General features: G+C 75.8%; 46 protein-coding genes (1 of these 46 running past the window's edge). 19 read left to right on the top strand and 27 right to left on the bottom strand.

Annotation, left to right across the window (positions count from 1 at the left end):
* A protein-coding gene (locus tag IEY94_RS07945) for a M14 family zinc carboxypeptidase (protein ID WP_189169445.1) crosses the window boundary here: on the bottom strand, positions 1-203 show its 5' portion. It extends 1489 nt beyond the left edge of the window; the window shows 203 of its 1692 coding nt (coding positions 1-203); it begins with the start codon at positions 201-203; its stop codon lies off the left edge, out of view.
* A gap of 312 nt (positions 204-515) precedes the next feature.
* Here IEY94_RS07945 and IEY94_RS07940 point away from each other — a divergent pair, with 312 nt between their 5' ends.
* Entirely contained in the window at positions 516-941 is a 426-nt protein-coding gene (locus IEY94_RS07940; RefSeq protein WP_189169444.1) for an uL11 family ribosomal protein, read from the top strand.
* A gap of 49 nt (positions 942-990) precedes the next feature.
* Here IEY94_RS07940 and IEY94_RS07935 read toward each other — a convergent pair whose 3' ends face one another.
* The 5 genes from IEY94_RS07935 to IEY94_RS07915 form a co-directional block, all read right to left on the bottom strand.
* Positions 991-2694, bottom strand: coding sequence for a S8 family serine peptidase (locus IEY94_RS07935; protein ID WP_189169443.1), 1704 nt, complete (start codon positions 2692-2694; stop codon positions 991-993).
* Between the two features lie 98 nt (positions 2695-2792).
* Positions 2793-4715 (bottom strand): SpoIIE family protein phosphatase, encoded by a 1923-nt coding sequence (locus IEY94_RS07930; protein ID WP_189169442.1) that lies wholly within the window; start codon positions 4713-4715, stop codon positions 2793-2795.
* A 146-nt stretch (positions 4716-4861) separates the two neighbouring features.
* A complete protein-coding gene (locus tag IEY94_RS07925) occupies positions 4862-5584 on the bottom strand; it encodes a GAF and ANTAR domain-containing protein (RefSeq protein WP_189169441.1) in 723 nt (240 codons plus the stop codon).
* A gap of 133 nt (positions 5585-5717) precedes the next feature.
* On the bottom strand, positions 5718-6191 hold the full coding sequence (locus IEY94_RS07920; RefSeq protein WP_189169440.1) for an STAS domain-containing protein: 474 nt from the start codon (positions 6189-6191) through the stop codon (positions 5718-5720).
* 305 nt (positions 6192-6496) lie between these two features.
* A complete protein-coding gene (locus IEY94_RS07915; protein WP_189169439.1) occupies positions 6497-8083 on the bottom strand; it encodes a DHA2 family efflux MFS transporter permease subunit in 1587 nt (528 codons plus the stop codon).
* A 459-nt stretch (positions 8084-8542) separates the two neighbouring features.
* Between IEY94_RS07915 and IEY94_RS07910 the strand changes: the two genes are divergently transcribed.
* The gene (locus IEY94_RS07910; RefSeq protein WP_189169438.1) at positions 8543-9304 is read left to right on the top strand and encodes a hypothetical protein; all 762 of its coding nucleotides are present in this window, start codon (positions 8543-8545) and stop codon (positions 9302-9304) included.
* A gap of 38 nt (positions 9305-9342) precedes the next feature.
* Positions 9343-10566 carry a hypothetical protein gene (locus tag IEY94_RS07905; RefSeq protein WP_189169437.1) on the top strand — a complete coding sequence of 408 codons (1224 nt, stop codon included), beginning with the start codon at positions 9343-9345 and terminating at the stop codon, positions 10564-10566.
* A gap of 122 nt (positions 10567-10688) precedes the next feature.
* Here IEY94_RS07905 and IEY94_RS07900 read toward each other — a convergent pair whose 3' ends face one another.
* Both IEY94_RS07900 and IEY94_RS07895 read right to left on the bottom strand, forming a co-directional pair.
* Positions 10689-11900 (bottom strand): MFS transporter, encoded by a 1212-nt coding sequence (locus IEY94_RS07900; protein WP_189169820.1) that lies wholly within the window; start codon positions 11898-11900, stop codon positions 10689-10691.
* 71 nt (positions 11901-11971) lie between these two features.
* A complete protein-coding gene (locus IEY94_RS07895; RefSeq protein WP_189169436.1) occupies positions 11972-12412 on the bottom strand; it encodes an SRPBCC family protein in 441 nt (146 codons plus the stop codon).
* A gap of 137 nt (positions 12413-12549) precedes the next feature.
* Between IEY94_RS07895 and IEY94_RS07890 the strand changes: the two genes are divergently transcribed.
* Together IEY94_RS07890 and IEY94_RS07885 are read left to right on the top strand one after the other, a co-directional pair.
* Positions 12550-14349, top strand: coding sequence for a glycoside hydrolase family 15 protein (locus tag IEY94_RS07890; RefSeq protein WP_189169435.1), 1800 nt, complete (start codon positions 12550-12552; stop codon positions 14347-14349).
* A gap of 10 nt (positions 14350-14359) precedes the next feature.
* A complete protein-coding gene (locus IEY94_RS07885) occupies positions 14360-15067 on the top strand; it encodes a dienelactone hydrolase family protein (RefSeq protein WP_189169434.1) in 708 nt (235 codons plus the stop codon).
* Positions 15068-15124: 57 nt separating this feature from the next.
* Here the strand turns inward: IEY94_RS07885 and IEY94_RS07880 are convergent, their stop codons facing one another.
* Positions 15125-16063, bottom strand: a complete 939-nt coding sequence (locus IEY94_RS07880) for a hypothetical protein (RefSeq protein ID WP_189169433.1) — start codon at positions 16061-16063, stop codon at positions 15125-15127.
* 1734 nt (positions 16064-17797) lie between these two features.
* Positions 17798-18673 carry a DMT family transporter gene (locus IEY94_RS07875; RefSeq protein ID WP_189169432.1) on the bottom strand — a complete coding sequence of 292 codons (876 nt, stop codon included), beginning with the start codon at positions 18671-18673 and terminating at the stop codon, positions 17798-17800.
* A gap of 289 nt (positions 18674-18962) precedes the next feature.
* Between IEY94_RS07875 and IEY94_RS07870 the strand changes: the two genes are divergently transcribed.
* Positions 18963-19541, top strand: coding sequence for a TetR/AcrR family transcriptional regulator (locus IEY94_RS07870; RefSeq protein ID WP_189169431.1), 579 nt, complete (start codon positions 18963-18965; stop codon positions 19539-19541).
* 39 nt (positions 19542-19580) lie between these two features.
* On the opposite strand, the gene IEY94_RS07865 is transcribed toward IEY94_RS07870, so the two are convergent.
* The 6 genes from IEY94_RS07865 to IEY94_RS07840 all read right to left on the bottom strand — a co-directional run bounded on the left by IEY94_RS07865 (position 19581) and on the right by IEY94_RS07840 (position 24612).
* Positions 19581-20351: a signal peptidase I gene (locus IEY94_RS07865; protein WP_189169430.1), complete on the bottom strand. Its 771-nt coding sequence runs from the start codon at positions 20349-20351 to the stop codon at positions 19581-19583.
* 10 nt (positions 20352-20361) lie between these two features.
* On the bottom strand, positions 20362-20886 hold the full coding sequence (locus IEY94_RS07860; protein WP_189169429.1) for a hypothetical protein: 525 nt from the start codon (positions 20884-20886) through the stop codon (positions 20362-20364).
* Positions 20887-20952: 66 nt separating this feature from the next.
* Positions 20953-21567 carry a hypothetical protein gene (locus tag IEY94_RS07855; protein WP_189169428.1) on the bottom strand — a complete coding sequence of 205 codons (615 nt, stop codon included), beginning with the start codon at positions 21565-21567 and terminating at the stop codon, positions 20953-20955.
* Between the two features lie 207 nt (positions 21568-21774).
* Entirely contained in the window at positions 21775-22668 is an 894-nt protein-coding gene (locus IEY94_RS07850) for a hypothetical protein (protein WP_189169427.1), read from the bottom strand.
* Positions 22669-22833: 165 nt separating this feature from the next.
* Complete coding sequence (locus IEY94_RS07845; RefSeq protein WP_229783427.1) at positions 22834-24057, bottom strand: trypsin-like serine peptidase; 1224 nt, start codon at positions 24055-24057, stop codon at positions 22834-22836.
* Positions 24058-24198: 141 nt separating this feature from the next.
* A complete protein-coding gene (locus IEY94_RS07840) occupies positions 24199-24612 on the bottom strand; it encodes a VOC family protein (RefSeq protein ID WP_189169426.1) in 414 nt (137 codons plus the stop codon).
* A gap of 451 nt (positions 24613-25063) precedes the next feature.
* Between IEY94_RS07840 and IEY94_RS07830 the strand changes: the two genes are divergently transcribed.
* From IEY94_RS07830 to IEY94_RS07820, 3 genes are all read left to right on the top strand, one after another.
* Positions 25064-29380, top strand: a complete 4317-nt coding sequence (locus IEY94_RS07830) for a Pls/PosA family non-ribosomal peptide synthetase (protein WP_229783426.1) — start codon at positions 25064-25066, stop codon at positions 29378-29380.
* Positions 29377-30702, top strand: a complete 1326-nt coding sequence (locus IEY94_RS07825; protein ID WP_189169425.1) for a M1 family metallopeptidase — start codon at positions 29377-29379, stop codon at positions 30700-30702. The genes IEY94_RS07830 and IEY94_RS07825 overlap by 4 nt, the downstream gene beginning before the upstream one ends.
* 220 nt (positions 30703-30922) lie before the next feature.
* Positions 30923-31798: a hypothetical protein gene (locus tag IEY94_RS07820; RefSeq protein ID WP_189169424.1), complete on the top strand. Its 876-nt coding sequence runs from the start codon at positions 30923-30925 to the stop codon at positions 31796-31798.
* A 150-nt stretch (positions 31799-31948) separates the two neighbouring features.
* Here the strand turns inward: IEY94_RS07820 and IEY94_RS07815 are convergent, their stop codons facing one another.
* Complete coding sequence (locus IEY94_RS07815) at positions 31949-33208, bottom strand: bifunctional glycosyltransferase family 2/GtrA family protein (RefSeq protein WP_189169817.1); 1260 nt, start codon at positions 33206-33208, stop codon at positions 31949-31951.
* Between the two features lie 167 nt (positions 33209-33375).
* Here IEY94_RS07815 and IEY94_RS07810 point away from each other — a divergent pair, with 167 nt between their 5' ends.
* From IEY94_RS07810 to IEY94_RS07795, 4 genes are all read left to right on the top strand, one after another.
* A complete protein-coding gene (locus IEY94_RS07810; RefSeq protein WP_189169423.1) occupies positions 33376-33855 on the top strand; it encodes a hypothetical protein in 480 nt (159 codons plus the stop codon).
* Between the two features lie 167 nt (positions 33856-34022).
* Entirely contained in the window at positions 34023-36236 is a 2214-nt protein-coding gene (locus tag IEY94_RS07805) for an ArnT family glycosyltransferase (RefSeq protein WP_189169422.1), read from the top strand.
* A 264-nt stretch (positions 36237-36500) separates the two neighbouring features.
* Complete coding sequence (serA, locus tag IEY94_RS07800) at positions 36501-37715, top strand: phosphoglycerate dehydrogenase (protein WP_189169816.1); 1215 nt, start codon at positions 36501-36503, stop codon at positions 37713-37715.
* Positions 37712-39079 (top strand): FAD-binding oxidoreductase, encoded by a 1368-nt coding sequence (locus tag IEY94_RS07795; RefSeq protein WP_189169421.1) that lies wholly within the window; start codon positions 37712-37714, stop codon positions 39077-39079. The genes serA and IEY94_RS07795 overlap by 4 nt, the downstream gene beginning before the upstream one ends.
* Positions 39080-39103: 24 nt before the next feature.
* Here the strand turns inward: IEY94_RS07795 and IEY94_RS07790 are convergent, their stop codons facing one another.
* The 7 genes from IEY94_RS07790 to IEY94_RS07760 all read right to left on the bottom strand — a co-directional run bounded on the left by IEY94_RS07790 (position 39104) and on the right by IEY94_RS07760 (position 48714).
* Entirely contained in the window at positions 39104-40045 is a 942-nt protein-coding gene (locus tag IEY94_RS07790; RefSeq protein ID WP_189169420.1) for a M28 family peptidase, read from the bottom strand.
* Between the two features lie 137 nt (positions 40046-40182).
* Positions 40183-40731 (bottom strand): hypothetical protein, encoded by a 549-nt coding sequence (locus tag IEY94_RS07785; protein WP_189169419.1) that lies wholly within the window; start codon positions 40729-40731, stop codon positions 40183-40185.
* A 189-nt stretch (positions 40732-40920) separates the two neighbouring features.
* The gene (locus tag IEY94_RS07780; protein WP_189169418.1) at positions 40921-42066 is read right to left on the bottom strand and encodes an esterase-like activity of phytase family protein; all 1146 of its coding nucleotides are present in this window, start codon (positions 42064-42066) and stop codon (positions 40921-40923) included.
* Positions 42067-42187: 121 nt separating this feature from the next.
* The gene (locus IEY94_RS07775; protein WP_189169417.1) at positions 42188-43411 is read right to left on the bottom strand and encodes an MFS transporter; all 1224 of its coding nucleotides are present in this window, start codon (positions 43409-43411) and stop codon (positions 42188-42190) included.
* A gap of 350 nt (positions 43412-43761) precedes the next feature.
* Positions 43762-44589 (bottom strand): hypothetical protein, encoded by an 828-nt coding sequence (locus IEY94_RS07770; RefSeq protein ID WP_189169416.1) that lies wholly within the window; start codon positions 44587-44589, stop codon positions 43762-43764.
* 296 nt (positions 44590-44885) lie between these two features.
* Complete coding sequence (locus IEY94_RS07765; protein ID WP_189169415.1) at positions 44886-46409, bottom strand: ATP-dependent DNA ligase; 1524 nt, start codon at positions 46407-46409, stop codon at positions 44886-44888.
* 172 nt (positions 46410-46581) lie between these two features.
* Positions 46582-48714, bottom strand: a complete 2133-nt coding sequence (locus tag IEY94_RS07760) for a PKD domain-containing protein (RefSeq protein ID WP_189169414.1) — start codon at positions 48712-48714, stop codon at positions 46582-46584.
* 218 nt (positions 48715-48932) lie between these two features.
* Between IEY94_RS07760 and IEY94_RS07755 the strand changes: the two genes are divergently transcribed.
* The 3 genes from IEY94_RS07755 (at position 48933) to IEY94_RS07745 (ending at position 51933) form a co-directional block, all read left to right on the top strand.
* Positions 48933-50528 (top strand): tetratricopeptide repeat-containing diguanylate cyclase, encoded by a 1596-nt coding sequence (locus tag IEY94_RS07755; protein ID WP_189169413.1) that lies wholly within the window; start codon positions 48933-48935, stop codon positions 50526-50528.
* A gap of 94 nt (positions 50529-50622) precedes the next feature.
* Complete coding sequence (argF, locus tag IEY94_RS07750; protein WP_189169412.1) at positions 50623-51573, top strand: ornithine carbamoyltransferase; 951 nt, start codon at positions 50623-50625, stop codon at positions 51571-51573.
* A gap of 165 nt (positions 51574-51738) precedes the next feature.
* Positions 51739-51933 carry a hypothetical protein gene (locus IEY94_RS07745; RefSeq protein WP_189169411.1) on the top strand — a complete coding sequence of 65 codons (195 nt, stop codon included), beginning with the start codon at positions 51739-51741 and terminating at the stop codon, positions 51931-51933.
* Positions 51934-52086: 153 nt separating this feature from the next.
* On the opposite strand, the gene IEY94_RS07740 is transcribed toward IEY94_RS07745, so the two are convergent.
* The gene (locus tag IEY94_RS07740) at positions 52087-52359 is read right to left on the bottom strand and encodes a hypothetical protein (protein WP_189169410.1); all 273 of its coding nucleotides are present in this window, start codon (positions 52357-52359) and stop codon (positions 52087-52089) included.
* Positions 52360-52481: 122 nt separating this feature from the next.
* On the opposite strand from IEY94_RS07740, the gene cutA reads away from it, so the two are divergent.
* Positions 52482-52787, top strand: coding sequence for a divalent cation tolerance protein CutA (gene cutA, locus IEY94_RS24270; protein ID WP_373291252.1), 306 nt, complete (start codon positions 52482-52484; stop codon positions 52785-52787).
* Here cutA and IEY94_RS07730 read toward each other — a convergent pair.
* Complete coding sequence (locus IEY94_RS07730) at positions 52774-53961, bottom strand: NsdA family TPR-like regulatory protein (RefSeq protein ID WP_189169409.1); 1188 nt, start codon at positions 53959-53961, stop codon at positions 52774-52776. The genes cutA and IEY94_RS07730 overlap by 14 nt on opposite strands.
* Positions 53962-54108: 147 nt before the next feature.
* Here IEY94_RS07730 and proB point away from each other — a divergent pair, with 147 nt between their 5' ends.
* Positions 54109-55245: a glutamate 5-kinase gene (proB, locus tag IEY94_RS07725; protein ID WP_229783425.1), complete on the top strand. Its 1137-nt coding sequence runs from the start codon at positions 54109-54111 to the stop codon at positions 55243-55245.
* Between the two features lie 50 nt (positions 55246-55295).
* Positions 55296-56582, top strand: coding sequence for a glutamate-5-semialdehyde dehydrogenase (locus tag IEY94_RS07720; protein WP_189169814.1), 1287 nt, complete (start codon positions 55296-55298; stop codon positions 56580-56582).
* 90 nt (positions 56583-56672) lie between these two features.
* Here IEY94_RS07720 and IEY94_RS07715 read toward each other — a convergent pair.
* Positions 56673-57671, bottom strand: a 999-nt coding sequence (locus IEY94_RS07715) for a sulfate adenylyltransferase subunit 1 (protein WP_189169408.1), incomplete at its 5' end; no start/stop codon positions are given.

Here is a 57671-nt window from a genome sequence, read left to right as displayed (position 1 = left end):
CCCTTGGCCAGCTTCTCGGCGGCCGCGGCGGGTGCGCCGCCCCGGACGGAGTAGACGTACGTGGTGGCCGGGCCGGTGTCGAGACCCTGGCGCTCGGCGATGTCGCGCAGGCGGGGGTCCGCCCCGGCGGGCTGGGTGAACGCGGTGGCGAGGGCAGCGGTCACCGCGACCGCGAGGGCCCACTTGCTCCGTTGCTGGCTCATTGGCTACCTCGGGGGTGGGGGATATGAGGTGGGGAAAGTTGGTGCGGGTGCGCGGCGGGTGGGTCCGCCGATCGATCCGCTTCTATACAGCGGTACCCGTGGCGGAATGTCAAGGGATACGTCACCGGCGCGGGCCCTGTGATGGCTCGCGCGATGGTTCGCCCGATCGGGCGCGCCGCCGGTACGAAACCGCAGGTCACCGGGCGGTCGACGGGCGGCGCCGGGGTCGTGGACCGCTGCGGTAGGATCGGAGCGCTGGGGTCCGACCTGCGCCCCGTGACGTTTCCACCAGGCTGTAGGAGACCAAGGCAGATGCCTCCGAAGAAGAAGACCCAAGAGATCACCCTCGAACTCGAGGCCGGCAACTGCTCGATGGTCGAGCTTGGCAAGAACCTCGGCCCGAGCGGTGTCAACACCCGTGGTGTCAAGCAGGAGTACGACGAGGCCACCTCGAGCCAGCGCGGCGAGATCATCCCGGTCGTCGTCTCGGTGTACGAGGACCGCAGCTTCACCCTGCGGTACAAGACGCCGCCGACCAGCTTCCTGGTCAAGAAGGCGCTGGCGAGCAAGTCCGGCTCGCAGCGGCCGGGCCACGAGACCGCCGGCCAGCTCACCAAGGACCAGCTCCGGGACATCGCCACCCGCAAGATGCCGGACCTGAACGCCAACGACGTCGAGGCCGCGATGGCGATCGTCGCCGGCAGCGCGCGCTCGATGGGCGTGACCGTCCAGCAGTGACCGCGTAGCGAAAAGGGCCCGGCGCGCTGCGCCGGGCCCTTTTCGTGGGTCAGGGCTGTTCGCCCGGCTTCAGCGGCTTGGTCACCGCCGCGTAGGCGTCCACGATGCCGTAGCCGTGGAAGCCGTTGAAGTTCTCGGTGCCCGTGCAGGTCGCGGTGTAGACCGTGCCGTCCTTCTGCGGGTACGAGACCGTCCCCTCCTTCGGGCACGGGCGGGCCGCCGCCGTCCGGTACAGGTGCTGCTCGACCAGCGCCGGCTTCATCGTCCGGTCGCCCTCGCCGGCCCGGCTGCCGTACTTGCTCACGATCAGCGCCGCCACGCCCGCCGCGTACGGCGAGGCCATCGAGGTGCCCTGGAGGAACGTGTAGTACCCGCACGCCCCGGCCGCCGTGCACTGCTTGAACACGCTGCGCTCGTAGCCGGGCGCCACGTTGCCCGCGGCGTCGACCATGTTCTTCTCCGCGAGCACCCGGCGCGGGTACGTCGACAGGATCAGGTTCTCCGGCTGGTCGTGGTCCGGCGTGCCGGCGTAGTCCCGGCGGAACCCGCCGGGCGCGCTCACCGAGATCTGCTCCACCCCGTAGTTGGAGTAGTCCGACTTGCGGGCCGACGGGCCGAGCGCCGCGACGCCGATGACGTGCGGGCCCTCGACCGGCAGGTCCACGCAGGTGGCGTTGTCGATGTCCCGCGGGTGCGCGGTACCGGCCGGGTGGTTCGGGCTGGTCAGGTCCCTGCCGGGCGCGCCCAGGTCGACGTGCGCGTTGCCCAGCGCACCGACCAGCGTCACCCCGCGCTTGTGCGCGTGGTTCAGCGCCCGGCTCATCGCCTTGATCGTGGCCCGCTGCTGGGCCTGCTGCTCGGGCGAGTCGGCCGGGTTGTTCGGGCAGTTGTACGCCCACGGGTCGACGTAGAAGGACATGTTGACCACGTCGATGCCCGCGTCCCCGGCGTAGGTCAGCGAGTCGACCACCGAGTCGAGGAAGAAGAAGCCCGAGTCCTGGCCGCCCTTCAGCTCGACCAGCCGGACGTTCGGCGCGACGCCGGAGATGCCGACGCCGTCGGCCGCGGCGGCGATCGAGCCGGCCACGTGGGTGCCGTGGCCGCCGTCGTCGGTGCCGACCGGGTCGACGCAGCCGCGTACCTCGCACGGCCCGTCGATCGCCTCGATGTCCGGGGCGAAGTTGCGGGACAGCCCCGCGTCGAAGTTCGCCGCCAGGTCCGGCTGGCTCGCGTCCAGACCGGTGTCCAGGACGCCGACGGTCACGTCGCGGGAGCCGGGCTCCTTCTGCCGGGCCAGGTCCGACCGGACCATCCGCAGGCCCCACAGCTTGTCGTCCAGCGGGTCGGTCGCGCCGCGCGGGGCGGTGAGCCGGCCGGGCCGGCCGGCGCCGGCGCCGGCCGGCAGCGGCTCCTCGACCGGGTCGACCTTGCGCACGCGCGGGGTGTGCCCGATCGGCCGCTGCGGTACGGCGGCCAGCAGCGCGCCCGACCGGTACGCCCGGCCGGCGAAGTCGGCCCGCCGGCTGACCACGCGGTACGTGCCCGCGGCGGGGTTGTGGGCGACGACCGTGCCGCCGGCGGCGGCGATCGCGGCGGCGGCGTCGGCGGCCGGGACGCCGTCCTCGGCGACCACGGTGAAGGCGGTGGGCGGGCCGGCGGCGGGCGCGGGTCCGGCGGGGAGCAGGGCGGCGGCGAGGGTCGCGGCGGCGGCCGCAGCCACTACCGCACGGCGGGTGGATTTAGGTGAATACACGTATTCGTCCTCTCCTGAATGGACATCGCGTATCCAATCTCATCCATCGCGCCGGCGCCAGTCGGCCCACTCGCCCATGATCACCCGCTCGGCGCCGGTCAGGGGGTCGGCGGCAGCCCCACCAGGACCAGCACGTGGTGCGCCGGCGTCCCCGGCGGCGCGACCAGCGCCAGCCCGCGCCGGTGCCGCCGGCACTCCGCGCTCAGCCGGTGCAGCACCTGCACCGCCGCGCTGGACAGGTGGTCCACCGCGGTCAGGTCCACGGTCACCGACCGGGTGCCGCCGCGCACCGCCAGCGTGAGCTGGGTGTCCAGCCGCCCGGCGGCGACCAGGTCCAGCGTGCCGCGCACCCGCAGGCACGGCGTCGGGCCGTCGATCAGGACCAGCTCCGCCGGCTGCGTCGCGGGGTGGCCGAGCTGGGCCGAGCTGGCCGTGCCGTCGGCCCGCAGCGGCGCCGGGCGGCGCAGCCGGCGGCGCAGGGTGACCGTCGTGCCGACGCCGTCGTGGTCGGCGGTCAGCTCCTCGACGAAGTCCGCGGCCAGCGCGAGCCCGTGCCCGCGCCCCGGTGCCGGTACCGCCGGCGACCGCCACTGGCCCCGGTCGGCGACCGTGACCAGCGCCTCGCCGGCGGCGTTCAGCGCCGCGGTCACCCGCAGCTCGCCGCGGCTCGCGGGCGGGTACGCGTGCTCGATCACGTTCGCGCACAGCTCGCCGACGGCGTGCCGCAGCGCCAGCCGGTCGTGGTCGCCCGCGCCCACCCCGCCGAGCCAGGCGTCCAGCTCGGCGGCGACCGTCCGGGCGGCGGCCGGCTCCGCCGGCAGGTGCAGGCTGAGCGGCGCCGGGGCCGTGGTCCGCTGCACGGCGAGCAGCGTGATGTCGTCGGCGTACCCCGTCCAGGTCATCATCTCCAGCGTCAGCCGGCACACCCGGTCCGGCAGCCGGGTGTCGGCCTCGCTCAGCGGCGGCCGGCGGACCGCGTCCGCCACCACCGCGCCGAGCTGCACGTTGCTCGCCGCCACCGCCCGGCCCGGCCGCTCGACCAGCCCGTCGGTGAACAGCAGCAGCAGGTCCCCGACCGCGAGCTGCGCGGTCCCCACCGGATACCCCGCGCCGGTGGCCAGCGGCTGGCCGCCCGTCGGGGCCAGGAACCGCGGGTGCTCGCCGACCGCCAGCACCAGCGGCGGCGGGTGGCCGGCGGTGCAGTAGCGCAGCTCGCCCGTACCGGGGTACAGCACCGCCGCGCACACCGTCGCGGCGCCGGCCCCGCCCACCGTCCGGGCGTACCGGTCGGCCGCGGCCAGCGCCTCCGGGATGTCGGACCCGCTGAGCAGCCGCTCGCGCAGCACCGCCCGGAGCTGCCCCATCACCGCCGACGCCCGGACGCCGTGGCCGACCACGTCGCCGGTGACCAGCGCCACCCCGCCGTCGGCCAGCGGGAGCGCGTCGAACCAGTCCCCGCCCGCCCCGCCGCCGACGTCCGCGAGCTGGTAGCAGGCGGCCAGGTCCAGGCCCGGCAGCACCGGCACCTCGGCCGGCAGCATCACCCGCTGGAGCGCGGTGACGACCTCCCGGGTCCGGGTGAACCGGCGCTCCCACAGCGCGGCCTGGTTGCGGAAGTCCTGCTGCTCGCGGACCCGGTCGGTGACGTCCACGCCGACCGACATGACGCCGCGGATCCGCCCGTCGTCGTGGTACCACGGGGTGAGCCGGAAGCTGAAGAACCGCTCGACGACGTCGCCGTCGGCGTCGGTGAACTGGGTCCGCCAGTCCTCGGCCACCACCGGGTCGCCCGTCGCGTACACCCGGGCCACCTCGGCCAGGTACTGCGCCCCGGCGATCGTCTCCACCGCCGGCCGGGCCGCGTCGCCCAGCCGGAACAGGTGCCCGACCGCGTCCCGGGTCCCCCGGTTCCAGGCGCGCACGACCAGCTCCGGGCCCTCGAACGCGAGGATCAGGGTGGGCACCTGATCGAACGCCGATGCCGCCGCGAGCACGTCGTCGGCCGACAACTGATCTTCCATCGTCACATCCGGTCTTCACGGTCCGTGCGGTCTTCGGCGGTCGGGGCGGTCCTCGGCGGGGTGGGGTGCGGTCTACGGCGGTGGGTGCGGCGTCCGGGCGGTCCCCCGGGGCGCGCGGCGTCCGCGGTCGTCGCGCGGTGCCGGGGTCAGCGCGGGCCCGGCAGGTCGCCGATCTCCGTCACCTCGTGCGCGATGTCCCGCAGCTTGCGGTTCAGGTGCTGGCTGGCCCGGCGGAGCTGCTCGAACGCCGCGTCCGAGGTGATCCGGCGGCGGGCCATGAGGATGCCGATCGCCATCCCGATCTGCCGGCTGCTGCGAAGCGCCAGCGTCAGGTCGGCGGCCTGCGCCCGGTACCGGACGCCGCGCAGCGCCAGCGACGCGAACGCGGCGAACAGCGACGCCACGCCCACGTCCATGTCGCCGAAGGCGCGGGGGCGCTCGGCGTAGAAGCTCAGCGCGCCGCGGTCGTCGCCGTCCAGGTGCAGCCGGACGCAGCACATGCTGCGCACCCCGGTCGCGACGACGGCCCGCTGGGCGAACTCCGGCCACTGCAACTCCAGCGCCAGGTCGTCGGTCCGCCGCACGTCGCTCTCGGTGATCGCGTCCAGGCACGGGCCCTGGCCCGTCTCGTACTGCAGCGCGTCCACCCGGCGCGGCACCTCACCGGTGCTCGCCAGCGTCTGCGGCCGCCGGGTGCCGCAGACGAACGTCAGGGCCGCGTGCTGTGCGTTCGGCACCGCCTCGGCGGCGAACCGGACCAGCCGGCCGGCGTCCAGCGAGTCCGCGCCGACGGCGGCCAGGACGTCCGCGAGCTGGCCGAACTCGGTCGCCACCTCGCGCAGTGGCAGGGCATGGTTGACCTCACGCATGTGCACCTTCGTCACCTACCGACGCCGACCGACGGGGGTGCGACGTGATCATCGTTCACGTCCGCCCGGGGAGCACAGTGTGCCAAACCCGGCCGCTCCGCCGCCGCACCGCGCGTCGGTCGGGCGCGCGGGCTCACCGGCACGCCACCCCGGCCAGGTCGAGAACCCGCCGGCACTCGCCCCGGGCGCCGGTCAGGACCAGCCGGCTGCCGCGGCGCCGCGCGTGCGCGTCGGCGGCGACCAGAGCGGACACCCCGGCCGTCCGCAGTGCCGTAACCCCGGCCAGGTCGCAGCGGACCTCGGCGGCGTTCTCGGCGGCGTGCCGCAGCACGGTCTCCAGCAGGGGCGCGGTCCCGGGCTCGACGACGCCGCGCAGCAGCACGACGATCGTCGGGGCGGACCCGCCGGGCGGGTCGGCGACGACGCAGTCGATGGCCAGGGCGGGCGGGGTGCCCGGCGTGGACGCGGCCCGGTTGACCGGCCAGGGCGCGGTCCGGTTGCGCTGCGCCGACGGGTGCCGGGACGACGTGTGCGGCGCCGCGTACCGGGTCGGGTGCTGCGTCGATGGGGGCGCGGACGGGTTCGCGCGGATCACGCTCTCGGTCAAGACACAGTCCTCCCACCGTTGACGGAGGGCACGTGGCTGGACCCGGTGCGCATCCTATCGGCGGTCGCCGGTACCCGCCACTGACACCGAATGGGGTCCGACGGAGGCGATACGTCCCGCGGGTGACCCCCACGCCGCGGGCGCGCGGCATCGATCACGGATGCCCCTCGAACCCCACCCGAACGACACCCCCACCCCGCCCGCGCCGACCCGGCTCAGCCGGGATCACCGGCGGGCGGCGCTGCTGGGCCCGGATGCACCGATGCCCCGGGACCCGTGGGGGTTCCGGGGCATCGGGTTCGTCGTCAGTGCAGCAGGGCGGCGGGGGTGGCGGGGTTCTCCTGGTCGTCGTCCAGCAGGTGCGAGGGCTCGCGCTTGCGGGGCAGGAACGAGATCGGGATGAAGGTCAGCAGCACCACCGCGAACGCCACCCAGAACGTCGTCGCGAACGACTCCGCCACGAAGTCCAGGCCGCGCTGGACCAGCGGTCCCGCGTTCGGGAACTGCTGGAGCAGCTCCGGCTTCTGCCGCGTCGCGATCGCCAGCCCCGCCTCGGTGACCGGCTTGCCGGACGCCGGGTCGACGGCGCCGGGGATCACCGCGGAGTCGTTCAGCCGGCTGGTCAGGATCACCGACATGATCGCGGCGCCGCACGAGCTGCCGATCTGCTGGATGATGTTCAGCAGGGTGGAGCCGCGGGCGACCTCGTGGTTGGTCAGCGTCTTCAGCGCCGAGGTCATGATCGGCATCATCGTGCCGCCCATGCCCAGGCCCATGACGAACAGCGAGCCGCAGAGCAGCACGTACGAGGTATCGGCGTCGACCTGCGTGAAGCCGAAGAAGCCCAGCGCGATGAGCGCGAGCGCGAACGGCACCGTCCGCCCGACGGGGACCTTGTCGGCGAGCATGCCGGCGATCGGCATGGTGATCATCGCGCCGATGCCCTGCGGGGCGATGAGCAGCCCGGCGGCCAGGGTCGACTCGCCGCGCACCTGCAGGAAGTAGCTCGGGAACAGCAGGCCGGCGCCCATGAACGCCACGATGAACACGAACATCGACAGCGCCGCGACGGTCAGGTTGCGGTTGCGGAACAGCCGCAGGTCGAGCAGCGGGTGCCGCGGCTTGAACGAGTACAGGACGAACCCGATCACCAGCGCCGCGCCGGCCAGCATCGTCGCCCAGACCTTGGTCGCGGTGATCGTGCCGGTGTCCGGGATGGAGGAGACGCCGTACAGGAAGAGGGCCAGGCCGGGCGAGAGCATGAGCATGCCGAGGACGTCGAACGACTCGGACGGCTCCGGCGAGTCCTTGGGCAGCGCCAGCGCGGCGTAGATCAGCGCGACGGCGCCGATCGGCACGTTGATCAGGAAGATCCAGTGCCAGGTGTACGAGTCGATCAGCCAGCCGCCGAGGATCGGGCCGCCGATCGGGCCGAGCAGCATCGGGATGCCGAGGATGGCCATCAGGCGGCCGATCCGGTCCGGGCCGGCGGCGCGGGTCATGATCGTCATGCCGAGCGGCATGAGCATGCCGCCGCCGAGGCCCTGGAGCACCCGGTACGAGATGAGCTGCTGGATCGAGTCGGCGGTGGCGCACAGGCCGGAGCCGATCGTGAACAGCGTGAGCGCCATCATGTACAGCCGCTTGGTGCCGAACCGGTCCGCGGCCCAGCCGGTCAGCGGGATCACGGTGGCCAGCGCCAGCGTGTACGCGGTCATGGTCCAGGCGACCTCGGCGTACGTGGCGTCGAACGTCTCCTGGAACGTCGGGAGCGCCACGCTGACGACGGTGATGTCGAGGATCGACATGATCGCGCCGAGGACGATGACGCCCGCGATCTTGAGGACGGCGCTGTCGATCTTCTGCGTCGTCGCGGCTGGTGGGTTGTTCACGAGCGATCTCCTAGTGCTGGCCGGATGGCGGCACGAGTGTCGCACCGGGGTGCGACAGCGGGCATCCGAATTCGCGATGCGGGTACGTTCTGACCGTTTTCCGGAGGTGATGCCGCCTTTTCGGCCGAGCGCGGCACCACCGGTGAGCGGTGGGTGGCTTTCGGGTTCGCCATTTTTTCGGGTTCGCCATTGCGGAATGCGCAGGTCACGGCCCGCCTGGCGACTCTAGCAAGCCGCGTCGGCCCGACCGTCGTCGATAGCCGAACGCGCACTCTGCCGCGCCCCAATGCGCCGGTGCGGCCGCCTCCGGAAAAAGCAATGCACGTCACAATTCCCGCGGCCATTCGCACCGTGCGCACGCGCGCCGTACCGCGCGGTACACAGCGGACGGGTGTAACAAGCGGGGTCGATGGGAACCGTGGGGACTGTGAGTCGTCGGGACCGTTCGAGGAGGACGCCGTGAGCACCACCGGAGTCATCATCCTGATCGTCGCCGTCGCGGTGGTGCTCGCCGTGGCGTTCGTCGGTCTCCACTGGTACCGCCGCGAGCGGCTGCGCCGGGTCTTCGGCCCGGAGTACGACCGCGCGGTGGCCGAGGCCCCCAGCCGGCGCGACGCCGAGGAGGAGCTGCGCGACCGCGAGCGCCGGCATGAGGAGCTGGAACTCCGGCCGCTGTCGCCGGACGCCCGCCGCACGTACGTCCAGCGGTGGAGCCGGATCCAGGAGCAGTTCGTGGACGATCCGACCGGCGCGGTCGGCGCCGCGGACGAGCTGGTCACCACGGTGATGGGCGAGCGGGGCTACCCGACCGAGGGGTACGACCAGCAGGTCGCCGACCTCTCCGTCGCGCACGCCGACACGCTGTCGCACTACCGGTCCGCGCACGAGATCAGCGAGCGGTGCGCCAACGGTACGGCGTCCACCGAGGACCTGCGGATGGCGCTGGTCCACTACCGGGCGCTGTTCACCGCCCTGCTGGGCGACGACGACCGGCCGTCGGCCCCGGCCCCGCGGGCCGCGACCCCCGCCGACCGGGCGGACGCCGACCGCGACGCCGCGCGCACGGACCGCGACGCCCCGGGTACGGACGCGGTCGACCCGGACCCCGCGCACCGGGATGACCCCGCGCACCGGGACGACGCCGCGCACCGGGGCCGGGCGGCCGCGCCGGCCGACGAGGTGGGCCGCCGCCGGACGCAGCGGCAGCACGCCGCCCACTGACCCCGCCCCGACACCCGCGATCGTCGAGAGGACACGCCATGACGACCCCCGCCCAGCAGCACAAGCCGATCCCGCGCCAGCCGGACCGCGACAACCGCACCCCCGCCACCGAGGTCCCGGCCCAGCGCGACCGCGCCGACGCCGCCCGCCCCCCGGTACCGGGTGACCGGGCCGACAACCGCGGCGACGCCGCCCGCCCGCCGGTGCCCGGGGAGCGCGGCCGCGCACCGGTCCCCGGCGAGAACGGCCGTCCGGCGGCCCCCGGCGAGCACAGCCGTCCGTCGACCCCGGGCGAGGACAGCCACCGGCCGAACCCGGGCGGGGAAAGCCGCAAGCCCGGCGGCGAGTCGGGCCGGCCCGGCCCCGGCGACGAGGTGGACAAGCCCGGCCCGGGCAGCGACGTCCCCCGCCCCGCCGACGCCTCCGGCCGCGCCGCGGTCGACCACGCCGCCAAGCCGGACTCGACCGGCGAGGCCAAGGTCGACCACGCCGGCAAGCCGGGTCCGCTCGGTGAGGCCAAGGTCGACCACAACGGCAAGCCGAACCCGGCCGGGGAGGTCCGGACGAGCGCGGGCAGTGCGGCGGTCGGCTCCGCCCCGGCGGCCAAGCCGATTCCGGGCGGCAGCGCGGCGGACCACGCCGGCAGGCCGGCGACGGGCGGCGAGGCTTCCCGCCCCGGGCCGACCGGTAAGCCGGTCGCGGCCGGCGGCGACGCCGGCCAGCCGGTCGTCGGCGACCGGGCCGCGGACCCCGCCGCCGAGCGGACCGGACCGCTCACCGCGAAGGACGACGCACCCGACACGGCGACCGCGGCCGAGCGGGGCCACCGCACCGGCGCGACCGGCGACAAGGACGACGTGATCAACCAAAACAAGATCGACCAAGACAAGATCAATCGGGACAGGATCAATCAGGACGGGAGCAACCGGGACGGCGCCCGCGACACCGTCGCCCGCGGCCGTACCGACGCCGGCGCCGCGCCGGACCCCGCCCGGACCGGCCGGGACAACGCCTGGCAGCCCGAGCGGGACGAGGACGTCGACCGGCGCTGGCGCGAGGTGCAGGCGACGTTCGTGGACGACCCGCGCGCGGCGTTCGAGGAGGCGGGCCGCCTGCTCGACCAGGCCCTGCGCGACTACACGACCAAGCTGCGCGGCCGGTACGACGAGATCGCCGGCGCGGTCGGCGACGACGCCGACACCGAGCGCCTCCGGGTGGCGCTGCGCGACCAGCGCGCGCTGCTCACCCACCTGACCCGCTGACCGACCACCGACGACACCGGCGCGGCGACCCCTCGGGGCCGCCGCGCCGCACTGTCCACCCCGGACTCGCGGCCCTGACCCGCCGCCCCGCCGCCGGCCCCGCCTCCCGGCGTCGCCGCCGGTCAGGGCGTCGGTTCGTAGCGGAGGGTGCGGACCGAGCGCGACGCCAGCATCGCCAGTACCGCCAGCAGCATCACCCCGGCCGCGACGAGCAGCGCCTCCCGCCGCCCCAGCAGCCCGGCCAGCGGACCCGCCGCCACCTGCCCCAGCGGGATCGCGACGAACGAGCCCAGCATGTCGTACGAGTACACCCGGGCCAGCCGGTCCGCCGGGATGTTGTCCTGCACCGACGTCTCCCACGCCACCCCGAACTGCTCCACCGCCACCCCGGCCACGAACGACACCGGTACGAGCACCAGCACCGACGGCGCCACCGCCAGCGCGGCGACGAACGGCACCCAGGCCAGCATCGCCACGCAGCCGTACCGCAGCAGCCGCCGGACCCGGACCCGCAGCGCGACGACCGCCCCGGCCGCCATGCCGGCGGCGTTCGCGGCCAGGATCAGCCCCCAGTTGCCGCGGCCGAAGGTGTCGTCGGCGAGGGTCGGGCCGAGGACGTTCACCGCCCCGGCCCACGCGGCGTTCAGCACGCCGAACGTCGCCACCACGACCCACAGCCAGGTGCGCCCGGCGAACTCCCGCCAGCCGACCCGCAGGTCGTGCCGGGCGCCGGCGGACCGCGCGGCCCGCACCGACGGGACCCGGAGCAGCGCGAACAGCACCAGGCCCAGCGCGAACGCCGCCGCGTCCACGGCCAGCCCCCAGCCCGCGCCGAACGCGGCCACCAGGACGCCGCCCGCGGCGGCGCCGCCGATGGTCACGCTGGTCACGCCGAGGCGGCCGAGGGCGTTGGCCTGCTTGAGTTCGGCCGCCGGCACGGTCTGCGGGAGCAGCGCGCTGCTCGCCGGCATGGCGAACGCCGAGACCGCGCCGTTGACCGCGGACAGCGCCACCAGCAGCGGGATCGTGGCCTGCCCGCCGAGGACGAGCGCCGCGATGGCGCCCTGGGTGACGGCGGCGAGCGCCCCGGACCCGACGAGGATGAGCTGCCGGGGCAGCCGGTCGGCGAGCAGGCCGCCGGCGAGCAGGAAGACGACGTTGGCCAGGGACCGGGCGCCGACGACCAGGCCGAGGTCGGTGGCCGAGCCGGTCAGGTCGAGGACGGCGAAGGCCAGCGCGATCGGCGCGACGGAGTTGCCGGCGACGGTGACGAGCCGGCCGGCGAGCAGGAAGCGGTACGGGCGGTGGCGCAGCGGCCCCAGCAGCGCCCGCATCGTCACCCCCGCGACTCGATCCCGAGCCGCGAGCGTACGTAGGGGCGGCCGGTCCGGGCCAGCCGAATAATTCAGCGCGAATCGGGCGGAGGTGGCGCCTCGCAGTGCCGGCGCAGGCCCGCCAGCTCCCGTTCCAGGTACCGCTGGGTCAGACCACGCCACAGCCGGCCGGCGAGCGGGCCGAGCGGGCCGCGCTGCTCCAGGGCGTTCTCCACCGCGGTACCGCCGCCGGGGGCCGCGCCGACCCGGTGCGCCGCGACCGTGAGCAGCCCCGGGCCGCGGGCCGTCCAGGTGAACGACTCGCCCTCGACCAGCTCGGTCACCTCCCACACCGCCACCGGCAGCCGCGGCTGCCGGACCCGGGTGCGGCAGCCGACGCGCAGCGGGCCGGGGTCGAGCCGCTCGACCGCGGTCACCGTCGGCGTCCAGCCGGGCCAGCCGGCCACGTCGGCGTACACCCGCCAGACGGCGGCCGGGTCGGCGGCGATCGCGGTCCGGGCGGTGAACAGCATGCGCCCACCGTACGCCCGCCGCGACCCGGGGTTTGGGCGGTGGGGCGGCCGGGGTACGGGCATCCATCGGCGCCCGCGCGACGGGCGGCCGGCGGATCGGGAAGGCAGCGGGCGATGGACGAGCGGGACGGTGCCCCGTGCCGGGGCTGATCGAGGACTACGCCGTCATCGGCGACCTGCAGACCGCCGCGCTCGTCGGCCGCGACGGCGCGATCGACTGGCTCTGCCTGCCGCACTTCGACTCGCCCGCCTGCTTCGCCGCGCTGCTCGACGACGACCGGGCCGGGACGTGGCGGATCGCCCCGGCGGGCGGCGGGCCGGCGACCCGGCGGCGGTACCGGGAGGACACGCTCATCCTGGAATCCGAGTGGGACACCGCCGGCGGCCGGGTCCGGGTCACCGACCTGATGCCGCCGCGCGGGCGGGCCGCCGACCTGGTCCGGATCGTCGAGGGGCTCGCCGGGCGGGTGCCGATGCGGATGGACCTGCGGCTGCGGTTCGACTACGGGCGGGTCGTGCCGTGGGTGCGGCACCCCGACGACCTGGTCGCGGTCGCCGGCCCGGACGCCGTGTGGCTGCGCACCGACGCGCCGCTGCGCGGCGAGGACCTGACCACCGTGTCGGAGTTCGCGGTCGCCGCGGGCGAGCGGGTGGCGTTCGTGCTGACCCACCGGCCGTCGCACGAGCCGCGGCCCGAGCCGGTGGACTGGCGGACGGCCGTCGCCGACACCGAGCGGTACTGGCACGAGTGGATCGCCGGCTGCCGGTACGAGGGGCGGTGGGCGCCGGCGGTACGGCGGGCGCTGATCACGTTGAAGGCGCTGACGTTCGCGCCGACCGGCGGGATCGTGGCCGCCGCGACGACCTCGCTGCCGGAGGAGCCGGGCGGGTCGCGGAACTGGGACTACCGGTACTGCTGGCTGCGCGACTCCACCTTCACCCTGCAGGCGCTGCTGGAGACCGGGTTCGCCGAGGAGGCCGCGGCCTGGCGCGAGTGGCTGCTGCGGGCCGCCGCCGGCGACCCCGCGGACCTGCAGATCATGTACGGCCTGGACGGCACCCGGCGCATCCCCGAGTACACCCTGGACGGGCTGGCCGGCCACGCCGGCTCCCGCCCGGTCCGGATCGGCAACGCCGCCGCCGACCAGCTCCAGCTCGACGTCTGGGGCGAGGTACTCAGCAGCCTGCACCTGGCCCGGCACGCGGGCGCCGAGCCGGGCGCCGACGCCGACTGGGACCTCCAGCGCGCCCTGCTCGACTTCCTCGAGGGCAACTGGCGGCGCGCCGACAACAGCCTGTGGGAGGTACGCGGGCCGCGCCGGCACTTCGTCCACTCCAAGGTGCTCGCCTGGGCGGGGTTCGACTGCGCGGTGGCGGCCGTCCGCCGGCACGGGCTGCCGGGGCCGGCCGACCGGTGGGCGGCGATCCGGGACGAGATCCACGCCGAGGTGTGCCGGCGCGGGTACGACCCGGCCCGCAACACCTTCACCCAGTACTACGGCTCGGCCGGGCTGGACGCCGCGCTGCTGCTCCTGCCCCGGGTCGGCTTCCTGCCGTGGTCCGACCCGCGGATGGTCGGCACGGTCGAGGCGATCCAGCGGGAGCTGTGCGACGAGGGGCTGGTGCGCCGGTACCGGCCGGAGCACCCCGAGCACGTCGACGGGCTGCCCGGCGGCGAGGGCGCGTTCCTGGCCTGCACGTTCTGGCTGGTCGACGCCCTGCACGGCGCGGGCCGGACGGCCGAGGCGGAGAAGCTGTTCGCGCGCCTGCTGGACCTGCGCAACGACGTCGGCCTGCTCAGCGAGGAGGTCGACCCGGCGACCGGCCGGCACCTGGGCAACACGCCGCAGGCGTTCAGCCTGGTCGGGATCATCAACTCCGCCCGCCGGCTCAGCGGGGCCCAGCCGGCCGGTTTCGGCGCGGGCGGCGGCGGGTAGCGCCCCGCACATGGGTACCGGTACGGCCGTCGCCGTACCCGCGGCGGGCGTCCGCCTCGACGGCGACCTGGCGGTCCCGGCCGGGGCGGTCGGGGTGGTGCTGTTCGCGCACGGCAGCGGCAGTTCCCGGCACAGCCCGCGCAACCGGGCGGTGGCCGCCGCGCTCGCCGGGTACGGCCTCGGCACGCTGCTGGTCGACCTGCTCACCCCGGCCGAGGAGCGGGTGGACGAGCGGACGGCGGAGCTGCGCTTCGACATCGACCTCCTCGCCGACCGAGTGGTGGGCGCGGTCGACTGGCTGACCGACGCCGGAGCCGGACGCTCCGCCGCGGCCGTCCCCGGCTGCGGGCATCGCGGCGCGGGCGCCGCGGCCGGGCTGCCGGTCGGGTTGTTCGGTGCGAGTACGGGTGCCGCGGCGGCGCTGGTCGCGGCGGCGCGGCGGCCGGCGGCGGTCCGGGCGGTGGTCTCCCGCGGCGGGCGGCCGGACCTGGCCGGGCCGGCGCTGCCGGCGGTCCGCGCGCCGACGCTGCTGCTGGTCGGGGACCGGGACACCGAGGTGGTCGCGCTGAACGAGGCCGCCCGGCGGCGGATGACCGCGCCGGTGGAGTTGCGGCTGGTGCCGGGGGCGACGCACCTGTTCGGCGAGCCTGGAGCGCTGGAGCGGGTGGCGGCGGCGGCCGGCACCTGGCTGCGCGACCACCTGCCCGACCCTGCCTGACCTGCTGCGATCGGCCTGTCGGCCCGCTCCGCCGGCCCGCCGCGACCGGCCGGCGGGTCAGGGGCGGGCCGGGGCGGCGTCCGAGGGCTCCCAGGCGATGCCGATGATGCCCGGCGGGACCGCGTTGCGGACCACGTGCGCGTCCCGGTGGGCGCCCAGCGTCACCTCCTCGCGCATCTGGTCCGGCTGGCCCTCGCGCTGGCGGAGGAAGCGCCAGCAGCGGATCGGCAGCGCGTCCGGCGCGAACCGGACCTCGACCGCCACGTGCTGCGCCTGGAACCGCAGGAAGCGGCTGTACTCGGTGTCGCTGCGCCCGCTGCTGTCCTCGACCCGGTACCGGGCGATCGCCGTCTCGCCCGGGTACAGCCGGCGGTCGAACAGCAGCTCGGCCACCACCAGCCCGTGCTCGACGTCGTGCCGCACCCGGCCGAGCCGGCAGTTGGCGAGCGCGTGGAACCGGACGGTCTTCTGCAGGTCGGTGCCGGGCACGCCGTTGTACACGGTGACGTACCGGTCGACCTCCTCCACCGCCTCCAGCACCACGACGCTCTCCACCGACGTGAGGCTGCTGTGCAGGCCGATCTCGGCGAAGTCCCACGCGCTCAGCGTGCGCAGCCGCCCGTCCCGCGAGCCGAGCTGGTCGGTCAGCGCGGTGACCGGCCCGGCGAGTTCGAGCAGGTCGGCGAAGCGGCGCGCCTCGGCGGCGGCCCTGGCGCCGGGCCCGCGCCGGCGCGGGGCGCCGAGCAGGATCACCAGCGCGCGCGGCGGCAGGCCGAGGATGCCCTCCAGCAACTCGACGGCGCGCAGCGACTCGGGTCGCTCGGGGCGGCGGCGGCCGGACTGCCACGAGCTGAGCGTGGCGATGCCGACCGGGGCACCGGCCTCGGTGAGCCGCTGGCGGAGCCGCTCCAGGGGGAGGCCGCGCGACTTGATCGCCGTCCGCAGGGCGTGGTGGAAGGGCCCGTTGCGCAGGGCGGACGTGACGTGCGGCTCCATCGAGCTCCTTCCGTTCCGTAAAACTTTACATCGAAATTCATGAATTGAATCTTGCGTTTTCGCCCTTGCGCGGCAGGAGCCGCCCCGGCCCGAATTGGCAAGTCGCGCGCATTCCGGGCCGATTGCCCCATGCCGCCGACCGGGCGACACACGCCGGGGGACCGCGCCGTCGCGGCCGGGCGGCGGCACACCCCGGCCGGGGTGTGCCGGGGTGGCGGTACCCCGGCGTCCGCGGGTGGCGGTGCGCAGGGTCGAGGGCCGGTAGGCGTGCGGTACCGGCTGTGCACGGCGCACGGCGGCCCGTGGGGAGCGGGAAACATCCACGTGTCAGCGCAGGAGGTGAATCCTCACGCTTGCCGGCGCTGCGCGGTGCCGACCGCATAGCCCCTGCTGAGCGGGGCATCCCGAGCGGGCGGGGCCGACCTTCCGGCATTGCCGGCGTGGGCGGCTACGGGCCGGGGCGGACAGGGTTGCCGCCCGCGGCGTGCGCGACGCCGGGGATCGCGGCGCGAGGGCGCGAGACAGCGAGCACACACAGGGCGGAGGAGCTACGGGGCTGCGGCGGAGAGGGCTCGGACCCGCCGCTTTACTCGGACCTGCCGCCGACAACTCAAACCTGCCGCTTACCAAGCGGCTGGCGCAAGGCGGCCGGTGCAACGGCCGGGCGGCGGATCGGTCCGGCGCGGCGATCGGCCCCGGCGGTCGGGGTGCGGTCGTCGCGCCGGCACTCGACGGTGGCCGGTACGCCGCCCGGGTGGGCGGTCGGGGTACCGGCCGGGTGGCCGGGCGCGCGCGACGCGTCGGGCGGGCGATGCGGGTGCCGCCGGACTGCCGCTCGCGCGCGGCCACGCTCGTGGTGGTGCGGTGGTGCGGTGGTGCGGTGGTACTCGTCGGGTCGACGGGGGTACGGGCCCCCGCTGCCGGGGCGGGCTCCGGTTCGGGTCGCCGCGGGCGGGTGGTGCCGCCGCGGGGTCAGCCCGCCCGGCTCATGCGCCGGTACCGATCAGGGCTGGACGGGGCCGCTGGTCGGACGGTGCCGCCACGGACCCCACGGACCCCACGGGCCCCAGTGGTGGTGGCCGTGGCCCCAGTGGTGGTGCCAGTGGCCGTGGTGGTGGCCGTGGCCGTGGCCGCAGCCCCACCCCGGGTTCGCCGAGGCGGGCGCGGCGACCGTGAGGGCCGCACCGGTCATCATGAATGCCATCGCAATGGCGGTGATGTTTTTCTTCATGGGGCCGAGCCTAACCACACAAATGCGGCGCGCGCACGGACTCGCCGAATCCGAACAAGCGTCTTCCGCGTGATGACGTCGGCCAATAAGTCTGATGTTGTGGACGGTCCCGAAATCGGCCCGCGCCCGTATCGAGAATGACCCGCTTCCCCCGCGCGGGTGGTGGATTCCCCGGCCGCTCACCCGAACGACCGGTGCGGCCCCCACCAGCGCGATAGCCCGGTCGGGTGAGCGAAACCGCCGGCGGAACGCCTTGCCGCGCAAGAAATCCGGCACCCGCCGCGGCGCTCTACTCCCGACGACCGCCCGCGCCCACCCGCCGACGCCGCGCCGCGAACCCCCGTACCCGCCCCGGACACCCGATGCCGGAGCGCGGCAGCCGTCCGGCCGCGAAATCGCATCCGCTAATCGGAAATCGTCCGGTCCGCCCGGCGCGATCGGCCCGATTTTCCGGGCCCCGAATATTCTGATGTTTCGGCGTACGGAAAACGGCTCGGAAATGATCAGCGGGCCGGCGGCGGGCCGCTGCCGCGGGGGCGGCGCAGCGAGCCGGCCGGGGCGGAGAGCAGGACCACCCCGCGGGCGGTGAGCAGCGCGGCCAGCAGCGCGACGAGCGCGCCGCCGACGGTGAGCGCGAGCGGCTGGTGCAGCAGCAGCAGGCCGATCGCCGCGGCGGTGGCCGGGTTCGCGATGGTGAGGGTGGCCAGCGGGCCGCCGAGCCCCGACCGGTACGCCGCCTGGGACAGCAGCAGCCCGGTCACCGACAGCACCCCGACGGCCAGCGCGGTGGCACCGGCGACCGCGTACCCGGTCGCGCCGGCGATGCCGGGGCCGGCGAGGCGCAGCAGGATGGTCTGGGTGAGCACCGAGGCCACGCCCGAGGCGATCCCGGACGCCGCCGCCAGCCGCAGCCCGCGCCCGCCGCCGGCCCCGGAGCGGGCCAGCGCGCCCACCACCGCCGCCGTCACCGCGGACAGCGCGAGGATCTGCGGGTCGGTCAGCGCGTGCGTCGGGGCGTCGGTGTCGGTGATCAGGACGAGCCCGGTCAGCCCCAGGACCGTCACGATCGCGCCGCGCCACTCCCGCGGGGTGACCCGGCGCCCGGCGAACGCGGCCTCCATCGGCAGCGCGAAGACCAGGGTCAGCGCGCCGAACGGCTGGACGATCGCCAGCGACCCGTACCGCAGCGCGACCGTGTGCAGCAGCGCCCCGCCGGTGTTCAGCGCCACGGTCGACCACCACGGCCCGGAGCGCAGCGGCCGCAGCAGCCCGCCGGCGCGGTGGGGCCGGGCGGCGAGCCGGGCCTGGGCGACGGCGGCGGAGGCGTACGCGACGGCCGAGCCGACCGACAGCGCCACGGCGAGCAGCAGCGGGCTCACCCGGCGCCGCCGCCCCGCCGCCGGCAGCCGGCCGGGCCGCGGCGACCCGCGGTACGGCCGACCAGCGCCACGCTCACGGCCCGATCCCTTCGTCACGATTTCGAGCGACTCGCAGCTCGCGCCCGGATCGTAGCCGGCACCGGCGGCCGCCGGCGGTGATCGCGCCGGCACGCCGCCGCCACCGATTTCCGCCCGGTCGACGAATGCCGATCATTGCACTGATCGAATCATTATTCCGGGTTCAAATTGCGCGTCGGGAAGCAAATTCGGACGCGGTACGCTACGTCCGATGGAAAACGGACTTCGGGCCAGGAAGAAGGCGGCCACCCGGCTGGCCCTGCACGAAGCGGCGCTGCGGCTGGCCGCCGAGCAGGGCCTTGATCGCGTGACCGTCGAGGCCATCGCGGATGCGGCGGAGGTTTCCCGCCGGACGTTCTCGAACTATTTCTCCTCCAAGGAGGAGGCGCTGTTCCACACCGATCAGGTGCGGATCCGGCGCCTGCTCGACCTCGTCCGCGCCCGCCCGGCCGACGAGGAGCCGTGGACCGCGCTCACCGCGGCCGGCGTCGCGCTGATCAGCGAGATCGACGAGCGGGACCCGCGCTGGCTCACCCAGCGCCGGCTGCTCCGGGCGCACCAGAGCCTCGCCGCCCACCAGGCCGCCGTGTACGGGCTGCTGGAGCGGGACCTCGCCGGCGAGATCGTCACCCGGCTCCCGGCGGACGAGGCCGAGCCGGCGCTCGCCGCCGGGGTGCAGGCGGCGGCGTTCCTGAGCGTGCTGCGCTCGGCGATCACGTACTGGCTGGACCACCCGGACCGCCCGCTCGTCGACCTGGTCGGGCAGTCCCTGGGCAGCATCCGCGCCTGATCCCCGGCGGCCGCGCCGCGGCCGCCGGGGACAGGTGGTTCAGTGCGCCGCGGGCACCCCGGCGCGCACGGCCGTCGCCGGGGCGGGCCCGCCGCCGACCAGCGCCGCCGACACCCGGCCGACCGCCGCGAGCCGCGCCCGCTCGTCCGCCGCCCGGGCCCGCTCGATGACCGCCTCGCGCTCGCGCTCCTCGGCCAGCGCCCGCTCGGCCACGGTCGCCGCGTACGCCCGCTCCGCCGCCGCGGCGGCGTCCGCGCGGTGCCGGCGGCGCAGCCACCGGCCGAGCGCGGCCGCGCCGATGAGCAGCAGCACCCCCGGCCAGACCCGGGCGGCGTTGGCGTCGCGCACGGTCCGGTTCCACATGCCGTACGCCGCGCCGACCCCCGGCACCGAGCCCTCGACCCGGTACAGGCCGGACGCGTTCAGGTCGATCGCCCACGGGTCGTCGGCGGTGTTCGCGTCGCCCCGGGTCTTCATGATCCGCTCGGGGCCGCGGTCGGTCAGCCGGACCACGCGGTGCATGACCAGCGGGTCGGCCGCGGCGGCGTCCGGCCGGCGGAACAGCACCACGTCGCCGACCCGCACCCGGGTCGACTCGACCGGCCGGGCCAGCACGAGCGCGTTGCGGTCGATCGTCGGGGACATCGAGCCGGACAGCACCGGCGAGATCCGCGCCCCGGTCAGCGTGGCCGCCACGGCGATGCCGACGAACAGCATGGTGAGCAGCAGGGCGAGGTTCAGCAGCGCGCCGAGAGCGCGGTTGCCGGCGCGGTGCCGGTGCGGGACGTGCTGCGGGGTGGTGGTGGTCACGCGCGAACTCCTATCCGTTGGTCCGATTGGCGCCGCCGACGGGCAGCGTGCCGGCGAGCGGGTCGAGGCCGACGCTCCCGGCGACCGCGACGAGCGAGACGATGGTGATCTTGAGGTACCGGGTCTGGCCGGCGGCGAGGCTGCCGTACGGGGCGGTCGGCGCGCCGGTGAGCAGCGCGTTGTCGACGAGCAGCGTGCTGCCCGAGCCGCAGGTGCCGAAGGTGGTGTTGAAGGCGACCGCGCACCGGGTGACCGTCACCCGGGTGGCGGCGGACAGCCCGGTAGCGGTCACCGGCCCGGCGAAGGACGCCGCCGTGGGCCCGGTGTTGGTGAGGGTCGCGTACCCCGTCGCGGTGAACAGCGCGAACGGCACGTCCAGCCTGGCCCGGGCCGGGTCGGCGCCCCCGCCGGCGAACGCGTACGTCGCCCGGGCCATCCCGATCGTCCCGCTCCGGCTGGCCGTCGACGCGCCCCAGCCCGCGACGGCGTCGGCCGGCGCGGCGGGGGCGAGGACGGCGACCAACGCCGGCAGCACGCCCGCCACCGCACCCCGCCCGAATCGGGCGGGGGCGGCGCGGTGCGGGCTGCCGGCGGCCATGGGTCAGCCCCCGGTGCGGTCGCGGTTGCCCGAGGCGACGGTGGTGCCGCTGATGGTCACGTCGACGGCGCCGTCCTTGCCCTGGAACGTGAGCTGGTCGGCGGCCGCGCTGAGCTGCACCCGGTACCGCAGGTGCTTCACCGCGCCGGCGGCGAGCGTGCCGAGCGAGATGCTGCCGGCCGAGTGGGCGTCGGTGGCCGCGGCCAGCGCGGTGGTGCTGCCCGAGCAGGAGCCGTTGCCGGCCCAGGCGACCGAGCAGGCGTCGATGGCGAGCTGGAGCCCGCCGGCCGCACCGAGGTCGCCGCTGCCGGACACCGCGGCGCTGAACGTCTCGCTCAGCTCGCCGGTGTTGGTGAGGGTGGCGTACCGGTACAGGTAGTCGCCCGGCAGCATGTTCGCCGCGCCGGTGCTGAACGTGGTGCCGTTGGTGTCGACGTGGGTGAGGCCCACGGCGGCGGTGTCGTTCGTACCGCCGTGCACGTCCACCGCGCTGCTCCAGGAGGCGAACACGCCGGCGCTGGTCAGCAGCGCGCCGCCGGCGGTCAGGCCGGAGACGGTCAGCCAGCCGACCGTCTTCGTGCGGGCGGTCAACGCGTTCCGGATCATCAGACGTGCCATGCTGCTCCCCGTTGTCGGCCATTCGGCGCGGGGGTGTCCCCCGCTTGGCCCTCCCATCGGCGCCGGAACGCCGCCTGTTGGGGAACCGCGGTTGCCGAATGGTTGCGAATCGGGTCCCGCCGGGTTGGCGGACGGGGCACCTTAATGATCATGAGCCGAGGTACCGGATCCGGGGCTGCTGAGGTACCCCGGCTCATGGTCGCGGGGTCAGCCCAGGGCGCGCCAGCGGGTCCAGTCGCGGCGGGCGAAGGCGCGGCCCGGGCAGTGGAAGGCGGCGTCCGGGCGGTCGTAGCGGGCGTCGGCGCTCGCCGCCGACGCCGGCGCCCACGCCCCCCGCCGGCGCAGGTGGATGCCGGTGGCCGCGAACCGCAGCCCGCGCCGGTCCGCGCACGCGTCGGCGACACCGCCGGTGACGGCCGAGTACACCTCGTCGACGTCCCACCCGGTCGTCCGGCCGCTGCGGCTCGTACCGCTGGAGCTGAACAGGTGGTCCCACGCCCCGGACCGCCGGTTGTACAGCGCGGCCGTCCACGTGTTGTCCGCCGCGTCGGTGCGCACCACCCGCCCGGTGTACCGGCCGCCGCTGCCGGTGTACGTGGCCAGGAACGCCCCGTCGATCGGGACGAACGCCCGGAACGCCGCGGCCCCGCACCAGTCCCAGGCGGCCACCGCCCGCACCGGCCCGTAGTACGCGGTGACCAGCTCGACGCACGACCCGCCCGGCGGGTACAGCGTCGGCGAGTAGATCGTGGTGGTCCGCCGGGCCGGCGTGAGGCCGGGCTGGACGGTGTGCGTCGCGCACGCGCCGTCGCTGCCCTTACGGGCCCGGAAGGACGCCCCCTGGGCGGGGTGGATCATGCCGGCCGGGCCGCCGGCTTCCGACCGGGCGGAGCGGTGCTGCGCGGTGAGCGGCCCGAGCCGCTGCCGGGCCTCGATCTCCCCGCGCACCTGCTCCACCGGTACGCCCGACCACCGCCCGTCCGCGGCACACGGGTCGGCCCACGCGGCGGCCGGTACCGCGGCCGGCGCCGCGGGCGCGGCGGGGAGCAGGGCCAGGACGGGGATCAATGCCGCGAGCGCGCGGGCTGGGCGTACGACCATGGGGACATTCTTTTTCGCCGATCCGCGACATTCCGAGTCGCCCCGCCGCACACCCCGCCGATGGGCTGAGCATTGCCGAACCCCAATGGGTGGTACCGGCATCGAATGGGGGCGGTTCCGGCGCGCCGGAACCGCCCATTCCGGAAGGGGCGCGCCGGACCCGGCTCAGCCGTTGTTGTCGATCTGCGAGCTGACCTCGCTCCAGATCCGGTCGATCCGGTTGGACCCGTTGTTGTTCGGGCACGAGCCCGTGTTGTGCAGCGAAATCACCTTGTGCGAGGAGACGGCGAGGACCGGCGAGCCCGAGTTGCCGCCGGAGGTGTCGCAGTTGTACGCCGTCCGGTTGCCCTGGGTGGAGCGGACCGTGCAGCGCGGGCTGCTGTCGTCCTCCTCGTAGATGGAGAGGCGCTTGGGCTTGGTGTCGCCGTGGCCGGGAATGTAGATCTGCTCGCCGTTGCTCGGCGCGCGGACGTCGAGGTACAGCGTGCCGAAACCGGTGATCTTGTCGAAGTTCTGCACGGTGAACAGCGAGTAGTCCAGCGAGGCGTTCGTCTTGATCAGGTCGCCGCCGGCCACCTTGACGCCGGCGCCGGGATTGTTGCCGCCGCAGGTCGCGCAGTCGTACTCGAACTGGATCTCCATGCCCTGCAGTTCGCTCGCCTTGCCGAGATAGTGGTTGTTGGTGAACAGCCGGTTGGTGTTGCCGACCCGCCACGCCGTGCACCAGCCGCTGTTGCCCTTGAGCATGCGGGCGACGGCGCGGGAGCGGGCGTACTCGGTCGGGTGCCGCTCCTTGTAGCAGACGACGTCACGGCGGGCGTCCTTGCCGCACACCGCGGACGGGTTGGCCCGGGCGTACTCCGCCTCGTCGTAGCCGCGCCGGACCAGGTCGATGTGCGCACCGTAGCCGGCCCGGTCGAGCGCCCGCCCGGACACCCGGCCGCTGCCGTCGCGGTGGATCGTGACCACGGCGGTGTCCCCGTCGACCGACATCGGGGCGAACCCGCGGGTCCGGTGCCGGGTGTACCCGCTGTCGGCGGCCGGCGCGGCGGCCAGGGTGGGGTCGACGCGGTACGTGTGCACCTCCCGCCCGGCCGGGTCGGCGACGGTGAGCCGGTCGCCGGGCGCGAGTCGCAGCGCGGCCAGGTGGATCTTGACGTACGTCGCGCCGGGGAAGCGCAGGACGGTCGGCGCGGCGCCGTAGCGGACGTCGATGGCGCGGTCGAGCAGGACGCCGCTCGGCGTGGTCGGGGCGGGCTCGGCGTACAGGGGGGCGCCGCTGCCGCTGGCGATGGGGCGCGGCGGCGGCTCGGCCGCCAGGGCGGGCTGGGCGGTCAGGACGGCGGCGGCCAGGGCAGCCAGCAGGGGGATTGGGCGGGTTCCGCGCACGGTTTCGCCTCTTTCGCAGGGGGGTGGGCGAGACCCTGTCAGCGTGCATTCAGCGACGTGTGTCGATATCCTGCGCTGTTCGCGGTGAACAAGGAGCCGGGGCACCCCGAACGGGGTGCCCCGGCTCCCGGCGTATGGCGGTCAGTCCCGCGGTGCGCCGATGTTGACGAGCCAGCCGATGCCGAAGCGGTCGGTGACCGAGCCGAACTCGTCGCCCCACATCTGCTTCTCCAGCGGGACCGTGACCGTGCCCGACTCGCTCAGCTTCGCCCAGTACCCGCGCAGTTCGTCGGCGTCGTCGCCGCTCAGGCTGATCGTGACGTTCGTACCGGGCTTGTACTCCATTCCCGGCGGGGTGTCGGAGGCCATCAGCGTGAAGCCGCTGTCCGTTTCCAGCATGCCGTGCATGACCTGGTCGGCGATGGGGGTGTCGGCCTGGCCGAATTCGCCGAAGGTACTGACCCGCAGCGTCCCGCCGAGGACCTCGCGGTAGAACTCGAGCGCGGCCTTCGCGTCGCCGGCGAACGAGATGTATGGATTGAGCCGAGAGGCCACTGCACTACTCCCTTGATCGTGGGATCCCCGTCCTCCGCAGACTAGCCCCGCGCCGACCCGCCGGACCGGGAATCGACGACCTCCCCGAACCGCTACGGGCACCTAGCGCGGAATCCATATCGATCAATGCCGAATTCGGGCACGGCCGCGGTCGCGCGTGGGTGGGTGTCGGCCCGGGGCGGCCGCCGGATCGGGCCCGCGGCTCGGCCGCTCCCGGCGTCGGGAGTGGACGAGCGTGGCGCAGTGCACACGCCGGGTGGCGCAATGTGTACGGGGCGTGCCGAAGTACACAGTCGGCGGCGCCCGATTGTTCACCCTGGCGTGGCAGGATCGCGCGGTTCGGGGCGTCGGGGACGGCCGCCCCGGGTACGCCCGCTGCGGGACGGCACCAGCCCGCCGCCGGCACGGACCCGGCCGCGGGGCCGGGCCGGCCCGACGGAAGGTCGCATACATGCAGGTCAACGTCGAGACAGCGCCGCTCGTCGCGGCCCCGGACGGCAGCCGTCCGCGCGCCGTCTACACCGCCGGACCGGCGGCGCCCGCCCGGACCCTCGTCGACATCTTCCGCGCCACCGTCCGCCGCGCCGGCCGGGCACCGGCCATCGACGACGGTGTGACCATCCTCACCTACAGCGAGCTGAGCGACCGGGTGGACGCGTTCGCCCGCCGGCTGCGCGCCGCCGGCGTGGTGGCGGGGAGCCGGGTCGGCGTGCGCCTGCCGTCGGGGTCGGTGGACCTGTACCTGTCGATCCTCGCGGTGCTGCACGCCGGCGCCGCGTACGTGCCGGTCGACGCCGAGGACCCGGACGAGCGGGCCGAACTGGTCTTCGGCGAGGCCGGCGTCGAGATCGTCATCGGCCCCGACCGCGAACTCACCCACCGCACCCCCGCACCGCCCCCCACCACGGCCGCCCCGGGGGCCGCCCCCGAGCCGCCGGCCGCCCCCGAGCGCCCGGCCGCCCCGGGCACCGCCACCGACCCACCGCTCACCGCCGCCGACCCAACGGGCCCCGCCACCGACCCACCGCTCACCGGCACCGCGCCGCCGGCCGCCGCCGCGACCCCGCCCGGCTCCCCGGAACCGACCGAATCCACCGCCCCACCCGCCCCGCCGACCCCCATCAGCACCGCGCCGACCGCGCCGACCGGGACCGCCACCCCACCGACCGCGCCGACCGCCACGCTCGACCCGCCGGCTTCCACGACCCCACCGACCGGAACCGCCACCGCGCCGACCGGAACCGCCACCGCGCCGACCGGAACCGCCACCCCGCCGGCCGCCGCCCCGGACGCAACCGCCACCCCGCCGGCTGGATCCACCGCCGCGCCGACCCCCCGGACCGGCCCGCCCGGCCCCGACGACGATGCGTGGATCATCTTCACCTCGGGCTCCACCGGTACCCCCAAGGGCGTGGCCGTCAGCCACCGCGCCGCCGCTGCCTTCGTCGACGCCGAGGCCCGGCTGTTCCTCGCCGGCACCGACGAGCCCCTCGGTACCGAGGACCGCGTCCTGGCCGGGCTGTCCGTGGCCTTCGACGCCTCCTGCGAGGAGATGTGGCTGGCCTGGCGGCACGGCGCGTGCCTGGTGCCCGCCCCGCGGGCGCTGGTCCGGTCGGGAGTGGACCTCGGGCCGTGGCTGGTCGAGCGGGAGATCACCGTCGTGTCGACCGTGCCGACGCTGGCCGCGCTGTGGCCCGTCGACGCGCTGGACGACGTCCGGCTGCTGATCTTCGGCGGCGAGGCGTGCCCGCCGGAGCTGGCCGAGCGGCTGGCCGTGGACGGGCGCGAGGTGTGGAACACGTACGGGCCGACCGAGGCGACCGTCGTGGCCTGCGCCGCCCGGCTCACCGGCACCGGCCCGGTCCGGATCGGACTGCCGCTGGACGGCTGGGAGCTGGCCGTGGTCGACCCGGCCGGCGCGCTGGTCGGCCGCGGCGAGCAGGGCGAGCTGGTGATCGGCGGCGTCGGCCTGGCCCGGTACCTGGACGCCGCCAAGGACGCCGAGAAGTACGCCCCGCTGCCCGCCCTCGGCTGGGACCGCGCGTACCGCAGCGGCGACCTGGTCCGCGCCGACGCCGCCGGCCTGGTCTTCCTCGGCCGGATCGACGAGCAGGTCAAGCTGGGCGGCCGGCGGATCGAGCTGGGCGAGGTGGACGCCGCCCTCCAGGCGCTCCCCGGCGTGGCCGGCGCCGCGGCGGCCGTCCGGCGCACGGCGGGCGGGCACCAGCTCCTCGTCGGGTACGTGGTCCCGGAGGCCGCGGACTTCGACCCGCTGGCCGCCGCCGACGCGCTGCGCGCGACGCTGCCGGCCGCCCTGGTGCCGCTGGTGGCCGTCGTCGACACCCTGCCCACCCGGACGTCCGGCAAGGTCGACCGCGCGGCGCTGCCCTGGCCGCTGCCGACCGCCGAGCCGGCGACGACGCTGACCGGTACCGAGGCGTGGCTGGCCGGGCTGTGGCACGACGTGCTCGGGGCGCCCGTGACCGGCGCGGACGACGACTTCTTCCGGCATGGCGGGTCCAGCCTGGCCGCGGCGCAGCTCGTCTCACGGCTGCGCGAGCGGTACCCGGACGTGGCCGTCGGCGACCTGTACCAGCACCCCACGCTCGGCGGGCTGGCCAAGCGGCTGGAGCTGTTCGACACCGCCGACCTGCAGGAGCGCGAGATCGGGCCGATGCCGCGCTGGTCCGGCCTGGTCCGGACGCTCCTGCTGCTGCCGCTGCTCACCGTCGTCGCCGCGCGCTGGGCGGTCCCGGTCGCCGCCGCCGGTACCCTGCTCAACCTCACCGGGCCGCACCCGTGGGCGCCGACCGCGCCCTGGTGGCTGCTCGCGGCAGGCTGGCTGCTGCTGTTCAGCCCGCCGGGGCGGCTGGCGCTCGGCGCCGGCGCGGCCCGGCTGCTGCTGCGCCGGCTGCGGCCGGGGGAGTACCCGCGCGGCGGGTCGGTGCACGTCCGGCTGTGGCTGGCCGAGCGGTTCGCGGCGGCCGTCGGCGCGACCGGGCTGACCGGCGGCTGGCTCACCGCGTACGCCCGGGCGCTCGGCGCCCGGCTCGCCCCCGGCACCGACCTGCACGCCGCCCCGCCGCTCACCGGCCTGCTCCGGGTGGGCCGCGGCGCGGCGGTCGAGCCGGAGGTGGACCTGTCCGGGTACTGGGTCGACGGCGACGTCCTGCGCGTCGGCCGGATCCGGATCGGCGCCGGCGCCACCGTCGGCGCCCGCAGCACCCTGCTCCCCGGCGCCCGGGTCGGCAAGCGGGCCGAGGTGGCCGCCGGGTCGTGCGTGCTGCGCGCGGTCCCGGCCGGCGAGAGCTGGGCGGGCGTGCCGGCGCAGCGGACCGGCCGGGCCCGCCCGCACCCCGGCCGCCGGCCGCGCCGGTCCCGCCGCTGGGCCCTGGCGTACGGCGTGACCTCGCTCGCCCTGGACCTGCTCCCCGCGGTCGCCGCGCTGCCCGGCCTCGCGGTGCTGGGCCGGTTCCTGCGCGGCGAGCCGACCGCCGGGGACGCGCTGCTGCGGCTGCTCGTCGCCGTACCGCCGGCCACGGTCGCCGCCGGCCTGACGTACGCGCTGCTCGTCCTGCTCGGCGTCCGGCTGCTCAGCATCGGCCTGGTACCGGGCCAGCACCCGGTGCACGGCCGGGTGGCCTGGCAGGCGTGGGCCACCGAGCGGCTGATGAACGGCGCCCGGGTCGTGCTGTTCCCGCTGTACGCGAGCCTGCTCACCCCGACCTGGCTGCGCGCCCTCGGCATGCGGGTGGGCCGCGGGGTGGAGGCGTCCACCGTGGTCGCGCTGCCGAAGATGACCCGGGTCGGCGACGGCGCGTTCCTGGCCGACGACACCATGATCGCCTCGTACGAGCTGGGCGGCGGCCGGCTGCGGATCGACGGCGCCCGGATCGGCAAGCGGGCGTTCCTCGGCAACTCCGGGATGACCGCCCCCGGCCACCGGGTGCCCAACGGCGGCCTGGTCGGCGTCCTGTCCGCCGCGCCGAAGCGGGCCAAGCCCGGCAGCTCGTGGCTGGGCATGCCGCCGATGAAGCTGCCCCGGGCGGCCGAGGCCGCGGACGCCAGCCGCACGTTCGACCCGCCGGCGCGGCTGCGCCTCGCCCGGGCCGCGGTCGAGCTGTGCCGGCTGCTGCCGGTGTGCTGCTCGGTCGGCCTCGCCGCGGCCGCCGCGGTCGCGTTCGGCTGGCTGCTGGACCGGTACGGGCCCGCGGTCGCCCTCGCCGCCGGCGGCGCGCTGCTGGCCGCCGCCGGGGTGCTCGCCTGCCTGCTGGCCATCGCGGCGAAGTGGCTGTTGGTCGGCCGGTTCCGGGCGGTCGAGAAGCCACTGTGGAGCGGGTTCGTCTGGCGCAACGAGCTGGCCGACACGTTCGTCGAGGTGCTCGCCGTACCGTGGCTGGTCGGCGCCGCCACCGGCACGCCGGTGCTGTCCTGGTGGCTGCGCGGGCTCGGCGCCCGGGTCGGCCGGGGCGTGTGGTGCGAGTCGTACTGGCTGCCCGAGGCCGACCTGGTCACCCTCGGCGCCGGCGCCACGGTGAACCGCGGGTGCGTCCTCCAGACCCACCTGTTCCATGATCGAATCATGCGGATGGACACGGTGACGATCGCGACCGGCGCGACGGTCGGCCCGCACGGGATCGTGCTGCCGGCCGCCGCGGTCGGCGCGCACGCCACCGTCGGCCCGGCCTCGCTCGTCCTGCGCGGCGAGACCGTACCGGCGCACGGTCGCTGGCTCGGCAACCCCATCGCCCCCTGGCGCGGCCGGTGACCCCGACCGCGCCGCAGCGGGCGGCGGCCACCTCCGGCGACCCGTACTTCCCCCGGCACGGCAACGACGGCTACCGGGTCCGGCACTACGACCTGGCGTTGCAGTACCAGACCCGGTCCGGCCGGCTCGCCGGCCGCGCGGTGCTGACCGCGGTGGCCACCGAGCCGCTGTCCGCGTTCAGCCTGGACCTCGGCCGGTTCCGGGTCGAGCAGGTGCTCGTCGACCACCGGCCGGCCGGGTTCCGGCACACCGCCGGCAAGCTCTCCGTCCGCCCGGCCGCGCCGGTGGCGGCGGGAGCGGAGTTCACCGTCCGGGTGCGGTACGTCGGCGTACCGAAGGGGATCGAGAGCCCGTGGGGCGCGCTGGGCTGGGAGCAGCTCGGCGACGGCGCGCTGGTGGCCAACCAGCCGATCGGGGCGCCGTCGTGGTTCCCGTGCAACGACCACCCGGGCGACAAGGCGGCGTACCGGATCACCGTCACCGCCCCCAGCCGGCTCACCGTCGTCGCCAACGGCCTGCTCACCGCCCGCCGCGCCGGCAGCACGACGACCACCTGGGTGTACGAGCAGGCGGAGCCGACGCCGACGTACCTGGCCACCGTCCAGATCGGCGCCTACGCCCCGGTCGAGTTGGCGGCCGGGCCGATCCCGCTGCGGGCGGCGGTGCCGGCCCGGCTGGTCACCCGGTTCCGGCACGACTTCGGGCGGCAGGACCGGATCCTGGCGGTGTTCGAGAAGCTGTTCGGGCCGTACCCGTTCGACGAGTACACGGTCGTCGTCGTCGACGAGAAGCTGGACGTACCGGTCGAGGCGCAGGGCCTGTCCATCTTCGGCGCCAACCACGTCGACGGCCGCCGCGGCCACGAGCGGCTGGTCGCGCACGAGCTGGCGCACCAGTGGTTCGGCAACAGCGTCACCGCCGCGAACTGGCGGCACATCTGGCTGCACGAGGGCTTCGCCAGCTACAGCGAGTGGCTGTGGTCGGAGGCGTCCGGCTCGGTCCCCGCCGACCGGCACGCCGCCCGCTGGTGGACCCAGCTCTCCGCGCTCCCGCAGGACATCCGCCCCGCCGACCCCGGCGTGCGGCGGATGTTCGACGACCGGGTGTACCGCCGCGGCGCCCTCACCCTGCACGCGCTGCGCACGACGATCGGGGACGCGGCGTTCTTCGCGCTGGTCCGGGCGTGGACGGCCCGGTACCGGCACGACAACGCCGGCACGGACGACTTCGTGGCGCTCGCGGCCCGGCACGCCCCGGTACCGCTGGACGACTTCTTCCGCGACTGGCTGCACACACCGACCCTGCCCCCGCTACCGTCCTGAGCCCCGCCACGGTCCCGAGCCCCGTTACGGTCCTGAGCCGCGCCGGGGGCGGTGCCGGGTGGGCCGGGGTGGTGGGGCTGAGTCCGGTGCGGGCCGGATGGCCGACGGGGCAACCGGGTGGCAACCCGGTTCTGCCCGGGGTACCCCCGCCGCGGCGCGACACCCGCGCCCGCCGCGCGGACAGTGGAGGGAACGACCCGCCACGCCCCCCGGAGTACCCATGACCAAGCGCCACCTGCTCGCCGTCCCCGTCGCCGCCGGCCTGCTGCTCGCCCTCGGCGTCGCCGACCCGGCCACCGCCCGCCCGTCCGGCGGCCACGGCGGCCGCGGCCAGCACGCGCCGGTCGCCCAGCGCCTCCAGCTCGACGGCACGGTCACCGCGCTCGACACCGCCGCCGGCACGCTCACCGTCACCCGCCCCGGCCCGGCCGGCGTGACCAGCACGTCGACCCTGGCCGTCGCCGCGACCGCCACGATCACCGTGGACGGGGACGCGGCCGCCCTGGCCGACGTACCGGTGGGCGGCCGGGTCCGGCTGACCGGCCGGGTCGTGCGCGGCGTCGCCTCGGTCACCGCGGTCCGCGCGGCGACGACGTGGAGCGTCCGGCTGGCGGGCACGGTCGCGGCCGCCGACGACGCCGCGGGCACCCTCACGGTCACCGACCCGGCGGGCGCCGACCGTACGGTCGGCGTCGACCCCGCGGCGACGATCACGGTGGACGACGAGGACGCGACCCTGGCGGACCTGCCGACGGGCGCGCGGGTGCGGCTGTCCGGTACGGCCACCCTCGGCGCGGTCACGGCGACCGAGGTCGAGGCGATCACGACGTGGCGGTTCGCGCTGGCGGGCCGGGTGGCCGCGGCGGACGGTACGGCCGGCATCCTGACGGTGACCGCGGGCGACGACGACACGGAGGTCGCGATCGACGCGGACGCGGCGGTAACGCTGAACGGCGCCGCGGTGCCCCTGGCCAGCGTGCCGACGGGCGCCCGGGTGACGGTGTCGGGGACGGTGACCAACGGCGACGCGCTGGGCAGCACGGTCCGCGCCACCACCTCGAACCCCCGCAAGCCCCCGGGCCGCCGCCACCGCTGAACCGGTACTGACCCGCGGGAGTGGGTGCATCCGCGGCCGCTCCGACGACAACAAATGCACCCACTCCCGAGGTGCCCCGCCGAAGCAGCGGCTGGTCCGGAAACGTAGTGGGAGTCCGGACGGCTCCGTGCGACCTCGGCACGTGGCGCCTCAGTCCGACGGGTGGGCGGCTCGGCGGCGGCCGAAGACCCAGGCGCGGAGGAGGACGAAGCGGAGGATCGTCGCCGTCAGGTTCGCCAGGACCAGTACCGCCAGCTCCACCCCCGCCGCCGGCGCCGCGCTCACCCCGTGCAGCACCGCCAGGCTCCCGCTGGTCAGCGCCAACCCCAGCCCGAACACCACCAGCCCCTGCACGTGGTGCCGCCCGGCCCCGGCCGCCCCCCGTACCCCGAACGTCAGCCGCCGGTTCGCGGCCGTGTTCGCCACCGCGGTCAGCGCCAGCGCGAGGAAGTTCGCCGCCTGCGCCCCCATCCCGAGCCGCAGCCCGGCGTACAGCGCCAGGTACGCCAGCGTGCTGGCCACGCCGATCGCCCCGAACCGCGCGAGCTGCCGCACCATCCCGGCCGGCACCCCGGCCACCGCGGGTCCGGCGGGGGTGGTGCGCAGCGGGGGTCGGCCGTACCGGTCGCGCAGCGCGCCCAGCGGGATCCGCCCCGTGGCCAGGCCGCGGGCCAGCCGGGCGATGCCGCGCAGGTCGGCGACGGCGGTGGCGACGATGTCGACGCGGCTGTCCGGGTCGTCGACCCAGTCCACCGGTACCTCGTGGATGCGCAGGCCGGCCCGCTGGGCCAGCACCAGCAGTTCGGTGTCGAAGAACCAGCCGGTGTCCTCGACCAGCGGGAGCAGCCGCTCGGCGACGTCCCGGCGGATCGCCTTGAAGCCGCACTGGGCGTCGGTGAAGCCGACCCGGAGGGTGCCGCGCAGGAGCAGGTTGTACGAGCGCGAGATGAACTCCCGCTTCGGCCCGCGCACCACCCGGGCGCCGCGGGACAGCCGGGAGCCGATCGCCAGGTCCGAGTGGCCGCTGAGCAGCGGCGCGATCAGCGGCAGCAGCGCGGCCAGGTCGGTGGAGAGGTCGACGTCCATGTACGCGAGCACCGGCGCGTCCGACGTCGACCAGGCGTCGCGCAGCGCGCGGCCGCGGCCCTTGGCGGTGAGCGTGCGGACGCGGACGGCCGGCAGGTCGGCGGCGAGCGCCGCCGCGACCGCGGCGGTGCCGTCGGTGCTGGCGTTGTCGGCGACGGTGATCCGGAACGGGTACGGCAGGTGCGCGCCGAGGTGCGCGTGCAGCCGGCGCACGCAGGGGCCGAGGTCGGCCTCCTCGTTGTACACCGGCACGACGACGTCGAGGACCGCGCGGCCGGTCGCGGCGGGCGCGCCGGCGGCGGGTACGGGCTGGTGGGTGAGCATCGTGGTCATGCCCCGAGGTTCGGCAACGGGGCTGGCGGGGGGATGTGGCGACCCTTTGCCCCGGCTGTGAATGCCGCACACAGCAATCACACGGCGCGGACACATGGGCGGCCCGGGCGGGCGGGGCAGCGTGGGCCGCGCAACCACTCCACCTCGAAGGAGCCGTCATGATCGTCACACTGGAACCGCCCCGCCTCAACCCCCTCTCGTACGCCCGGCCGCCCCATCCGGCGCAGGAGGGGCCCACGATGGTCGTCCGGATTCTCGGCGACCCGCTGCCGCTGCGCGGGGTGGCCGAGCTGCTCCCGCCGGGCTGGCGGCTGCGGCTGGCCACCGACCTGCGCTTTCTTCGCAAAGGGGAGATCGTGGTGGCGTCCCGGGCGCCGGCCGGGCTGGTCGGCCGGATCCGCGCCGAGCTGCCGGCCGAGCACCGGCTGGTCGCCGTCGTCGGCCGGCGGGCCACCGGCGAGGACATCGCCGACGCGCTCACCGCGGGCGCCGACGCGTGCGTCCGGACCGGCTCGCCGCAGCTCCTCGCCGCCCAGCTCGTCGCCTGCCACCGGCGCCGGGTCATGACCCTGGTCCCGAGCCCGGCCGGCGCCGGTGGGCCGGCCGCGCGCGGGGGGCGGCCCGGCGTACGGCGGTGAAGCGGGCGCGACGCGCGGGAGGCCACCCCCGGCCCGGGGGGGTGGCCTCCCGCGCGTTCGGGGGACGGCCGCGGCGTTCACAGAGTGCGGACAGCGTCGGCACATGGCCACGACAGAGCCGGGGCCGACGGTGGAGGGGACCCGCGAAACCGTACGGAGGATGTGCCATGACCGCTCCCGCCCCGGCCACCACGCCGCCGCCCGCCCCGGCCGGCCCCGCCGAGCCGGCCCCGCCGGCCGGCCGCCGGCGCCGCGCCCCGCGCCCGCTGCGCGGCCGCCCCGAGGACCCGCGCTGGGTCCGCCCGGCGCTGCTCGGCCTGCTGGCCGCCACCGCCGCGCTGTACCTGTGGGCGCTCGCCGACTCCGGCTGGGCGAACTCGTTCTACGCCGCCGCCGTCCAGGCCGGCTCGGTGAGCTGGAAGGCGTTCTTCTTCGGCGCCTCCGACGCGGCCGCCTCGATCACCGTGGACAAGACGCCGCTGTCGCTGTGGCCGATGGCGCTCAGCGCCCGGGTGTTCGGGATGAATGCGTGGAGCATGCTGGTCCCGCAGGCGCTGATGGGCGTCGCGTCGGTCGGCCTGCTGTACGCGGCGGTCCGGCGCTGGTACGGCCCGGCCGCCGGGCTGCTCGCCGGCGCGGCGCTGGCGACCACGCCGGTGGCGGCGCTGATGTTCCGGTTCAACAACCCCGACGCGCTGCTGGTGCTGCTGATGGTGGCCGGCGCGTACGCGGTCGTCCGGGCCGTCGAGTCCGGCGCGACGAAGTGGCTGGTCTGGGCCGGCGTGTTCGTCGGGTTCGGGTTCCTGACCAAGATGCTCCAGGTGCTGCTGGTGGTGCCGGCGTTCGGGCTGACGTACCTCGTCGCCGGTCCGCCGCGGCTGCGCAGGCGGCTGGGCCAGCTCCTGCTGGCCGGGGTGGCGATGGTCGTCTCGGCCGGCTGGTACGTGGCGGTCGTCGAGCTGATCCCCGCCTCCGCCCGCCCGTACGTCGGCGGCTCGCAGAACAACAGCCTGCTGGAACTGACCCTCGGCTACAACGGCGTCGGCCGGCTCAGCGGCGAGGAGGTCGGCAGCGTCGGCGGCGGGCAGGGCGGCGGCTGGGGTACGCCCGGCTGGCTGCGGATGCTCGACGCCGAGCAGGGCGGGCAGGTCGCCTGGCTGCTCCCGGCGGCGCTCGCGCTGCTGGTCGTCGGCCTGATCATCACGCTGCGCGCGGCGCGCACCGACCGGACCCGGGCCGGCTTCCTGCTCTGGGGCGGCTGGCTGCTGGTGACCGGCGGCGTGTTCAGCGCGATGCAGGGCATCTTCCACGCGTACTACACGGTCGCCCTCGCCCCGGCCATCGGTGCCCTCGTCGGCGCCGGCGCGGCGGTGCTGTGGCCGCGCCGCCGGCACCCGCTGGGGGCGCTCGCGCTGGCCGCGGCCGTCGCGGGGAGCGCGGTCTGGGGGTACGTGCTGCTCGGCCGGTCCGCGGACTTCGTCCCGGCGCTGCGCTGGGTCGTGCTCGGCGGCGGTCTGCTGGCGGCGGTGCTGCTGCTGGCCGCGCGGTACGCGGCCCGGCTGGGCGTGGTCGCGGCGGCCGTCGCGGCGGGGGCGCTGCTGGCGGGGCCGGCGGCGTACGCGGCGCAGACCGCGGGTACCGCGCACACCGGCTCGATCCCGTCGGCGGGGCCGGCGGTCGAGGGCGGCCGCGGCGGGCCGGGCGGCGGCCCGGGCGGGCGCCGGGACGGCAACCGGGGCGGCCAGCCGCCGAACGGCGGCCGGGGCGGACCGGGCTTCCCGGGCGGGGCGCCGGGGCAGGGCGGCCCGGGCCAGCTCCCCGGCGGCACCGGCACCCCGCCGGGCGGCGGCTTCCCCGGCGGCACCGCACCGACCGGCCAGACCGGCACCGGCACCGGCACCGGCACCACCGGCAATGGCTCGACCGGCACCGGCAACGGGACCGGCTCGACCGGCACCGGCGCCGGCGCGACCGGCGGTACTGCCGGGCAGGGTGGGCCCGGCGGCGGGGGGCCCGGCGGGCTGCTCGGCAGTCGGGAGCCGGGGGCGGCGCTCGTGGCGCTGCTCAACGCCGACGCCGACCGGTACACCTGGGTGGGGGCCGCGGTCGGGGCCAACAACGCGGCGGGGTACCAGCTCGCCACCGGGAGGTCGGTCATGCCGATCGGCGGGTTCAACGGCAGCGACCCGTCGCCGACGCTGGCGCGGTTCCAGCAGTACGTGGCCGCGGGGCGGATCCACTACTTCCTCGGCGGCAGCGGGCCCGGCGGTGGCGGGCGCGGCGGGAGCAGCGCCGGTTCGGAGATCACCGCGTGGGTGGCGGCGAACTACACCGCGGCGACCGTGGACGGGGTGACGGTGTACGACCTCACCTCTTCCTGACGGGTCCCCGGCTTCCGGCGGGGTGCCGTCGCCGGGGCGCGTCGGGTGGTGGCGGGGAGGGGGCGGGCACCCCCGGCAGGGGCGGTCAGGCTTGATCCCCTGCCGGGGGCACCCGCCCCCTCCCCGCCACCGGGCGCGGGTGGGTCCGCTCGGCCGGTCGCGGCAAGAGCCACCGCCCCGCGGTAGGCACCACCGCGGGGCGGTGGTGGGGGCGGCGCATCTAAGCTGGGCGCATCCCGCTGACGTGCCCACGAACGGACAGTGATGATCGACGATGGCAAGGTACGGGTCCTGCTCCTGGAGAGCATCCACACCGAGGCGGTCGCCCGGCTGGAGGCCGAGGGGTACCTGGTCGAGTCGCTCCGCAACGCGCTCGACGAAGCCGAGCTGATCGAGCGGATCGCCGGCGTGCACCTGCTCGGCGTCCGGTCCAAGACCCGGGTCTCGGCGCGGGCGCTGGCCGCCGCGCCGCAGCTCGTGGCGGTCGGGGCGTTCTGCATCGGGACCGACCAGATCGACCTGGCCGAGGCGTCCCGGGCGGGCGTGGCGGTGTTCAACGCGCCGTTCTCGAACACCCGGTCGGTGGTGGAGCTGGCGCTGGCCGAGATCATCGTGCTGACCCGGCGGCTGACCGAGAAGAACGCCGCGATGCACGCGGGCGTGTGGGACAAGGCCGCGGACGGCAGCCACGAGATCCGCGGGCGGGCGCTGGGCATCGTCGGGTACGGCAACATCGGCGCCCAGCTCTCGGTGCTCGCCGAGAGCGTGGGCATGCGGGTGTACTTCTACGACACCGCCGACAAGCTGGCGCTGGGCAACGCGCAGCGGTGCGACTCGCTGGGCGAGCTGCTGGACGTCGCCGACGTGGTCACCCTGCACGTGGACGGCCGGCCGGGCAACAGCGACTTCTTCGGCGCGGACCAGTTCGCCCGGATGCGGCCGGGGAGCCTGTTCCTGAACCTGTCCCGGGGCATCGTCGTCGACCACGCCGCGCTGCGCGCGCACCTGGCCAGCGGCCACCTGGGCGGCGCGGCCGTGGACGTGTTCCCGACCGAGCCGAAGGGGCGCGGCGACGAGTTCGTGTCGGCGCTGCGCGGGCTGCCGAACGTGGTCCTGACCCCGCACATCGGCGGGTCGACCGAGGAGGCGCAGGCCGACATCGGCACCTTCGTGGCGAACAAGCTGGCCCAGTTCGTCCGGGACGGCAACACCACGCTGAGCGTGAACCTGCCGGGCGTGGCCCTGTCGCCGCAGGCCGACCGGCACCGGATCGTGCACGTGCACGTGAACACCCCTGGCGTCCTGGCCCGGGTCAACAGCATCCTGGCCGCGCACGCGGTCAACGTCGAGGGGCAGTTGCTGAGCACCCGCGGCGAGTACGGGTACCTGATCACCGACATCAGCGCCGACTACGACGACGAGGTGCTCGGCCAGCTCCGGGCGATGGAGCAGACGGTCAAGCTGCGGGTGCTGTCGTGAGCGACCTCGCCGACCGGCTGCGCGGGATCGTCGGCGCGGCGCACGTCCTGGTCGACCCGGACCTGCGGGCGCCGTACGAGACGGACTGGACCCGCCGGTTCACCGGCGCCGCCCGCTGCGTGGTCCGCCCGGCCGACACCGACGGGGTGGCCGCGGTGGTGCTGGCCTGCGCGGCGGCCGGCGCGGCTATCACCGTCCAGGGCGGCAACACCGGGCTGGTCGGCGGCGGCGTGCCGGCCGGCGGCGAGGTGCTGCTGAGCCTGGGCCGGCTGACCGAGCTGGACCCGGTCGACGCGGCCGGGGCGCAGGTCACGGTGGGCGCGGGCGTCACGCTGGAGCAGGTGCAGCGGCACGTCCGCCCGCACGGCCTGGACGTCGGGGTCGACCTCGCCGCCCGCTCCGCGGCGACGGTCGGGGGCCTGGTGGCGACGAACGCCGGCGGCGTCCGGGTGATCCGGTACGGCAGCATGCGCGAGCAGGTCACCGGCGTCGAGGCGGTGCTCGCCGACGGCACGGTGGTCAGCCGGCTGGCCGCGCCGGCGAAGGACAACACCGGGTACGACCTCACCCACCTGCTCGCCGGCAGCGAGGGCACGCTGGCCGTGCTCACCCGGGTCCGGCTGCGGCTGGTGCCGCTGCTGCCGGCCCGCGCGGTCGCGCTGGTCGCGGTCGACGGGGTACCGGGCGCGGTCGAGCTGCTCGCCGCCGCCCGGGCGGGCCTGCCCGGCCTGTCGGCGGCGGAGCTGTTCCTGGCCGCCGGCCTGGACCTGGTCCGCGCGCACGGCCGGCTGGCCGCCCCGTTCGACGCGCCCCACCCGGCGTACGTGCTGCTGGAGGCCGCCGGCCGGGCCGACCCGACCGACGAGCTGCTGGAGCTGCTGGGCGGGTGCCCGGCGGTCCGGGACGCCACGGTCGCCGCGGACGCGGCCGGCGTGGCCCGGCTGTGGGCGTACCGGGAGACGCACACCGAGGCGATCAGCGCCGCGGGCGTCCCGGTGAAGCTGGACGTGAGCGTGCCGCTGGCCGCGCTGGCCGGCCTGGTCGCGGACCTCCCCGGTACGGTCGCCGCCGTCACCCCGGACGCCCGGCCGATCGTCTTCGGCCACCTCGGCGAGGGCAACCTGCACGTCAACGTGCTGGACGCCGAGAAGGACGGCGAGGCGGTGACGGACGCGGTCCTGCGCCTGGTCGCCGCGCGCGGCGGCAGCATCAGCTCCGAGCACGGGGTGGGGCGGGCGAAGGTGCGCTGGCTGCCGCTGTCCCGGTCCGCGGCGGAGCTGGACGCGATGCGCCGGATCCGCCGCGCGCTGGACCCGGCCGGGACGCTGAACCCGGGCGTGCTGCTCGCCGACGCCGACGACTGAGCCCGCCCGGGTCCGCGCCGCCGGCTAGGAGCGGGCCGCCACCCGGGCGCCCGCCAGCTTCCAGGTGACCGCGGCGATCATGTTGGTGGCCAGGCCCAGCGCGTCCGGGCTGAGGCTGTTCACCGTGTCGCACGCCTTGTGGTAGCACGGGTCCAGGTTGCTCAGGCTGTCCTCGCTGATCACGCCGCTGGCCGGGATGCCCGCCCGCATGAACGCGGCATGGTCGGAGCGCCCGTCGATGTTCAGGCCGACGCTCGGGACGTTGTGCGCGGTGAACCACGCCTTCAGCTCGGCGCCCAGCGCCTTGTCGCCGTCGGTGTAGATGCCCCACTTGGTGACCTTCTTGGTCGCCACCATGTCGAAGTTCAGGTACGACTTGATCTGCGCCTTCTCGGCCGCCGGCAGGCCCTTGACGTAAGCGGCGGAGCCGACGTCGCCCAGCTCCTCGGCGCCCCACCAGCCGAAGCGCAGGTGCCGCTGCGGCTTGAGCTGCGCCTTCGAGACCTCCAGCGCGACCTGCAGGATCGCCGCCGAGCCCGACCCGTTGTCGTTGATGCCCGGCCCGGCCGTGACGCTGTCGGCGTGGCCGCCGAGGAACAGGATGTTCTGCTCGTCGCCGCCCGGCCAGTCGGCGATCAGGTTCCAGCCCTGCGCGCCGCTCGCGGTGAACGGCACCAGCTTCGTGGTGAAGCCGGCCGCGTCCAGCTTCGCCTTGATCGAGTCCTGGGTGGCCTTGAAGCCGGGCCGGCCGTGGGCCCGGGTGCCGCCGTTGGCGTCGGCGATCTTCTGCAGGTCGGCGGCGTGCGCCAGCGGCGCCGCCTTGTCGATGGTCGGCGGGTCGGCGGGGACGAGCCGCTCGGCGGCGGGCGCCGGCGCGGGCCGGGCGGGCGCGGGGGCGGCGCTGGCGGCGCCGGTGCCGAGCAGGGTCAGGGCAGCGACGAGCGCGGCGGCAGTGGGATACCGCATGGGGGACTCCCTGGGGGTGAGGAGATCGAGGTTTCTCAATGGGCAACCTCGCCGACCGTACGCCCGAGGGGCCCCGCGGTAAATAGGTCGGGCCCCCGGCGGCGGTGCTGCCGCGGGGGCCCGGGGGGCGAAACGGGTCAGGCCGGGTCGAGGTACCCCTGCACGCCCTCGTACCTGTAGCCCAGGTTGTTGAAGGCGTTGGTCGCCTCGTCCCAGCTCATCGTGTAGAAGTGGTCGCCCGAACCGCCGCTGTACAGCCGGTACAGCGGGGCGTGCCCCGAGGTCCAGACGTGGCCGGTCACGCCCTCGTACTTGTACCCGAGGTTGTTGAACGCGTTGACGGCCTCGTTCCAGTCGGTCGTGTAGAAGTGGTCGCCGGCGCCCCCGCTGTACAGCCGGTACAGCGGCGTGGTCCCGCCGCCGGCCACCGGCAGCAGCCGCCCGGCCACGCCCTCGTACTTGTACCCGAGGTTGTTGAAGGCGTTCACCGCCTCGTCCCAGTCGGCGGTGTAGAAGTGGTCGCCCTGCCCGGGGCTGTACAGCCGGTGCAGCGGGACCGTCGCGGTGACCCGGTCGGCGGGGGCCGCCCCGGCGGCCGGCCCGGCGGCGGCCGGCGCGGCCCACAGCAGCAGCCCGGCCAGGACCGCGCCGAGCGCCGCGGCCAACGTGCGGGTGGAGAGAGACACGACGTCCTCCGTTCGGCGCCGCCGGGCCCGCCCCGGCGGACGCACCTCACCGTAAGCGGACCGTCACTCCATAGTGGTCGGCCGCGCGGGCGAGCGGGCGCCGGATGATCGGCCCTTGACGGACCCGCCCGCCGGTACGCCGCGGGGCGGCCCGCGCGTCGGCGGGCCGCCCCGGTCGGGTCGGCGGGCTCAGCAGCCGCGGACGGCGAACGCCTGGAACTGGGTGACCTCGCGGCTGTCGAAGTTGTCGTCCGAGCCGATCACCAGCGTGCACTCGCCGCCGGGCAGGCGCGGGCCCCAGGCGAGGCTCTCCAGGTTCTGCACCGGCAGCGCCTGCGCGCCGAGGTCCAGCACCAGCCGCTTCGCGGCCGGCCGGAAGCCGGAGCCGCCGGCCAGCGAGGTGCGGCCGGCGACGTTCGTCGCCCGGCGCAGGTCCACCTCGTACAGCTTGACCCGGTAGTTCACGCCCTCGATCCAGGACCTTTCCAGCGCCAGGTACCGGTGCCGGTCGACGGCCAGCAGCTCCGACACGCCGGAGTCGGTCACGCCGGTCGGCGGGACCGGGGCGGCGGGCAGCGGGTCGATCGGGTACGCGTACTGCGCGTACCCGCCGTGCCACCGGCTCCACACGGTGATCCGGGTGTTGGCGCCCTGCAGCGTGGTCGGCTGCGGCCCGTCCTCGTACCGCGGGCCCTCGACCGCCGCGGCGATCCGGTCCCGGCCGATCGCCAGCGCCTCGATGCCGTAGTTGCGCCGCGGGCCGGACTCGCCGGTGGTCAGCCGCAGGTTCGCCGGCAGCGGCAGCTCGCCGCGGTGGGTGCCGTCGCGGTCCGCCCAGCGCACGAACCCGTCCGCCAGCGGGATCGCCGCGTGGTCCGGGTCCGGCCGGTCGCCCTCGCTGCTCCACAGCAGCCGGCCGGTGCGCGGGTCGAACCGGATCGACTCCGGGTCGGCGGACTCCGGCTGGCCGAACGCCGGGTACGGCGTGCCGTCCGGCCGCTTCAGCGTGCTCACCCCGGTGAGCGTGACCCCGGTGAACGCGCCGGTCGTCGGGTCGATCGCGAACCGGCCGGTGTAGAACCGCGCCGGGTTGTACCGCCACCGGTCGTCGGAGATCAGGTACCAGGTGTCGGTCGCCGGGTCCCGGTCCACGCCGGAGAGCCCGCCGACGACGGTGCCGGCGTACGCCAGCCGGTGCGCCAGCCGCTGCTCGCCGAGGTGCCGGGTGACCCGCAGCGGCTCGCGCGCGGCGGCCGCGGCCGGTGCGCTGGGCGCGCCGCCGATGGTCAGGGTGAGGGCGACCCCCGTCGCCAGTAGCCGTCGCCAGGTAACCATGCGGCCCGCGTCCCTCCGTGTGGGATTGATAGCCCTGCGTCCATCTCCGTCCGGACCATACTGTCCCCAACCCCCCACTGTCAGCGAAAACGCCAACCATTCTCACAGTTCATGATCATGGTCAGTCGTCGTGGGCGATGCGGTTCAGTTGGCGCCAGAGGAGGACCAGGAAGAGGGCCGAGCCGGCGAACGCGAACCAGAACGGGGCCGTCACGCCGGAGCGGGTGGCCAGGGCGCCGCCGATCGCCGAGCCCACCACCAGGCCGCCATAGACGGCGATCATGTTGACGCTGTTGACCCGGCCCTGCAGCTCCCGCGGTACCGCGCGCTGGCGGACCGTCATCGACGTCGTACCCCAGACGAACGCGTGCGCGCCGAACACCACGAACACCGGCACCGCCACCCACGCCGACCGCGCCAGCGCCAGCGCCAGGTGGGTCAGCGTCTCGATGATCAGGCCGATCCGCATGACCGCGCCCAGGCTCAGCCGGCGGGTGATCACGCCGTACAGGCCCGTGCCGACCAGCCCGCCCGCCGCCGACGCCGTGGTGAGCAGGCCGAAGCCGACCGCGCCGAGGCCGAGCCGCTCGCGCGCGTACAGCACGAGGACCGACCACGCCGCGCCGTACGTCACGTTGAAGATCAGAATGGTCAGCACCAGCGTGCGGACGGCCGCGTGCCGGGCGGTCCAGCGGAACCCCTGCGCGATGTCCCGCCACACGCTCGCCGGGGCGCCGGGCTCGCGGCCGTGCGGCGGCAGGGTGATCCGGGACAGCAGCAGCGCCCCGGCCGCCAGCAGCACGGCCTCGGCGGCGAACGGCAGCACCACCCCGGCCGCGAAGATGGCGGCGCCGATCGGCGGGCCGGCGAGCTGGTTGAGGGTGAGCAGGCCGGTCTGCATCCGGGCGTTGGCGACGCCGAGGTCCGCGCGGGGGACGAGCATCGGTACCAGCGTCGCCGCCGCGTTGTCGGCGAACACCTCGGCCGTCGCCAGCAGCCCGAGCGCCACCAGCGCCCCGGCGACGGTGAGCGTGTCGGTGGCCAGCATCCCGACCAGCGCGACCAGGACCGCGAGCCGGATGCCGTTGCCCGCGAGGACGATCGTCCGCCGGTGCAGCCGGTCCGACAGCACCCCGGCCCACAGGCCGAAGACCAGCGGCGGGGCCCAGGTGAGCAGGGCGGCCAGCGAGATGAGGAACGGGTCCGCGGTCAGCGAGGCGACGAGCAGCGGACCGGCGGCCAGCGCGATCCCGTCGCCGAGGTTGTTGGCCCAGGACGCGGCCAGCAGCCAGCGGAAGCCGGTGCCGAGGCGCGGGGGGACGAGGAGGTCGAGGAGGCGGCGCACAGCGAGCGACAGTACGTCGATCAACCGACCCCGTCACCCGGATTCCCGGCCGCTCCCGTCCCGGCCGCCCTCGCGCTGCGCGAGCCGCGGCGCCGGCCTGCGGGGCTCGTGCGGTTCGGGGCCCGGCCCGGCGGGCTCGTGGCGGTTCGGGGGTGGCATGCGGGTTCGTGGTGGTCCGGGGTGGGGCGGGGTGCCCCGGCAGGGGCGGTCAGGCTCGATCCCCTGCCGGGGCATCCCGCCCCACCCGGCTCGCGCGCGTGGGTACTCGCGCGACGGTGGGAGTCGCGCCGGGCCGGTCCGCATTTGGCGAACTTGATCTTCGTGGTGGCGCGCCTGCGGGGTGGCCGGGGTCAGTCCGGGGTTGTTCCGTCGGGTTGGTCGGGGGTTGCCAGATCGGCGGCCAGGGCGGCGATGAGGCGGTCGCGGGCGTCGCGCTCCCGGAGGCGGGCGTCGCGGCCCTGGCGGCGCCACATGTCGCGGGTGCTGTGCAGGTCCCGGACGCTCGCCACCGGCCCGACATCGGCCGCCCGTTCCCGCTCGACGGCGTAGGCCAGCTTGTCCAGCCGGTCCCGCCACGCCTCGAACGCCGCCCGGACCGCCGCCGTCGCGTGCAGCCCGACCAGCGCACTCACCCGCACCAGATCCGCCCCGCCCCACGCCCCGCCACTCCGACCCGCCCCCGCCGCCCCCGCGCCCCCACCGAATGCCGGCGGACCGTCCAGCCGCCCGGCGGCTACCTCAGCCGCCAACGCGTCGTCACCCAGCCGCCCGGCCGAGCCGCCGCCCGCCGCCGCCGCGCCGGTCACCGCTCCGATGGCCGCCGATCCACCGGCCGCCGAATCGCCGAGCGCCGACCCGATGGGTGCCGGTCCGCCGGCGGGCGTTTCCGGGGCGTGGCCCATGGCGTCGCTACAGCGCAGGACCGTCTCGGCGATCTCCAGGTACCGCTCCTCCCGGCGCAGCCGCGCGCTCTCGCCGCCCACCTGCCGATGGCGCAGCAGCTCCAGTTCGCGGGCCTGCTCGTGGGCGTCGCGGGCGAGCGCCCGCCCGTGCGCGTTGCCCTCCCGGGTGAGCGCCGCCGCCTGCTGCTGCCCCCGCCGGCTCGCCTGCCACCCGAACGCCATGCCGCCGAGCCCGACCGCCGTACTGGCCACGGCCGACAGCCACTCCCAAGCCACCCGCCACCACCACCGTCCAGGAGCAACCCGCACAACCGCCGCAGATTCTAAGTGGACGCCAACACCACAACCCCGAGAGAAAGCGCCAACGGCACCCACCCGGTCCAGCCCCGAACACAACCCCGACGACCGGAAGAAGTGACTGCGCAAGCCGGGTGGGGGCGGGGGTGACCCGGCAGGGGATCAAGCCTGACCGCCCCTGCCGGGTCACCCCCGCCCCCACCGGACCCCAGCGCCCGCCGACGACCCGCGCGACCGTCCGGTGAATGCGCGACCGTTCGGCGAAGAGGTATAGGTCAGGGCGTGCCGGGTGGGCGCAGGGCGCGGATCGTGTCGATCGTGTCCGCCTCCGCGGCCGGCTTGTCGTCCCGGTACCGCAGCACCCTGGCGAACCGCAGCGCCACCCCGCCCGGGTACCGCGTACTCCGCTGCACCCCGTCGAACGCGATCTCCACCACCTGCTCCGGCCGCACGAACACGACCCCCGGCTCCTCCCGCTCGGCCAGCTCCCGGAACCGCTCGGTCTGCCAGCGCAGCGTCGCGTCGGTGAGGCCCTTGAACGTCTTGCCCAGCATCACGAACCCGCCCGCCGGGTCCCGCGCGCCGAGGTGCAGGTTGGACAGCCAGCCGCGCCGCCGCCCGTGCCCCCACTCCGCGGCGAGCACCACCAGGTCGTACGTGTGCCGGGGCTTGACCTTCACCCAGGCCGCGCCGCGCCGCCCGACGGCGTACGGCGCGTCGAGGGCCTTGACGACCACGCCCTCCTGGCCGGCGGCCAGCGCCGCCGCGAACGCCGCCGTGGCCGCCCCGGGCCCGTCGACGACGCTGCGCGCGACCCGCAGCGCCCCCGGTACGGTCGCCGCGAGCGCCGCCCACCGGTCGGCGCCGGGGTGGTCGATCAGGTCGGTCCCGTCGAGGTGGAGCAGGTCGAAGAAGTACGGCACCAGCGTGTCCGCCGGCTCCCCGGCGGCGTGGGTGGCGGCGCGGCTGGCGGTGTCCTGGAAGGCGCGCGGGCGGCCGGCGGCGTCCCGGAGCATCGCCTCGCCGTCGAGGACGAGGTCCCCGCCGGGCAGGTCGCGGACGGCGGCGACGACGCCGGGCAGCCGGGCGGTGACGTCGTCGAGGCTACGGCTGAAAACGGCGACGTCCCGGCCGCGGCGGTGCGCCTGGACGCGGATGCCGTCGAGCTTGGCGTCCACCGCCGCGGGTGCGCCGGTGGCGGCGAGCGCCGCGGCGGCGTCGGGCGCGCTGCCGGCGAGCATGGGGGAGAGCGGGCGGCCGACCTCCAGGGTGATCGCGCCGAGCGCGGCGGCGCCGCCGCCCAGCGCGGCCACGGCGACGTCGCGCAGGTCGCCGGCGAGCAGCAGGGCCCGGCGGACGGCCGCCGCCGGCACCCCGGCGGCCCGGGCGATGGCGTCGGCGAGCAGCCCGGCCTGCGCACCCTGGCGCAGTTCGCCGGAGAACAGGCCGCCGAGCAGCCGCTGTTCGTCGGCGGTGGCGGCGGCGAACAGGGCGCCGAGGCGGGCGCGGCGCAGCTCGCGGGAGCCGGTGCCGGCGACGGCGGCGATGTCCTCGACGGCGGCGTCGACGGCCGCGACGGTCAGGGTGGGGGCGGGGGCCGGGGGCGGCAGGTCGCGCAGGCCGGCCCAGCCGACGCCGGTGCGGCGCTGGCGCAGGTCGCCGGCCAGGTAGCCGGCGCCGGCGGCGACCTCGTCGGGCGCCAGCGCGCGCAGCGCGTCGGCGAGCAGGGCCACCTTGTCCCGGCGGCCGCTGGTGGCGGCCACCGCGGCGGAGGCGGCGGCGAGGTCGACGAACAACACCTGATCATCCTGTCAGCCCGGACCGACGAAAACGGTCGCGTCGGCGGGTCCGCCGCCCTTCCCGGGGGCAGCCGGACCCGCCGACGCGTGCCGACCGGCGGGCGCCCACAGCCCTGGCCGGTCGGCCTCTCACCGCGGGCCGGCCGGGGCATCCCCGGCCGGCCCTCTCCCTTTAGTTGGTGACGGTCACCGGTGCCCCGATGGCCCGCCCGCCGAGGGTCGAGACCAGGGTCACCGTGCGGATCGTCCCCGGCGCCGGCGTCGTGGTCCGGAGCGCGAACGCCCCGGCCGCGTCGACGGTCGCCACGCCGATCACCCGTCCGTTGGCGTTGGGGCCGAGGACGACGGCGATCCGCTGGGCGCCGGCGATGCTGCTCGTACCGGCGATCCGCCACTCACCCCGGTTCCGCCAGCGGGCGGTGATGCCCGTCAGCGTCTCCGCCTGCGGCGCGATCGTCACCGTGTCGGTGGCGGTCCCGCCGGGGCCGGTCGCGGTCAGCGCGAACACCAGCGGCGCGAGGTTCGCCGTGTAGGCGGGGTTCGGGCCGGGTGCCGCGGGCAGCGGTACGAGCGGCATGGTGAACGTCGGCCGGGCCGTGTCGGCCCCGGTCAGCGTCACCGTCGGGCCGGCGGTCTGGCGCCAGGAGAGCGTGTTGGCGTTGACCGTCGCCCGGCCGTCCAGGGTGACCGCGAGGCCGCGGCGGACCGTCTGGTCCGGCCCGGCGTTGGACACCATCGGCGGCACCGTCGGGCTGATCACCATGCTGACCGGTACGGGGGTGCTGGCCCCGCCGGGGCCGGTCACGGTGAGCGTGAACGAGTACGTCCCCGCCACGGTCGGCGTGAACTCCGCCCGCGCGGTGTTCGGGGTGGCCAGCGTCACGGCCGGGCCGGCGGTCTGCCGCCAGACGTACGACGTGATCTCCCCGAGCGAGCCGGCGCCGTTGAGCACGATCCGCTGTCCGATCACGCCCGTGGTCGGGGCGACCGGCGCCGCGACGGGCACCGACGGCGCGAACGCCGCGCCGGAGCCGGTGATCGGCACGGTGACCGTTCCGCCGGCGGACGACGTCACGGTGACCGTGGCCGGCGGCGCGTGGACGCCGGTGAACCCGGCCGCGGTGATCGGGCCGAACCCGGTCACCGACAGCGCCGGCGGCGTCGCGTCGGCGTCGCTGGACGTGGCCGTCACGGTGAGCCGGCGGGCGTCCGAGTCGTACGCCGCCCGGCTGACCGTCAGCACGTCGACCAGCTTGCGGGTGCGGGTCGCCACCGGTACGTCGCCGGCGTTGACCACGGTGATCGACGCCCCGGCGGGCAGCGGCCCGGTGACCGGGAAGCGGCCGTAGTACCGGCTGCCGTCGTTGCGCAGGCCGGTCGCGTGCAGGCCCAGCGCCGGGTCGGCCTTGAGCTGGATCGACTGGCCGGGCTCGGAGTGCGCGTACACCTCGATGACGCCGCTGCCGTTGGCGCCGACCGAGTACGTCGCCTGGTCGATCTCCACGCCGCCGTTGGTCGCGTACTTGCCCTGGACCGAGAACTGGTCGGTGCGGCCCAGCTCGGCCAGCACCGCGCCGGCGTCGTTGATCCGCTCGATCCGGACGAAGTTGGTGCCGTACGGGCTGCCGACGACCCGGTGGTCGACGCCGGGGTCGCCGGTGTAGCCGGCGGGGGCCGCGGGCGCGACGGTCGGGTCCCAGCGCAGGAACGGGCCGATCCGGCTGGTCATCGCCTGGCCGAAGGCGCCCGGCGTGGTGCCGATGTCCTCGGTCATGTTGACGCCGCGGTCGTCGGCGACGATCTCGTCCACGCCGTACGGGTGGGTGATCCGGTACTTCTCGCCCTCGACGGCGTCGAACCGGATGCGGACCCGGCCGAACACCATCTCGTCACCGGGGTTGACCCGCTCGGCCGCCCAGGCGCCCTCCAGGTCCATGCCGATGGTGGCGTCCGCGCCGGTGCTGAGCGCCAGCGACGCCCCGGCGAGCTGGTAGAAGAACTCGCCGGGGAAGTTGTCCGGGTACGACACCGGGGCCTCCGGGTCGGGCAGCTCCTCGGTCGGCACCGGGCAGAGGGCGTCGGCCGGCGACAGGCACGGTTCGAGGCGGAGGCCGGCGCTGTCGCGGTACCAGGACGGGAAGCCGTGCTCGGCGATCGGCCCGACCTCGATCAGGCTGCCGGCGCGCGGCGAGCCGGGCGGCACGGGTACGGCGACGACCGCGGCGGCGGCGCTCAGCACGAGGGTGCCGGCGACGGCCGTGGCCACGGTGGCGCGGCGGCCCAGCCGCTGCCACGGGCGAACCATCTTTACCATTTTCCCCACTTTTATATGCCCTTTCGTACCTGCTCCCGCGCCAGCGGGCCCCGACCGATTGCCGGCCGGAGCCTGGAAACTATGCAGTTGCGGCACTCGCCTCTGACGTCCAGTAAGGCCGGAAATCCGACCGGCGGCCGATGCCGCATGGGCCGTCCGGGGCGACCTTGATGCCTCAGCTCCGGGCGGGGGGCGCCGATGGTGCGGCCGTGAGCGCTCGGCCCGCACTCGGCCGGTCCGCGGACCCCGTCGGCTCCCGGACCGACCGCTCGGCTGCCCTTTATGCGCTGGACGCAGAATTGACGGAACTGGAAACTTTGCCGTACGGGCAACGGGTGGGCGCCGGCCCGCGCGCCGCCGCGGCCGAGCAGCGGGCCGCCGCGCTCGACGCCGAGGACCTCCAGATGCGGGCCCGGCTCATCCAGGCCGTCGCCATCGGCCGCGCCGGCCGGACCCCGGCCAGCGCCCGGCTGATCCGCGACGTCAACCGGTGGGCGCAGGAGCACCAGCACCGGTACCTGCTCGCCCGCAGCCACTACGCGCTCTCGGAGCTGCTCCGCCAGCTCGGCGACGGCGCGTCCGCGCTGGCCAACGCCACCCGCAGCCTGGAGCTGACGCTGGACAGCGACCCGGTCGGCGTCCGGCTGGACCACCAGCTCGCGCTCGCCGTCGCGCTGGCCCGGACCGGCGACCACTCGGCCGCCCGGGCCCGGATGCTGGACATCGAGCGGGACCCGGCGGCCGTGGACGCCCCGTGGATCCTGATCATGGCGCTGAACAACCTGTCGTACATGAACTACGAGTTCGGCCGCCCGGCCGAGGCGCTGGCGACGGCGGAGCGGATGGTCGCCACGGCCGCCGCCTGCGACAGCCCACTGCTGGCCGCCCAGGTCGACACGATGGGCCGGGCGCTGCTGGTCTGCGGCCGGGCCGCGGAGTCGATCGCGTTCATCGGCGACTGGCTGTCCCGGCACGGCGGGATCACCGGGCCGGACGAGATCGCCGAGAACCTGCTCACGCTCGCCGAGGGCCAGCGGGTCACCGGCCGGCTCGACGACGCCCACGCCACCCTCGACGCCTGCCTGGAGCAGTGCACGCTGGCCGGGCTGGCCGACGTCCGGGCGCGGCTGCACGAGCAGCGGGCCGAGGCGTACGCGGCGCAGGAGCGGTTCCGGGAGGCGTTCGAGGAGTACAAGCTGTTCGCCGCGGCCACGGCCGCCGCCCGGAACAAGGAGCGGGACGGCCAGGCCAAGATCGCCCAGGCGGTCTTCGAGACGGCCGAGGCGCGGCGGGACAGCGAGCGGTTCCGCAAGCTCTCCCTGCACGACCCGCTGACCGGCCTGTTCAACCGCCGGTTCATGGACGAGCGGATGCCCGGCCTGGTCGCCGCCGCCTGCGAGCGCGGCGAGCCGCTGACCGTGGCGCTGGTCGACCTGGACCACTTCAAGCGGATCAACGACACGTTCTCGCACGCCGTCGGCGACGGGGTGCTGGTCGAGGTGGCCCGGCTGCTGGAGGACCGGGTGCCGGCGGACGGCTTCGCGGTCCGGCTCGGCGGCGAGGAGTTCCTGCTGGTCCTGCCGGGCGTCGACGGCGCCGACGGGGTGGGCCGGTGCGAGGGGCTGCGGTCGGCGCTGCGCGGGTACGACTGGTCGGCGCTGGCGCCGGGCCTGACGGTCACGGCGAGCATCGGCGTCGCCGCGGTGGCCGGGGACGCGGACTCGCAGGCACTGCTGCTGCGCCGCACGGACGCCTGCCTGTACCGGGCCAAGCACGGCGGCCGGGACCGCGTCGTCGGCGCCTGACCCGCCCGGCACCCGCGTCGATACGTGGCGCACATCATCTGGTGCGGACCGCTGCGCGTTGGTAATGTCACTGCATGAACATGCGGGTTGTAGTATGAATATTCAAACCGTGGCCGGGCCGCGGCACTTCCTGCGCGACGACGACCTCAGCCCCGCGGAGCAGCACGCCGTCCTGGACCTCGCGGCCGCGATGAAGGCCGACCGGTACCAGCACCGCCCGCTCGCCGGGCCCCGCTCGGTCGCGGTCATCTTCGACAAGCCCAGCCTGCGCACCCGCCTCTCGTTCGAGGCCGGCATCGCCGAGCTGGGCGGCCAGGCGCTGCTCATCGACGCCGCCGGCACCCACCTCGGCCGCGGCGAGACGCTCGCCGACGTCGGCCGCGTCGTCTCCCGGTACGCCAGCGCCATCGTCCTGCGCACCGGCGGCGACGACCGCATCGCCGAGCTGGCCGGCGCCGCCCGGGTCCCGGTGATCAACGCGCTGACCGACGGCTGGCACCCTTGCCAGCTCCTCGCCGACCTGCTCACCGTCCGCGAGCGGCTCGGCGCCCTGGCCGGCCGCACCCTCGCGTACGTCGGCGACGCGTCGTTCAACATGGCCCACTCGTACCTCGTCGCCGCCGCCACCGCCGGCATGCACGTCCGGCTGGCCGGGCCGGCCGGCTTCCAGCCCGCGCCCGCCGTCGTCGCCCGGGCGACGGAGATCGCCGCCGGCACCGGCGGCTCGGTCACCGTCACCACCGACCCGCGCGCGGCCGTCGCCGGCGCCGAGGTCATCGCCACCGACACCTGGACGTCCATGGGCCAGGAGGCCGACGGGTCGCCGCGGTCCACCGCGGAGCTGTGGCCGTACCAGGTCAACGCCGACCTCGTCGCCGCCGCGGCCGACAACGCCATCGTGCTGCACTGCCTGCCCGCGCACCGCGGCCACGAGATCACCGACGAGGTGCTCGACGGCCCGCGCAGCGCGGTACTGGACCAGGCCGAGAACCGGCTGCACACGCAGAAGGCCCTGCTCGCCTGGCTGCTGACCGAGCGCGGCTGAGTTCCGGGGGTCCCCCGCGCGGATGACCGCCCGTCATTCCCGCAGTGCGGGGGACCCGCCCATTGTCAGACGAATTGGCGCCATTGAATCGCCGATTCCTTCGCCGGAATTCCCATTCCCGCCCGTTACGCTCGCGCCATGAGAAAGCACATTGCTGCCGTTGCCATGGCAATTGCCATGACGGGCGTCGCCGTCGGTACCGCCGCCCCCGCCTCCGCCAACCCGCCGTGCTGGCACCACGGCCACGGCCCGCACTGGGACCACGGCAACTTCGGCCCCGGGCCGTGGGGGCAGTGGGGCGACGACTTCGACATCGACTTCGACGGCGAGTGGGACGGCGACTTCGACGGCTGGCGCTGAACCAGCGGAAAGCCACCACGGGGGAACAGGGCGGCGGCCCGGATTGCCGGACCGCCGCCCGCCGCTCCGTTTCGCCGCATGGCGAATCGGATAGCATCGTGAATTCGTTTCCGGTGTACCGGCGAAACGTGAATTCCGCCGAACCGCTGCCGTTCAATCGGGTTGCAGGAGCCGCCGCGCGATTTCGAGTTGCGGCCACAACTCCGCCAACTCGGCACCGGTGATCTCCTCGTCGCCCAGCCACAGCAGCGCCGCGTCCGCGCCGCGGTCGTCGGTGAGCTGACACACCTCGGCGGTGAGCCGCCGGCCGTCGCGGCGGACGATTCCGCCGAGATCCCGCCGGTGCAGCAGTACGCCGTCCGGCGCATCCGTCGGGCAGCCGTTCCGGTCGCACCAGTACGGGCACTGGATCGCTCTCGCGGTCATCCACCCACTCTGACCGCTCGGCCGGTCGCCGGGCAGCGGATCGGTGTCCGCTTCGTGTCCGTGCCGACCGCGACCTGTCCGCGGCTTGTCCGCGAGCGGCTAGGCTCCGCCGATGACGAACGCTGTGCACGTCCTCACCGCGACCGAGACCGAGGAGCAGGCGCGGAACCTGGCCGGCCAGGGCGGTACAGGGGCGGTACGCCGCGCAGGCGCAGATCGAGCGCGTCGCGTCGCTGTTCTGGCATGACGGCGAGTCCGGCGCGGGCGAGGAGTGGCGGATCCGGCTCGTCACGTCGCCGGCACGCCGGTCCGCGCTGGTCGCCCTGCTGGCGCAGGAGCACCCCTGGCGCAATCCCGAGATCGCCGAAGTGGACGTGACGGTGTCGCCGGAGAACCTGGGCTGGCTCACCCGGGTCACGGACGCGTAGTACCCGTCCACGCGGCAACGCGGTCGCGGAGGTCCCGCTCCGCCGGATCGTCGCCCAGCCGGCGGCTGATCTCCCGCAGGCGCTGGCGCGGTCGGAGGGAGCCGACGCCCGCGGCCGGGTCGATCGCCCGGTGCGCGGTGTCGCACGCGGCGGTGACCTCGTTGGCGTCCAGGTAGGCGTCGACCAGGAAGGTCGAGTACAGGGCCTTGTCCCGGGCGTGCGTGTCGGCGTACCGGGCCAGGGCTCGTTCCAGCGCGGCGATGGCGCGCAGCGGCCGGTGCAGCAGCGACCAGCAGCGGCCCCGCATGATCTCGATCTCCGGCGGGTCGACCCAGAACACCCAGTCCGGCTCGTCGGCATCGGCCGGCTCGTGGACGGCGCGTTCGGCGCGGTCGAGGGCCTGCTCAACCTCACGCGTCTGGCCGGCGGTGGCATGGGCGTGGGCGCGACGCTCCCAGAGCAGCGCGGCCACCCGCGGCGTGACCGCCGTACCGGCGGTGTCCGTGCCGGCCGTCAGCGCGGCCACGCCGTCGCGGCCGCGGTACTGCTCCTGATACCCGAGGAACGCCCACGCGTTGCCGGCCAGCGCGCGGTGCTCGGCCTCGTGGGCGGCGGTCAGCGACAGGCGGAACAGCTCGCCGGCCGGCGCGTGCCAGCCGGCGTCGAACGCCGCCCAACCGGCCAACTGCGCCTGCTCGGCGACGACGGCGACGAGCTGCCGCCGGACAGCGTCTGGCGCGGCCAGATCGGTGAGGGCGACGGTGTCGGCGAGCGCCGCGCGGTACATCGCATACGTGTCGGCGCCACCGAGGTAGTCGTCGAGGCGGCGGAGCCGCGCGGTCCGGCAGCGCAGCTCGGCAACGGTGCGGACGCCGACGCGCCGGCCGACGCCGAGCCGGGCGGCGAGCGGCAGCGCGACCGCGGAGGCCACGAACTCGCGGCGCGGCAGCACGGCGCCGCCGTCGAGGAGACGCGCCAGCTCGCCGTCGGCGCCGAGCGCCCGGTCGAGCCGGTGGGCGGTGTCGGCGTCGGGCACCTTGCGGCCGTGCTCGTAGTCGTGGACGTTGCTCTTGCAGGACAGGGCCGCCTCGGCGAGCGCGCGGAGCGGGAGGCGGCGGGCGCGGCGCAGCTCGGCGAGGCGGGCGGCGAACTCGGCCCGGGCGACTGGCTCCATGCGGCGGCTCCGGCGTCGGCTGGAATTCACCGTAGCGGCCGGGAGCGGTTTTCGTCGGCCCGCCGGTTGCCGCGCTGATCGGCCACGATGGCGTAACGCCGGTCACCGGGCGGTGGTCGGGGATGCGCACGCCGCTAGCCTGGCCGGGTGGATACCCGCGCACCCGACCCCCGCCCCGGTGTGGTCGACGCGAGCCGGATCGTCGTCAAGATCGGTTCGTCGTCGCTGACCAGCGCCGCCGGCGGGCTCGACCCCGCGCGGGTGGACGCGCTCGTCGAGGTGCTCGCAGTGCGCGCCGCCGCCGGTACCCGGGTCGTGCTGGTCTCGTCCGGGGCGATCGCCGCCGGCCTCGCCCCGCTGGGGCTCGCCCGCCGCCCGAACGACCTGGCCACCCAGCAGGCCGCGGCCAGCGTGGGCCAGGGCCTGCTGGTGAACCGGTACACCCAGTCGTTCGCCCGGTACGGCACCCGGGTCGGCCAGGTCCTGCTCACCGCCGACGACCTCACCCGCCGGGTGCACTACCGCAACGCGCACCGGACCCTGCACCGGCTGCTGTCCCTCGGCGCGATCCCGATCGTCAACGAGAACGACACCGTGGCCACCGACGAGATCCGGTTCGGCGACAACGACCGGCTGGCCGCGCTGGTGGCCGCGCTGGTCGAGGCGGACCTGCTGGTGCTGCTGTCCGACGTGGACGCGCTGTACGACGGGGACCCGCGCCGTCCCGGCGCGCGCAGGCTGGACACCGTCCGCGGGCCCGACGACCTCGCCGGGGTGGTGCTGGGGCGGCCCGGCCGCGCCGGCGTCGGCACCGGCGGCATGGTCACCAAGGTGGAGGCGGCCCGGATCGCCGCCGCGTACGGCATGCCGGTCGTCCTCACCTCCGCCGCGCTGGCCCGGGCGGCGCTGGCCGGCGAGCCGGTCGGCACGCTGTTCGAGCCGGCGCCGACCCGGCCGGCGGCCCGGCTGTTCTGGCTGGCCCACGCGACCACGCCGCGCGGCCGGCTGCACCTGGACCCGGGCGCGGTGACCGCGGTGGTGGGGCGGCGGTTCTCGCTGCTGCCGGCCGGTGTGGTCGCGGTCGAGGGTGCGTTCCGGGCCGGCGACCCGGTGGACCTGCTGGACGGCGGCGGGGTGCCGGTCGCCCGCGGGCTGGTCAACTACGACGCCGCCGAGCTGCCGGCGCTGCTCGGCCGGACGACCGGCGACCTCGCCGAGCGGCTCGGGCCGGCGTACGAGCGGGAGCTGATCCACCGCGACGACCTGGTCCTGCTGCCGCACTGACCGCCCGGGCGGCCGCTACCCTGGCGAGCGTGTCCGTCGACTCCGCACCCGTGACCACGCCCGACCCCGGCGCCGACGCGGGTGACGTGGCCGCGCTCGCCGCCCGCGCCCGCATCGCCGCCGCGGCGCTCGCCACCACGCCGCGCGCCGCCAAGGACGCCGCCCTGCACGCCATGGCCGACGCGCTGCGCGACCGCGCCGCCGAGGTGCTGGCCGCCAACGCGGCCGACCTGGACCGGGCCCGGGACGCGGCCGTCCCGCCGGCCGTCCGCGACCGGCTCGCCCTCGACCCGGTACGGGTCGACGGGATCGTCGCCGCGCTGCGCGAGGTGACCGCGCTGCCGGACCCGGTCGGCGAGGTCGTCCGGGGCGCGACGCTGGCCAACGGGCTGGAGCTGCGCCAGCTCCGGGTGCCGTTCGGCGTGGTCGGGATCATCTACGAGGGGCGGCCGAACGTCACCGTCGACGCCGCCGGGCTGTGCCTGAAGTCGGGGAACGCGGCGCTGCTGCGCGGCTCGTCGTCGGCCCGGAGCACCAACGCGGCGCTGGTCGCGGTCCTGCGGGACGCGCTGGCCGGGGCGGGGCTGCCGGCGGACGCGGTGCAGGGCGTACCGGCGGAGTCGCGCGCGTCGGTGCACCACCTGATGCGCGCCCGCGGCCTGGTCGACGTGCTGATCCCGCGCGGCGGCGCCGACCTGATCAACGCGGTGGTGGAGGGCTCGACCGTACCGGTGATCGAGACCGGCGTCGGCAACTGCCACGTGTACGTCGACGCGGACGCCGACCCGGCGCTGGCGCTGGCGATCCTGCTCAATGCCAAGACCCAGCGGCCGAGCGTGTGCAACGCGGCCGAGTCGCTGCTGGTGCACGCGGACGTCGCCGGTGAGTTCCTGGCGGCGGCGCTGCCGGCGCTGGCCGCGGCGGGGGTGCGGGTGCACGGCGACGACGCGGTCCGGGCCGCGGGCCGGGCGGCGGGGGTGGAGGTGGCCGCGGCGACCGAGGCCGACCACGCCGCCGAGTACCTGGACCTGCGCCTGTCCGCGGCCGTGGTCGACTCGCTGGACGCGGCGGTGGCGCACATCGCCCGGTACGGCACCGGCCACTCCGAGGCGATCGTCACCCGCTCGCAGGCGGCGGCCCGCCGCTTCGCCGCCACGGTCGACGCCGCGGCGGTGCTGGTCAACGCGTCGACCCGGTTCACCGACGGCGGCGAGTTCGGCTTCGGGGCGGAGATCGGCATCTCGACGCAGAAGCTGCATGCCCGCGGGCCGATGGGCCTGCCGGAGCTGACCACCACCAAGTACGTCGTCACCGGCGACGGGCACCTCCGCGACTGACCTTTCCCGCCCCGCTGACGCCGCACCCGCCGACACCGCTCCCGGCGGGCCGCGGCCGGGGCGGCCACGCCCGCAGGGAGCGGCGCGGCGTCACACCACCATCCCCGCGCCGACCGTCCGGTGGCTGACCTCGTCGATGAGGATGAAGCCGCCGGTGGTCCGGTTGCGCCGGTACTCGTCCACGAACAGCGGGTCCGCCGTGCGCAGCCGGATCCGGCCGATGCCGTTGAGGTCGAGCTGCCGGGCGCCGGCGTCGCGGTGCAGGGTGTCGATGTCGAGCCGGTACCGGATGTCGCGCACCTCCGCCCGGGCGAACCGGGTGGTGTGCTTGACCAGGTACCGGCCGCCGGGCGCGAGCCGCTGCGTCTCGTCCATCCAGCAGACCATCGCGTCGATGTCCTGCGCGACGGTCGGCGCATTGTGCGGGCGGCAGAGCAGGTCGCCGCGGCTCACGTCGAGGTCGTCGTCGAGCCGGATCGTCACCGACATCGGCGGGTACGCCTCGTCCACCGGGCCGTCGGCGGTCTCCACCGCCGCGATCCGGGTGGTCAGCCCGGACGGCAGCACCAGCACCTCGTCGCCGGCGCGGAGCACGCCGGAGGCGACCTGGCCGGCGTACCGGCGGGTGCCCTCGGCCTCGATCACGTACTGCACCGGGAACCGGACGTCGACCAGGTTGCGGTCGCTGGCGATGTGCACGTGCTCCAGGTGGTGCAGCAGGGACGGGCCCTCGTACCAGGGCATGTGCGCCGACCGCTCGACGACGTTGTCGCCGCGCAGGGCCGAGATGGGGATGGCGGTGAGGTCCGGCACGTCGAGCTTCGCGGCGAACCCCGCAAACTGTTCGGTGATCTCCTCGAACGCCGCCGCCGACCAGTCCACCAGGTCCATCTTGTTCACGCACAGCACCAGGTGCGGCACCCGCAGCAGCGAGCACAGCAGCGCGTGCCGGCGGGATTGCTCGACCAGCCCCTTGCGGGCGTCGACCAGGACGAGCGCGAGGTCCGCCGTGGACGCCCCGGTGGCCATGTTGCGGGTGTATTGGATGTGGCCGGGGGTGTCGGCGATGATGAACTTGCGTCGCGGGGT

The sequence above is a fragment of the Pilimelia anulata genome, from assembly GCF_014647895.1.
GTDB classification, from domain to species: domain Bacteria; phylum Actinomycetota; class Actinomycetes; order Mycobacteriales; family Micromonosporaceae; genus Pilimelia; species Pilimelia anulata.
This window is presented reverse-complemented; position numbering and strand designations above follow the sequence as displayed.

Bases quoted from the DNA above. Each gene is read 5' to 3' on its own strand.
- IEY94_RS07745 (WP_189169411.1), top strand. From the start codon at position 51,739: ATGGCAATTGCCATGACGGGCGTCGCCGTCGGTACCGCCGCCCCCGCC.
- argF (WP_189169412.1), top strand. From the start codon at position 50,623: ATGAATATTCAAACCGTGGCCGGGCCGCGGCACTTCCTGCGCGACGAC.
- IEY94_RS07730 (WP_189169409.1), bottom strand. From the start codon at position 53,961: ATGGAGCCAGTCGCCCGGGCCGAGTTCGCCGCCCGCCTCGCCGAGCTG.
- IEY94_RS07780 (WP_189169418.1), bottom strand. From the start codon at position 42,066: ATGGTTACCTGGCGACGGCTACTGGCGACGGGGGTCGCCCTCACCCTG.
- IEY94_RS07900 (WP_189169820.1), bottom strand. From the start codon at position 11,900: ATGCGGGCGCTGCTGGGGCCGCTGCGCCACCGCCCGTACCGCTTCCTG.
- IEY94_RS07850 (WP_189169427.1), bottom strand. From the start codon at position 22,668: ATGGTCGTACGCCCAGCCCGCGCGCTCGCGGCATTGATCCCCGTCCTG.
- IEY94_RS07815 (WP_189169817.1), bottom strand. From the start codon at position 33,208: ATGCTCACCCACCAGCCCGTACCCGCCGCCGGCGCGCCCGCCGCGACC.
- IEY94_RS07870 (WP_189169431.1), top strand. From the start codon at position 18,963: ATGGAAAACGGACTTCGGGCCAGGAAGAAGGCGGCCACCCGGCTGGCC.
- IEY94_RS07740 (WP_189169410.1), bottom strand. From the start codon at position 52,359: ATGACCGCGAGAGCGATCCAGTGCCCGTACTGGTGCGACCGGAACGGC.
- IEY94_RS07885 (WP_189169434.1), top strand. From the start codon at position 14,360: ATGGGTACCGGTACGGCCGTCGCCGTACCCGCGGCGGGCGTCCGCCTC.
- serA (WP_189169816.1), top strand. From the start codon at position 36,501: ATGATCGACGATGGCAAGGTACGGGTCCTGCTCCTGGAGAGCATCCAC.
- IEY94_RS07760 (WP_189169414.1), bottom strand. From the start codon at position 48,714: ATGGTTCGCCCGTGGCAGCGGCTGGGCCGCCGCGCCACCGTGGCCACG.
- IEY94_RS07790 (WP_189169420.1), bottom strand. From the start codon at position 40,045: ATGCGGTATCCCACTGCCGCCGCGCTCGTCGCTGCCCTGACCCTGCTC.
- IEY94_RS07895 (WP_189169436.1), bottom strand. From the start codon at position 12,412: ATGCTGTTCACCGCCCGGACCGCGATCGCCGCCGACCCGGCCGCCGTC.
- IEY94_RS07925 (WP_189169441.1), bottom strand. From the start codon at position 5,584: ATGCGTGAGGTCAACCATGCCCTGCCACTGCGCGAGGTGGCGACCGAG.
- IEY94_RS07940 (WP_189169444.1), top strand. From the start codon at position 516: ATGCCTCCGAAGAAGAAGACCCAAGAGATCACCCTCGAACTCGAGGCC.
- IEY94_RS07805 (WP_189169422.1), top strand. From the start codon at position 34,023: ATGACCGCTCCCGCCCCGGCCACCACGCCGCCGCCCGCCCCGGCCGGC.
- IEY94_RS07855 (WP_189169428.1), bottom strand. From the start codon at position 21,567: ATGGCACGTCTGATGATCCGGAACGCGTTGACCGCCCGCACGAAGACG.
- IEY94_RS07880 (WP_189169433.1), bottom strand. From the start codon at position 16,063: ATGGAGCCGCACGTCACGTCCGCCCTGCGCAACGGGCCCTTCCACCAC.
- IEY94_RS07820 (WP_189169424.1), top strand. From the start codon at position 30,923: ATGACCAAGCGCCACCTGCTCGCCGTCCCCGTCGCCGCCGGCCTGCTG.
- IEY94_RS07905 (WP_189169437.1), top strand. From the start codon at position 9,343: ATGACGACCCCCGCCCAGCAGCACAAGCCGATCCCGCGCCAGCCGGAC.
- IEY94_RS07810 (WP_189169423.1), top strand. From the start codon at position 33,376: ATGATCGTCACACTGGAACCGCCCCGCCTCAACCCCCTCTCGTACGCC.
- IEY94_RS07930 (WP_189169442.1), bottom strand. From the start codon at position 4,715: ATGGAAGATCAGTTGTCGGCCGACGACGTGCTCGCGGCGGCATCGGCG.
- IEY94_RS07830 (WP_229783426.1), top strand. From the start codon at position 25,064: ATGCAGGTCAACGTCGAGACAGCGCCGCTCGTCGCGGCCCCGGACGGC.